Annotated in this window: 47 protein-coding genes and 2 pseudogenes (2 of these 49 running past the window's edge); 40 read left to right on the forward strand and 9 right to left on the reverse strand. The window is 44.2% G+C overall.

Features of this window, described 5'->3' with window-relative positions:
• From lysS to AC04Q6_RS08975, 9 genes and pseudogenes are all read left to right on the forward strand, one after another.
• On the forward strand, positions 1–599 hold the 3' portion of the coding sequence (gene lysS, locus AC04Q6_RS08935; RefSeq protein WP_242997074.1) for a lysine--tRNA ligase. The gene continues 1,198 nt to the left of window position 1, outside the view; the window shows 599 of its 1,797 coding nt (coding positions 1,199–1,797); its start codon lies off the left edge, out of view; it ends in the stop codon at positions 597–599.
• An 88-nt stretch (positions 600–687) separates the two neighbouring features.
• A complete protein-coding gene (locus AC04Q6_RS08940; RefSeq protein ID WP_476389643.1) occupies positions 688–1,803 on the forward strand; it encodes a Fic family protein in 1,116 nt (371 codons plus the stop codon).
• A gap of 237 nt (positions 1,804–2,040) precedes the next feature.
• On the forward strand, positions 2,041–2,451 hold the full coding sequence (gene tnpA, locus AC04Q6_RS08945) for an IS200/IS605 family transposase (RefSeq protein ID WP_476389644.1): 411 nt from the start codon (positions 2,041–2,043) through the stop codon (positions 2,449–2,451).
• 17 nt (positions 2,452–2,468) lie between these two features.
• Entirely contained in the window at positions 2,469–3,725 is a 1,257-nt protein-coding gene (locus AC04Q6_RS08950; RefSeq protein ID WP_476389645.1) for an RNA-guided endonuclease TnpB family protein, read from the forward strand.
• Between the two features lie 96 nt (positions 3,726–3,821).
• A pseudogene (locus AC04Q6_RS08955) lies at positions 3,822–3,983 on the forward strand (IS4 family transposase); the annotation flags it as partial.
• A 94-nt stretch (positions 3,984–4,077) separates the two neighbouring features.
• Positions 4,078–4,362: a transposase gene (locus AC04Q6_RS08960; RefSeq protein ID WP_007889554.1), complete on the forward strand. Its 285-nt coding sequence runs from the start codon at positions 4,078–4,080 to the stop codon at positions 4,360–4,362.
• A 376-nt stretch (positions 4,363–4,738) separates the two neighbouring features.
• On the forward strand, positions 4,739–5,224 hold the full coding sequence (locus AC04Q6_RS08965; RefSeq protein WP_278278421.1) for a DUF3990 domain-containing protein: 486 nt from the start codon (positions 4,739–4,741) through the stop codon (positions 5,222–5,224).
• On the forward strand, positions 5,188–5,526 hold the full coding sequence (locus AC04Q6_RS08970; RefSeq protein WP_278278420.1) for a DUF3990 domain-containing protein: 339 nt from the start codon (positions 5,188–5,190) through the stop codon (positions 5,524–5,526). The genes AC04Q6_RS08965 and AC04Q6_RS08970 overlap by 37 nt, the downstream gene beginning before the upstream one ends.
• Complete coding sequence (locus AC04Q6_RS08975; protein ID WP_021975991.1) at positions 5,523–6,035, forward strand: hypothetical protein; 513 nt, start codon at positions 5,523–5,525, stop codon at positions 6,033–6,035. The genes AC04Q6_RS08970 and AC04Q6_RS08975 overlap by 4 nt, the downstream gene beginning before the upstream one ends.
• Here the strand turns inward: AC04Q6_RS08975 and AC04Q6_RS08980 are convergent.
• On the reverse strand, positions 6,028–6,801 hold the full coding sequence (locus AC04Q6_RS08980) for an alpha/beta hydrolase (protein ID WP_119248177.1): 774 nt from the start codon (positions 6,799–6,801) through the stop codon (positions 6,028–6,030). The genes AC04Q6_RS08975 and AC04Q6_RS08980 overlap by 8 nt on opposite strands.
• 80 nt (positions 6,802–6,881) lie before the next feature.
• Positions 6,882–7,403, reverse strand: coding sequence for a helix-turn-helix domain-containing protein (locus AC04Q6_RS08985; protein WP_119248176.1), 522 nt, complete (start codon positions 7,401–7,403; stop codon positions 6,882–6,884).
• 282 nt (positions 7,404–7,685) lie between these two features.
• On the opposite strand from AC04Q6_RS08985, the gene AC04Q6_RS08990 reads away from it, so the two are divergent.
• The 14 genes from AC04Q6_RS08990 to AC04Q6_RS09055 all read left to right on the forward strand — a co-directional run bounded on the left by AC04Q6_RS08990 (position 7,686) and on the right by AC04Q6_RS09055 (position 21,415).
• Positions 7,686–7,901 carry a hypothetical protein gene (locus AC04Q6_RS08990; RefSeq protein ID WP_021975988.1) on the forward strand — a complete coding sequence of 72 codons (216 nt, stop codon included), beginning with the start codon at positions 7,686–7,688 and terminating at the stop codon, positions 7,899–7,901.
• A gap of 57 nt (positions 7,902–7,958) precedes the next feature.
• Complete coding sequence (locus AC04Q6_RS08995; protein ID WP_181988225.1) at positions 7,959–8,276, forward strand: hypothetical protein; 318 nt, start codon at positions 7,959–7,961, stop codon at positions 8,274–8,276.
• Positions 8,277–8,443: 167 nt separating this feature from the next.
• On the forward strand, positions 8,444–9,145 hold the full coding sequence (locus AC04Q6_RS09000; RefSeq protein WP_119248175.1) for a FadR/GntR family transcriptional regulator: 702 nt from the start codon (positions 8,444–8,446) through the stop codon (positions 9,143–9,145).
• Between the two features lie 242 nt (positions 9,146–9,387).
• The gene (locus tag AC04Q6_RS09005) at positions 9,388–10,245 is read left to right on the forward strand and encodes a polysaccharide deacetylase family protein (protein ID WP_021976016.1); all 858 of its coding nucleotides are present in this window, start codon (positions 9,388–9,390) and stop codon (positions 10,243–10,245) included.
• A 2-nt stretch (positions 10,246–10,247) separates the two neighbouring features.
• A complete protein-coding gene (locus AC04Q6_RS09010) occupies positions 10,248–11,087 on the forward strand; it encodes a polysaccharide deacetylase family protein (protein ID WP_021976015.1) in 840 nt (279 codons plus the stop codon).
• 40 nt (positions 11,088–11,127) lie between these two features.
• Positions 11,128–12,681: an amino acid carrier protein gene (locus AC04Q6_RS09015; RefSeq protein WP_187306454.1), complete on the forward strand. Its 1,554-nt coding sequence runs from the start codon at positions 11,128–11,130 to the stop codon at positions 12,679–12,681.
• Between the two features lie 3 nt (positions 12,682–12,684).
• A complete protein-coding gene (locus tag AC04Q6_RS09020; protein WP_021975859.1) occupies positions 12,685–13,404 on the forward strand; it encodes an aspartate/glutamate racemase family protein in 720 nt (239 codons plus the stop codon).
• A gap of 144 nt (positions 13,405–13,548) precedes the next feature.
• Entirely contained in the window at positions 13,549–15,081 is a 1,533-nt protein-coding gene (locus AC04Q6_RS09025; protein ID WP_476389646.1) for a glycerophosphodiester phosphodiesterase family protein, read from the forward strand.
• Between the two features lie 100 nt (positions 15,082–15,181).
• On the forward strand, positions 15,182–15,907 hold the full coding sequence (locus AC04Q6_RS09030) for a metallophosphoesterase family protein (protein ID WP_118071886.1): 726 nt from the start codon (positions 15,182–15,184) through the stop codon (positions 15,905–15,907).
• A 72-nt stretch (positions 15,908–15,979) separates the two neighbouring features.
• Entirely contained in the window at positions 15,980–16,852 is an 873-nt protein-coding gene (locus AC04Q6_RS09035) for an FKBP-type peptidyl-prolyl cis-trans isomerase (protein ID WP_021975855.1), read from the forward strand.
• A gap of 161 nt (positions 16,853–17,013) precedes the next feature.
• On the forward strand, positions 17,014–18,522 hold the full coding sequence (locus AC04Q6_RS09040) for a hypothetical protein (RefSeq protein ID WP_476389647.1): 1,509 nt from the start codon (positions 17,014–17,016) through the stop codon (positions 18,520–18,522).
• Between the two features lie 16 nt (positions 18,523–18,538).
• Positions 18,539–19,543 (forward strand): U32 family peptidase, encoded by a 1,005-nt coding sequence (locus tag AC04Q6_RS09045; RefSeq protein WP_119248172.1) that lies wholly within the window; start codon positions 18,539–18,541, stop codon positions 19,541–19,543.
• Positions 19,544–19,638: 95 nt separating this feature from the next.
• The gene (locus tag AC04Q6_RS09050; RefSeq protein ID WP_476389648.1) at positions 19,639–20,943 is read left to right on the forward strand and encodes an MATE family efflux transporter; all 1,305 of its coding nucleotides are present in this window, start codon (positions 19,639–19,641) and stop codon (positions 20,941–20,943) included.
• Complete coding sequence (locus tag AC04Q6_RS09055; protein WP_021975851.1) at positions 20,933–21,415, forward strand: GNAT family N-acetyltransferase; 483 nt, start codon at positions 20,933–20,935, stop codon at positions 21,413–21,415. The genes AC04Q6_RS09050 and AC04Q6_RS09055 overlap by 11 nt, the downstream gene beginning before the upstream one ends.
• Before the next feature lie 131 nt (positions 21,416–21,546).
• Here AC04Q6_RS09055 and AC04Q6_RS09060 read toward each other — a convergent pair whose 3' ends face one another.
• Positions 21,547–22,566, reverse strand: coding sequence for a LacI family DNA-binding transcriptional regulator (locus AC04Q6_RS09060; RefSeq protein WP_021975850.1), 1,020 nt, complete (start codon positions 22,564–22,566; stop codon positions 21,547–21,549).
• Positions 22,567–22,960: 394 nt separating this feature from the next.
• On the opposite strand from AC04Q6_RS09060, the gene malQ reads away from it, so the two are divergent.
• Entirely contained in the window at positions 22,961–24,469 is a 1,509-nt protein-coding gene (malQ, locus tag AC04Q6_RS09065) for a 4-alpha-glucanotransferase (RefSeq protein WP_118063393.1), read from the forward strand.
• 222 nt (positions 24,470–24,691) lie between these two features.
• On the forward strand, positions 24,692–25,321 hold the full coding sequence (locus AC04Q6_RS09070; protein WP_174088649.1) for a metal-dependent hydrolase: 630 nt from the start codon (positions 24,692–24,694) through the stop codon (positions 25,319–25,321).
• Between the two features lie 149 nt (positions 25,322–25,470).
• Here the strand turns inward: AC04Q6_RS09070 and sstT are convergent, their stop codons facing one another.
• Entirely contained in the window at positions 25,471–26,673 is a 1,203-nt protein-coding gene (gene sstT / locus AC04Q6_RS09075; RefSeq protein WP_021976052.1) for a serine/threonine transporter SstT, read from the reverse strand.
• 245 nt (positions 26,674–26,918) lie between these two features.
• Entirely contained in the window at positions 26,919–28,274 is a 1,356-nt protein-coding gene (locus AC04Q6_RS09080) for an MATE family efflux transporter (protein WP_476389649.1), read from the reverse strand.
• Between the two features lie 202 nt (positions 28,275–28,476).
• Between AC04Q6_RS09080 and AC04Q6_RS09085 the strand changes: the two genes are divergently transcribed.
• The 3 genes and pseudogenes from AC04Q6_RS09085 to AC04Q6_RS09095 form a co-directional block, all read left to right on the forward strand.
• Positions 28,477–29,565 (forward strand): hypothetical protein, encoded by a 1,089-nt coding sequence (locus AC04Q6_RS09085; RefSeq protein ID WP_021976050.1) that lies wholly within the window; start codon positions 28,477–28,479, stop codon positions 29,563–29,565.
• Positions 29,566–29,932: 367 nt separating this feature from the next.
• Positions 29,933–30,274 (forward strand): cupin domain-containing protein, encoded by a 342-nt coding sequence (locus tag AC04Q6_RS09090; RefSeq protein ID WP_021976049.1) that lies wholly within the window; start codon positions 29,933–29,935, stop codon positions 30,272–30,274.
• Between the two features lie 141 nt (positions 30,275–30,415).
• Positions 30,416–31,570: pseudogene (locus AC04Q6_RS09095) on the forward strand (FprA family A-type flavoprotein); the annotation flags it as partial.
• Positions 31,571–31,866: 296 nt separating this feature from the next.
• On the opposite strand, the gene AC04Q6_RS09100 reads toward AC04Q6_RS09095, so the two are convergent.
• Both AC04Q6_RS09100 and AC04Q6_RS09105 read right to left on the reverse strand, forming a co-directional pair.
• Positions 31,867–33,702, reverse strand: a complete 1,836-nt coding sequence (locus AC04Q6_RS09100; RefSeq protein ID WP_476389650.1) for an alpha-amylase family glycosyl hydrolase — start codon at positions 33,700–33,702, stop codon at positions 31,867–31,869.
• Positions 33,703–33,863: 161 nt separating this feature from the next.
• Positions 33,864–34,892: a LacI family DNA-binding transcriptional regulator gene (locus AC04Q6_RS09105; protein ID WP_015526650.1), complete on the reverse strand. Its 1,029-nt coding sequence runs from the start codon at positions 34,890–34,892 to the stop codon at positions 33,864–33,866.
• A 297-nt stretch (positions 34,893–35,189) separates the two neighbouring features.
• On the opposite strand from AC04Q6_RS09105, the gene AC04Q6_RS09110 reads away from it, so the two are divergent.
• The 9 genes from AC04Q6_RS09110 to queF all read left to right on the forward strand — a co-directional run bounded on the left by AC04Q6_RS09110 (position 35,190) and on the right by queF (position 44,818).
• Positions 35,190–36,128, forward strand: a complete 939-nt coding sequence (locus tag AC04Q6_RS09110; RefSeq protein WP_015526649.1) for an ABC transporter permease — start codon at positions 35,190–35,192, stop codon at positions 36,126–36,128.
• 11 nt (positions 36,129–36,139) lie between these two features.
• A complete protein-coding gene (locus AC04Q6_RS09115) occupies positions 36,140–37,036 on the forward strand; it encodes a carbohydrate ABC transporter permease (RefSeq protein WP_015526648.1) in 897 nt (298 codons plus the stop codon).
• Positions 37,037–37,106: 70 nt separating this feature from the next.
• A complete protein-coding gene (locus tag AC04Q6_RS09120) occupies positions 37,107–38,738 on the forward strand; it encodes a type 2 periplasmic-binding domain-containing protein (RefSeq protein WP_412667932.1) in 1,632 nt (543 codons plus the stop codon).
• A gap of 52 nt (positions 38,739–38,790) precedes the next feature.
• Positions 38,791–40,314, forward strand: coding sequence for a glycoside hydrolase family 32 protein (locus AC04Q6_RS09125; RefSeq protein WP_021976188.1), 1,524 nt, complete (start codon positions 38,791–38,793; stop codon positions 40,312–40,314).
• A gap of 122 nt (positions 40,315–40,436) precedes the next feature.
• Positions 40,437–42,092 (forward strand): YecA family protein, encoded by a 1,656-nt coding sequence (locus tag AC04Q6_RS09130; protein WP_059086408.1) that lies wholly within the window; start codon positions 40,437–40,439, stop codon positions 42,090–42,092.
• A 338-nt stretch (positions 42,093–42,430) separates the two neighbouring features.
• On the forward strand, positions 42,431–42,880 hold the full coding sequence (gene queD / locus AC04Q6_RS09135) for a 6-carboxytetrahydropterin synthase QueD (RefSeq protein ID WP_021976186.1): 450 nt from the start codon (positions 42,431–42,433) through the stop codon (positions 42,878–42,880).
• On the forward strand, positions 42,877–43,545 hold the full coding sequence (gene queE / locus AC04Q6_RS09140; protein ID WP_021976185.1) for a putative 7-carboxy-7-deazaguanine synthase QueE: 669 nt from the start codon (positions 42,877–42,879) through the stop codon (positions 43,543–43,545). Before queD ends, queE begins: the two co-directional genes overlap by 4 nt.
• Positions 43,546–43,564: 19 nt before the next feature.
• Entirely contained in the window at positions 43,565–44,281 is a 717-nt protein-coding gene (queC, locus tag AC04Q6_RS09145) for a 7-cyano-7-deazaguanine synthase QueC (protein ID WP_278278422.1), read from the forward strand.
• A 42-nt stretch (positions 44,282–44,323) separates the two neighbouring features.
• Positions 44,324–44,818, forward strand: a complete 495-nt coding sequence (gene queF / locus AC04Q6_RS09150) for a preQ(1) synthase (protein WP_021652909.1) — start codon at positions 44,324–44,326, stop codon at positions 44,816–44,818.
• 87 nt (positions 44,819–44,905) lie between these two features.
• Here the strand turns inward: queF and AC04Q6_RS09155 are convergent, their stop codons facing one another.
• Entirely contained in the window at positions 44,906–45,985 is a 1,080-nt protein-coding gene (locus AC04Q6_RS09155; RefSeq protein WP_303005906.1) for an NAD(P)H-dependent flavin oxidoreductase, read from the reverse strand.
• 268 nt (positions 45,986–46,253) lie between these two features.
• Positions 46,254–46,673 (reverse strand): PPC domain-containing DNA-binding protein, encoded by a 420-nt coding sequence (locus tag AC04Q6_RS09160; RefSeq protein ID WP_021976181.1) that lies wholly within the window; start codon positions 46,671–46,673, stop codon positions 46,254–46,256.
• A gap of 424 nt (positions 46,674–47,097) precedes the next feature.
• Here AC04Q6_RS09160 and AC04Q6_RS09165 point away from each other — a divergent pair, with 424 nt between their 5' ends.
• The 3 genes from AC04Q6_RS09165 to AC04Q6_RS09175 all read left to right on the forward strand — a co-directional run.
• Positions 47,098–48,468, forward strand: a complete 1,371-nt coding sequence (locus tag AC04Q6_RS09165; protein ID WP_118063424.1) for a putrescine aminotransferase — start codon at positions 47,098–47,100, stop codon at positions 48,466–48,468.
• A 163-nt stretch (positions 48,469–48,631) separates the two neighbouring features.
• Entirely contained in the window at positions 48,632–48,976 is a 345-nt protein-coding gene (locus tag AC04Q6_RS09170; protein WP_021977944.1) for a P-II family nitrogen regulator, read from the forward strand.
• A 166-nt stretch (positions 48,977–49,142) separates the two neighbouring features.
• A protein-coding gene (locus AC04Q6_RS09175) for an APC family permease (RefSeq protein WP_118063426.1) crosses the window boundary here: on the forward strand, positions 49,143–49,829 show its 5' end (the start). It continues 720 nt past the right edge of the window; the window shows 687 of its 1,407 coding nt (coding positions 1–687); the start codon lies at positions 49,143–49,145; its stop codon lies beyond the right edge, outside the window.

A 49,829-nucleotide genomic window follows, 5' to 3' on the forward strand; every position in this document is an offset into this window, starting at 1 on the left:
TGAACGCACTGGAGATCGGTATGCCGCCAACAGGTGGTATCGGATACGGAATCGACCGTCTCGTTATGCTCCTGACAGACAGCCAGGCAATCAGAGACGTACTTCTGTTCCCGACAATGAAGAGCCTTGACTCTGATAAGAGCGCAGCCAAAGCAGGCGATACTGCAGAGGTAGCAGCAAACGACAACAACGGATTCTTCACACCGAATGAGAAGATCAACTTCTCCAATGTAAAGGTTGAGCCTTTATTTGAAGAAGATGTTGACTTCGATACATTCAGCAAATCTGACTTCCGTGCAGTTAAGGTTAAAGAGTGTGTTGCAGTTCCGAAGAGCAAAAAACTCCTTCAGTTCACACTGGACGACGGAACAGGCACAGACCGTACCATCCTTTCCGGAATCCACGCTTACTATGAGCCAGAAGAACTGGTAGGCAAGACCCTGATCGCGATCACAAACCTGCCACCACGTAAGATGATGGGAATCGAGTCCTGCGGTATGCTGCTTTCCGCAGTAAATAACCTGAAGGATTCTGAGGATGAAGAACTTCATCTGATCATGGTTGATAACCATATCCCGGCTGGTGCGAAACTGTATTAATATGAAATTATAAATAAGAAAAATGAAAGCACTTCTTGGAGGTTGATCTGGGAAGTGCTTTTATTGAATCATAAAAGAGGTAGTGTCTATGGAAAAAGACCCGTTTAAAGAGTATTTGCGAGAGTCTGAACCAGATAAAGCGTATAAAGGTTATGCTTGGAGTACAGCAATTGGGCTTCAGGCAGTGGACGGACTTAAACCATCTAAATATTTGGTTGATACTGCCATTCAGAATATTGAAGGCAAAATCACGATGAAAGAAGCACAAAGCCTTATTGATAGCTACTATGAAGAAAGACCAGTACATTTGTCTGATGATGAACGTACCGAGGAAGCAGATAAGGTTTCTTTGCGTATTGCAGAACTTCTGTCCGAAACAGGGTTTTCATTTTCTCCAAATGAATATATCTCTATCCATCGCAAACTTTTCCAGGGAATCTACGAACATGCCGGAAAGTTCAGGGATTATAACATTACAAAGAAAGAATGGGTGCTTGATGGCGCAACTGTTATGTATGGTAGTGCTTCAGAACTGAGAGCAACGCTGGAATATGATTTTTCGCAGGAGAAAGCTTTTAGCTATAAAGGTTTGTCAATGGATGAAATTATCCATCATCTTGCGATATTTATTTCAAGATTATGGCAAATCCATATCTTCGGAGAAGGTAATACAAGAACAACGGCAGTGTTCTTTATTAAATATTTGCGGATGCTTGGATTCTCAGCGACCAATGACATTTTTGCAGAAAATGTGTGGTATTTCAGAAATGCACTTGTCCGTGCAAACTATACGAACTTACAAAAAGGTATTCATGAAACCACAGAATATCTTGAAGTATTTCTCAGAAATCTACTTTTAAATGAAAAAAATGAACTCCATAATCGCAATCTTCATATAAGTGGACTTTGGAATGGAAAAAAAGTGGATATTGGAGAAGAAAAAGTGGACATTCAAGACGTAAAAGTGGACATTGAAAGAGTGCTTTCTGAAAAATGTAACGACTTTTCGGTAAGAACAACTATTCATATCCACAGACTTTTCGAGAAATTTGGTTTTGAAGAAGTATTCGGCAGAAGTGCAGTTATGGAACTTCTTGAATTAAAAAGCTCAGGAGCATCCAAACTTCTTTCAAATCTGGTACAGGCAGATATTATTGAACCAGTATCCGGTCACGGAAAAGGAAAGTACAAATTCAAAAAATAATTAGAAGAAAAAATGTATATATGAGAGGAACTGTCTATGAAACAGGTTTTAGTAAGATAAGCGGGAATCCTCGGTAATTCAATTGCCGAGATGAAAGCGTAAACTGTGCATATCTGCACATTATAAGTAAAATATATTTATTTTTTTACTAAAAAATGCTGTATCCAGCTTTATTAAAAAAGAAAATATGTTCGGCATTTTATTGTGATATTCTTAATACTATGCTATACTATATGTATGAAGGAGAATCTTATACATTACCGCACTTGTGTGTGCAATATTAATTACCATATGGTATGGTCAGTGAAATACCGGCGGAAGATATTGAATGCGGAGATTGAAGCATATCTTCAGGAGCTGGTGCAGGAGATCGCAGCGGATAAAGGTTTTACCGTCCATTTGTTTGAATGCGGGGAAGGAGACCATGTGCACTGTTTTGTGTCTGCTCCTCCCAAATTATCCATAACTGCGATCGTGAAATATCTGAAAGGGATCACCGGCAGGAAATTATTCGAACGTTTTCCGGAAATAAGAGAACAGCTTTGGAAAGGAGAGCTGTGGAACCATTGCTATTATGTGGAAACGGTCGGGTCTGTGTCGGAAGAAAATATCCGCAGATATATTGAGCATCAGAGTAAAGCTTATTGAGATCATAGAGGTGGGAAATGCTGCTGTCAAAGAAAACATCCATAAAGGTCAGTCAGGAATATGCAAACGTCATCGGACATATGTGTTATGCGGCATCCAAGCTCTGGAATGTCTGTAATTACGAACGTCAGCATTACAAAGAAATGGGAATGGAGAAATACCCGGACTGGTATTATCAGAAAAAATCCCATAGAGAGGATCTGTGGTATAAACAGCTTCCATCTCAGACAGCCCAGGAAGTCTGCAAGCTGCTGGATAAAGCATGGAAATCTTTTTACGCCTTGAAAAGATCCGGAGGGATTGAGAATCCCAGACCACCGCGGTTTAAACAGGAAAGTATCCCCATTACCTATATGCAGATGGGAATTGTACATGAATGGGACACAGAAAAAGTCCGTCTGTCCCTTCCAAAAGCATTAAAAAGATATATGGAAGAAACGTATCAGATCCATGAGAACTTTCTTTATCTTGAAAATAAGATTTTCAGGGGCATGGATCAGATCAAACAGTTGCGGATCTACCCACCGGAAAAAGGTGAATGTAAAGTTATTGTTGTTTATGAGATTTCAGAGAGGGAAGAACTTTCGCAGAATGGACACTATCTGTCAGTTGATCTGGGACTTCATAATCTTATGACATGCTATGATTCCGGGAATGGGAATACATTTATCCTGGGCAGAAGATATCTTGCATTGGAAAGATATTTTCATAAAGAGATTGCAAGGGTGCAGGTACAATGGTATGGACAGCAGTCTGTGAAGGGAATAAAACATCCAGTCACATCAAAACATATTCGCAGATTATATCAGAAAAAGCAGAACTCGGTAACGGATTATCTACACAAGATCACAAGATACTTTGCAAAATACTGCCGTGAACAGGGAATTACCTGTGTTGTGGCAGGGGATATCCGGAATATCCGGAAAGGAAAAGACCTGGGACACAGAACAAACCAGAAGTTCCACAATCTGCCGTATAACAGGCTCTATAGCATGATGGAATATAAGCTTAAGATGTACGGGATCCGTTTTGTAAGACAGGAAGAAAGCTATACCAGCCAGTGCAGTCCGCTGTCACCAGAGGTGGAAAAAAGATATGCACAGCCATGCAACCGAAAACAAAGGGGACTGTACAGGGACAGAAACCGGAAGTATAACGCAGATGCTGTAGGTGCATATAACATCCTGAGAAAATATCTCTCCGTATCCGGAGAGAAAAAGGAACTGTCCGTAACCGGACTAAAAACGCCAGAAATAATAAAAGTAGCTGTATAGCTCTAAAGAGCAAACAGTAGTGGTGTCATGGACGCACCCTGAAAAGGCGGTATCCCGCCTTAATTCAGATGCTCTGGTAACTCAGTTGCCGAGTAGTTCACCAGATCACTTGGTATCCTGATGGATGCTTTAATGGCAAGCCTTCAGGAAATTTTAAAACTCAGCGATGAACAACTGACTGCTTTTACCGCTGATTTTGAAGCAAGACTGCCAGAATATCTGCGAAATGCACTCCATCCCAAGGCTGTAGTAGCATAAGTGATGCTAGAATATAAATAGTACAAGCCAAAATGAGAAATTCCAAATACACATAAGCATGATACAATAGAAACATGCTGAAGGAGAATCTCATATGGCAAAACAACATGACAAACAATTTAAACTTGATGCAATCCAGTATTATCAAGATCACAAAGATCTCGGGGTACGTGGATGTGCAGAAAATCTTGGCATCGGATACAGCACATTAACCAAGTGGCTGAAAGACTTCCGGGAATCAGGTGATATTCCTGTTCGTGGTTCTGGTAATTACGCATCTGATGAACAGAAAGAAATTGCCCGTCTCAGACGTGAATTACGTGATGCCCAAGATGCCCTGGATGTATTAAAAAAAGCAATCAACATTCTGGGAAAATGACGGAAAGAGTGTATGAAAAAACGCATACTGAGGCTGAGCTTCTGGTAGGTTAAAATGGAAAGAAATTTCTCATTTTAACTTGTACTAAATCTTGACATAGGACCAAATTCAACCTTAATGTTTTATAAAAAAATAATTTCAAGAAATAGAAATTTACTGTGAGTAGGCACATATAGATTATGAAAAGAAGAAAGTAATTCTTATTGATAGGCGTCTGACAAATATATACAAGAAAAAGTGGCATAGAAGCAATGAAATATTATCCCATTAGCATAAAAAATAATAACAAAAACTTATTTAAGTAATATTATATGAATAAGTTTATATTGAACTTATTCATATAATATTACTTAAATAAGTTTGAGGTGATCGAAATATGAAATATAATTTTCCAGAAGATTTGAGATCAATTCGGGCGATATTAGGCCTTTCTCAGAGAGAATTTGCAGAACAGATTGGAGTAGAGCAGGTGACTGTTTCAAGAAATGAGTTGGGAAAAACAGTTCCGTCTGCAAGAATTTTGGAGAATGTATACAGATTTGCATTTACAAAAAATATAAGAATAAATAAACTGAAAGAAATGCTCTGGAGAGATGCTCTGGAAAAAAATGAGAAATTGCTTTTCCATGGGGCGAAAAGTGAAATTACCGGGGAAATAGATATCTATAGAGGCAGGAGTAACAATGATTTTGGACAGGGATTTTATACAGGGGAAAGTTACGAGCAGGCAATCTCATTTGTATCAGGATTTGAGCATTCATCGGTATATTATATTCGTTTCAATGACACGAGTCTGAAATGTAAGAGATATAAAGTGGACCAGGAATGGATGATGACGATTGCCTACTATCGGGGGCGCTAGATGAATACAAGGAACATCCAACAATAAAAATGCTTGCAGAACAGTCCAGAGATTGTGACTACATAATTGCACCGATAGCAGACAACCGTATGTTTCAGATTATTAATTCATTTATTAATGGAGAAATTACAGATGAACAGTGCAAACACTGTCTTGCGGCAACAAATCTTGGAATGCAGTATATATTTATAAGTGAAAAGGCAGTATCGCAGGCTAAACTTATAGAACGATGTTATATTTCAGACAATGAAAGGGTCTGTATATTGATGAAATCCTGGTGTAAAGAGGTGGCCGATGAATGAGAAAAATAGATAAAGATGGATTGCTTTTGTGTGAACTTCAGGCGACTGCATTTGAAAACTCTGTTGATAAAATGGAGTCGAGCTCAGAGATTTTTATCAGGCGATTTATGAAAAGTAAAATAGCAAAAAGACTTGATAATGGGTCAGTCCTTGAAAGTAATATTCAGGCAAATGATATTTTACAGTTTGTAGATGAAGAGTATGGAGTTTCGGATTATGGAACTGTAAAATATACCCGCAACGAGATGTACTGGATTGGTTATATCTACAGGTATTTTGCGATTATCTGTGAGTTAACATCAGTACAGGTTTATAAAATTATAAAACCGAAGGAACTGAGAGGATTATTTCTTCCATATCATACCATGGATCCATCTCAGGCTGTGGAGAGGATACTGGAGGCAAAAGAAATGCCAATGGATGAGAATATGGAACTGGAACGTCAATATAAAATATTCAAAAAAATAAGAATGCAAAAAACAAAGAACGAGCAGGCTGGCGTTAAATAAAACGCTCAACCCGCTCCATTGTAGTTTTCAGAATCGTAATATCCGTCAGCACATCGCCGGTTTCCAGTGAATGGTTGGCGTTTTTTGTAAGAAAAAGAGGTACCTCTTTTTGCTGTGCCAGCTTCTGGATAATTTCGGTTTCGGCCCAGGGATCTGCGGTGCCGTGGAAGGCGATGCTTCCGGCCAGTGAGAAAGAAAAGGTATCCGCCAGAGGCGTAAACAGGATGCTTTTCACTGTCAGATCATGCCTGGAAGCATAGGCTGAAGATATGATAGTGCCAAGACTTTTGGAAATAAACAGAATACTTCCATATGAATGCCAGTCAACATTCTGGAGAAACTGTTCGGTATGTTTCAACGCAAGCTCGAAGGCCTGTTCCATTTTGGCACGGTCGCCTTTGACATTTTCGGGAAGAGAACCGTAAGATACATTCAGGATCTGATAACCTTGATTTCTGGCAAGGCGAGCTGCATAGTAAAGGAGCGGTTTATCAGGGCCATATCCGATACCCGGGAAAACAACGGCCAGCTTCGGGGCGTTGTTATCAGCTTCCGCTGTATGAGAGGAAGCTTTGTCATAGAGCATCTGCAGCTGGATTTTTTCCTGGAGCTCTTTTAAGGGAATGGAGATCGTACAGGAGTCGGATGGAAGGTAATCATAATCAGTAATAATGCCATCCTTTTCTCCGTGATAAACAATATGTGAGGAACCCATAAGTTCCATATCTTCTTCAATATCTGAAAGTAATTCTTCGTATGATTTCATTTTATTTCAAACCTTCTTATTAAAAAATTAGTATTTGTCAAAGTATGTTATGTGAATGTTTCCTTTATATGGGGAAAAGTTTATTTGTGTTCAAGCTTCGCTTTCTCGGCATTCAAAAGCTCAATATTAATATTCTTCTCACTAGCAGTTTTATCAACCCAGAGGTTCAGAGAATCAATAGCCAGGGAAACCTCATCCAGCTTTTGGCTGATATATGCAAAGTCTTTGATTTCATCGTCGGTGATCTTACCGTCTCTGGCGATCTGGATCAGACGGCTGGTGAGAGGGTTGATCTCATTAAGACTAGCGATGCTTTCCAGGATAATGGTAGAAAGCTCGGAAACCTCGATCTCCGGTACATACCGGTCCCCGATCATACACTTGTGAGAACAGTAATAATTGCATAAGTCAGGATGCTTATAGCAGTCAGCCATCTGGATGATGTCGTAAGGGGTTGGTTCCTGCAGTTCGTATTCGATCTTTTCAATCCTGGAGGCAGAAACACCGGTCATTTCCTGGCTGGCTTTTTCGCGGGTCAGACCCTGTTCTTCTCTGTATTGCTGATAAATAGTTTTGTTTTCTCTGGTAGATTGTTTCCCCATGGTTCAGTCTCCTCTGTTAATTCTCCAAAATAGGGAAATATATGAAGTTATTTCAACATATAGAACGTTTATTTTTACAGATGGTTCTATTATACTGGATTCATCGAGTGACAGCAAGGGCCGACAAAGAGAAAGAGGTGGCTGTGTGGACGTGACAAGAAGATTGCAGATGATACGGATCCTGGAAAAAATGGAAAGAGATCCGAAATTCAGTGAAAAGCTTGGAATCATAAATAAATCAAAATTTATATCAGTAAATATAACTGGAGAAAAGGAGAAATTATGTTGACGTTATTATTTATCATATGTATGTTTGGAGTTTTTGGAAAGCTGTTTTTTTTCGGCCTGAAAGCAGCCTGGGGGATATCTAAATTTATATTAACGCTGGTATTCCTGCCGTTGATCCTGATCGTAATGGTAGCAGGAGGACTGATCTCCCTGGCATTGCCGATACTTCTTGTTATTGGTATTGTCGGACTGATTGCATCAAAAGCATAAGGAAATAAACAGCAAACGCGGATTATGAATAACCGCCTGGAAAAAGGAGGAACAATTATGAGTAAGAAAGAAGGATACAGCAGACCAGGTTTATTTGGAGGCATTAATCACTATGATGCCAATGGTCATAAGATTGGGGAAAGCAGACCCGGATTGTTCGGAGGGTATAATGATTATGATGCCAAAGGCCATAAGATCGGAGAAAGCAGACCTGGTATTTTCGGAGGAATGAATCATTATGATGCCAAAGGCCACAAAGTAGGAGAAAGTCGTCCGGGAGTATTTGGCGGAGCAAACCATTATGATGCAAATGGCCATAAAACAGGCCATAGCAGCAAAGGAATCTTCGGAGACTGGAATCACTACGACGACTGATCGAAAATGAAATACATGTACAGTATTATTGACGGCAGATCCACAACAAAGAATCTGCCGTTTACTTATTTGACAAATCCGGTAAAAATTCTGTTGTACAACTGTAGAAAAACCAATTATAATTAAAAATTAAAGGACACAGAATTATCAACAGATTGGAGAAATATATGAGATTAAGAAGTCAATCCGCACGGACTTTATTATATGAAGAAGTAGTAGAAGAACTTTACAGGCTGATCGATGAGAAGCATATCCAGCCAGGTGGCAAGCTTCCGCCGGAAAGAGAACTGATCGAGCAGCTGAAAGTCAGCCGGAATGTGTTAAGAGAGGCATTTCATGTTCTGGAAACCAGAGGTGTGATCGTTTCTCACCAGGGAAAAGGAAGATTCTTAAGGGAACAGCCAGGCCACGGATCCGAGAAACGTACAGAAAGTCTCAGCAAAAATCTGGAACGCTATTCCATGCTGGAAGCTTATGAAGTCCGTCAGGTTCTGGAAGTAAAGGGTGTGGAGCTGATCATCCGTAACGCATCCGAAGAAGACATTGATGATCTGGAAAAAGCTTACAAAAAAGTGGAACATACCTACGAGACAACCGGAACTACAACCGGTGAATTTGAACTGCACAAGCTCTATGCGGAAAAAACCGGCAGTATGTTCATGACCCAGACACTGGAGCTGGTCCTGAATGCGATCTTGGATATGATGTATGGGCAGTTTTATGATGTGCTGGAAGCCACTTCCGAAAAGCAGGAGCTGGAATCACATCGTCAGATCATTGATGCGATCCGCAGAAGGGATACGGAAGCAGCACAGAAGCTGATGCAGGAACATCTTCAGGTAACGATGGATATGCTGAGGGATAATTGATTAAATATGCATTTAGCTAAAATGCCAGAAGTTCCCGGCCTTTGCTTGGAAAAAATCATGGACCGGGGGCGGAAACAGGCGAAAAAGTACAGGATAATGAAAAAACCATTGACGAAAAGCACCTTCGGGTGCTATTCTTTATAAACAAGTGGGTGACCAAGTGAACAAATATTAATTCAAAAAGAATGAATATGTATTCAGACGATAATTCACAATCCAGAAAGAACAGAAAGGAATACACAATGGGAAATTTAAAATGGCCGGAAGGTAAAAAATGTGCGGTAATGTTTACCTTCGATGTAGACGGAGATACCACCTGGGAAAACGGAAACCGTGGACTTCCAAACGGTGAGAAATACATCAAATCCTTATCCGTAGGCCAGTACGGACCAAAGCGCTGCGTAGACCGTATCCTGGATATGCTGGATCGTTACGGTGTAAAAGCAACATTTTTTGTACCGGGGCTGACAGCTGAACGTTATCCAGATGTGATCATGAGGATCGCAGAGGCAGGACATGAGATCGGACATCATGGATATGCACATGAGAGATTTGCGGGAAAAACAACAGAGGAGCAGATCGAGATCATTGAGAAGACTCAGGCAATCTTTAAAAAGCTTATCGGTCATGAAGTAACAGGCTTCCGTACTCCATCCGGTGACTGGGCAAAGATCACACCGCAGCTTCTGTATGAGAGAGGCTTCCGTTATTCAAGCTCCATGCGTGGTGACGACAGACCATATCGTACGATCATAAACGGTGAGAAAACAGATTTTATCGAGATCCCTACGAAATGGGAAGTAGATGATTACGTAGCTATGGCATATAACATGTATCCGGCAGAACCGGCAGGACAGGACAGGATTTCCAGCTATCGTCTGGTAGAAGACAATTTTATGAGAGAGTTCCGCGGACATTACAGAGAGGGGCTTTGCATTTCTTATATGAGTCATCCCCAGGTAATTGGTTCCCCTGGAAGGATCCAGATCCTGAAACATATGCTGGAGCAGATCACATCCAAAGAGGATGTCTGGGTGGCAACAGGAACGGAAGTATCAGACTGGTATCGAAGCCATTCACAAGAACAGGAGGAGAAATAAGGATGAAACTGGAAAGACCAAAGTGGCCGGAAAACAAAAAATGCAGCGCCATGATCACCATCAACCTGAATGCGGAACTGTTCTGGCTGCAGTTAGATCCCACCTGCAAGGATATGCCGAAAACACTGTCTCTTGGACAGTACGGAATGACAAGAGGCGTGGACCGTATCTTAAAAATACTGGAAGAACGGGGCATCCGCGCAACATTTTTTACTCCTGGATGGGTGGCAGAGCAGTATCCGGATAAGCTGAAAGCTATTGTGGAAAAAGGCCACGAGATCGCAGCACTGGGATATCATCATGAGCATATGGCATTATTATCCGAGGAAGAGCAGGAAAGCGCCATCAAAAAAGGAATCGCTGCGATTGAAAAGGTATGCGGCGTTACACCGAAGGGATTTCGTTCCCCGGAAGGCGAGCTGACCCTGGATACGTTGCGGATCGCAAAGAAAAACGGCCTGGTGTATTCCAGCAATCTCTGCGATGATGACAGACCATACTGGAAAGATCTGGGTGAGGATAAGATCCTGGAGATCCCTATTCACTGGGTAAACTATGATCTTCCGTATTTTGCGTTCAACTATCATCCGGCATTTCCGGCAGGCCAGGGCAGGATCGCAAATTATACAGGAGTTCTTAACAACTGGAAGGATGAATTTTTCGGATGCCATGAATACGGCCTCTGTTATGTCCTTCAGCTGGATCCGGCAGCCATCGGAGCACCGGGCAGGATCGGACTTCTGGAAGAGCTTCTGGATTATATTGAAACTTTTGATGGTGTATGGTGGACAACCGGTGAGGAAATGTATGACTACTGCCTGAAAAATCAGCAGGAGAAGTAAGATGGCATACGTATAACGGGAAAAGAAGGGAGAGCGTTTCATGGCTCATATATTTGAACTTGTAAATCAGCTTTTTGCGCAGGTGGTTCCGGTAGCAGATTTTCTCTGGGACTTTCCGACAAACATTGATGCATATGCAAACATTCCGATCTTAGGACGGCTGTCCATTGCATTTCTGCTTCTTCTTGGAGGAAGTTTGTATTTTACTTTACGTTTTGGTTTTGTGCAGGTAAAAGAATTCAAGACAGGAATCCGTCTTCTGACTTCCAAACAGCAGGCAAAGGTTGGAACTTCCCAGCTGGCAGCTTTTCTGGTCAGTATGGGCGGCCGCGTCGGTGCCGGAAATATTGTAGGTGTAACCGGGGCGGTAACCATTGGAGGACCGGGAGCGATCTTCTGGATGTGGGTTTCCGCATTCCTGGGGATGGCGACATCCTTCTGTGAAGCAACACTGGCACAGATTTTTAAAGAGAGAAAAGGAAATGAATATGTAGGAGGTTTTACCTTCTATATCCAGAAGATCTGGAAAAACAAAGCATGGATCGGTGCGGCAATGTGCATCATGTATCTGATCTACAACATGCTGAGTATTCCGGTACATACCTTCCATGTATTTACAGCAGTAAGCTCTATTGCAGATGAAGTAACAGGAAAAACAACACAGGTAACAGATCCCCTGTACTATGTGATCGCAGTTGCCATTATCGTGGTCATCGCAGTTATCACATTTGGCGGAATCAAAAGCGTAACAAAATTTTCCGATGCGGTTGTACCGGTTATGGCAGGGTTATATGTTCTCATCGTACTGGTACTGATCGTTCTGAATATCGGAAAAGTGCCGGGATTCTTTGCGGCTGTATTTGTAGGAGCATTTAAACCAAGCGCTATCTTTGGCGGAGCATTTGGTGTGGCTATGGCACAGGGACTGAAACGAGGACTTTTATCCAATGAGGCTGGTATGGGTACTGCAACACAGGCCTCCTCTATTGCGGATGCCAATCATCCGTGCGAGCAGGGATTCATTCAGTCCATCGGTGTATTTGTAGATACCATCGTGATCTGCTCTCTGGCTGGTTTTGTGGTAACTGCAGGTGCTATCTGGAATAATCCGTCCATTGACTGGGATGTGATGAAGGCAAACAAGATCGGAACGTTCCTGACTTCCGTCAAGGAGCTGGTACCGGGAGACGGAATCCTGGATGTGATCGTATTTATCATCGTGGTCGTTGCATTTGGACTGTTTGCATTTACAACACTTCTCTGTGACCTGACTTATACAGAGATCGCTGCAAACAAGATTTCCAAGAATAAAAAGTTCATCTATTTTACAAGATGCCTTGGAGCGCTGATCTTCGTTCCACTTGGAACCCTGACTGTATTATCCGGACTTCAGCTGGATAACCTGTGGTATGTATCTGACCTGATCAATGTAATCCTGATCTTTGTCAACATCCCGACACTTCTGGTTGGAAGAAAACTGGTTACCAAAGCATATGAGAATTATAAGAAAAATCCAGGCAGGCGTTTTGTGGCATCTGATATCGGAGTAGAATCTGAGGTATGGACTGCGGAGGCAGCAAAGGAGAACAGATAAAAAATGAAAATAAAAGTAATCATGTCAGACAAAGCCATGAGCAGAGAAACTATGGATGCACGTGAGAAAATGCTGAAAGTGGCACTTTCCTCCGATGCAGAGGTTTCCGTGGACTGTATCAAAAAAGGTCCGGACGAGCTGGACTGTAATACAGATGAGGCCTTTGCTGCGGCGGAAATGGTGAAGGAGAGTATCCGTGCGGAAAAAGAAGGATACGATGCCATTGTGATCTACTGCTTCAGCGATGTGGGAATTGATGCCATCCGTGAAAATGTAAGAATTCCGGTGATCGGTCCCGGAGAAACCAGTCTGGCTGCGGCGAGCATGATCTGCAACCGTTTTACGGTGCTGACTTCCGAGAGTATCAATATTCCAAGAACCTACCGTCGTCTGATGCGAAACGGCATTGCCAGGGAAAAAATGGCAGCAGTCCGGGCGCTGGATATTCCGATCGGAGAACTGCGCACCAATCCGGAGGCTACAGAAAAATATCTGAAAGCTGTCTGCAAAAAAGCAGTGGAGGAAGATCATTCCGACGGGATCATCTTAGGTTGTCTTGGAATGGCAGGATATGGAGAAAAGCTGGAAAAGGAACTTCCGGTGAAGATCATTGATCCGGCATTTCTGGCGGTTGCGTATGCGGAATTATGTGTAAGAGTTGGAATGCGGCACATTCCGGCAGTTTATCCGGTTTTTACAAACAGCAGCAATGTAGAATTATAAACTGAAAAACAACAGAGCAGAAACACTTTCCGGATTGGATCCGGAAGGTGTTTTTTTGCATATAAAACAGAGATATGAAACTTGTAAATGTCCGATATTTACGGCATAATAACTTTACAGAATGTTTTTAGGAGGAATCACAGTATGAGGAAAAAAATCAGAGGTCTGATAGCAATGGTTATCTTATTGATCTGCTTTTCAGTACCGGCAGCAGCGGCAACAGAAAGTTTTCATTTTGAGCAGAAAACAGCTTCTGTGCAGGTAGGAAAAAACAAAGAGCTGTCTGTTTACAACAATGGAAGAAAAGTAGATCCAAAGAAAGTCCAGTGGAAAAGCAGCAATCCCAAACTTGCAGCCATATCCAATGGAAAAGTCACCGCAAAGAGCTGGGGAAATGTTCAGATTTATGCTGTTTATGGAGGAAAAAAAATTTCCTGTAAAGTGTATACATATAATCAGCTCATATACACAGATTTTACCGGATATAAAACAACTCCGATAAAAACAAAAACAGGAAAAACAATACAGCTGAAGCCGGAAAAGCATGGAAGCGTGGCAATTTATAAATCTTCGAATACAAAAATCGCGACAGTTTCATCCAGTGGTATTGTAACACCAAAAACAACAGGCACAGTCAAAATAACCTGTGTGTCTTTGGGAAGAAACCGGTATATTGCATCTGCGGAAGTGGTTGTCGGAGCAGAACTGAAATCAGTTTCGACTTCTTCAGAAATCGTAATGGATAAAGGGAAACAGAAAACGCTGAGGGTAACTGTCCATCCGGGAAATGCATATGTAAGAACAATAACTTATGCCACATCCAACAGTTCCGTTGTTACAGTATCCAGGACGGGAAAAATTACAGCAAAGGCTCCCGGCCTTGTAAAGATCACAGTGACGGCAGATGGTGGAAAGAAAATAAAAAATACCATACAGGTATACGTTCGAGACAAAAAGACAGGTACATCCAATGCACCTCTGAGTGGAAGTTCTGGTACGATCCTGCACAGAGGATTAAGTCTGGAAGCACCGGAAAACACACTTCCTGCTTTCAGTCTTGCAGGACAGAAAGGTGCGAAGTATGTAGAAACTGATGTACGACAGTTAAAAGACGGGACATTTGTGATTTTTCATGATTCTAATCTGCTGCGTATGTGTGGCGTTGATAAGAGAATTGAAAACCTCACATATCAGGAAGTAAAGAAGTATCCGGTTATTACAGGAACAAATGCTTCTGCATATAAGAATAATATTATTCCTACACTGGAACAGTATCTTCAGTGCTGTAATAAATATTCCATGACACCGGTGATCGAGATCAAATCAAACCTGGATCAGAATGGTGTTGCAAAGTTTAACCAGATCATAAAAAAATCCAGAAAAAGTCCGGTTGTGATCTCGTTTAAGGAAGAACCGCTGATCATGCTCAGACAGATAAACAGAACCGTGAGCATACAGTGGATACTCCGGGATCAGATCACCAGTGCAGCGCTGAATGAATGTGCCAGATATAAATTTGACGTAAGTGCTCAGTATGGATGTACCAACAGAGCTACAATAGCCAGAGCGCATTCGAAAAATATTAAGGTCGCACTGTGGCTGTTTACAGATTCCAGGATTGCAGACTGCTATAAAAACTGGGGTACAGATTATCTTACCTGTGAGAGAATGATGTAAGATGCTGGAGGCTGACAGGTATTCTTCTGTTACGGTTATGCAGAGCATCAGATGGAAGGTCAGAGAATGTTACAGATACCAGTAGAGGAGTTGAAACAGTATGGAAACAGAAATATCAGGAAGATTGCTTATTACCGGAGATCTGCACGGTGATACTGCGGCATTAACGATGATTACCAGACAGCTTCGAGAGGGAGATGCATTATTTGTTGCCGGAGATTTTGGGTTTGTATTCTGGGATAACAGAGATGAGCATGTATTTTTGGATGATGTAGACCGGTTTCTTCAGAAAATAAACGGATATATTATTTTTGCGGATGGAAATCATGAAAATCACCGTGCACTGAATAAATTCCCTGTTGAACAATGGAATAATGCCAGAGTCCATATGATCCGAAGCAGGATCATTCATGTGCTTCGAGGAGAAGTTCTTTGTCTGAAAGGGAAACGAATATTCTGTTTTGGAGGAGCTTTTTCCATAGACAGGGCATATCGTACCCTGAACAAAAGTTACTGGGAGGAAGAGATTCCCTCTGAGGAAGATTATGAGAATGGAAATAAAAATCTTAAGGCCTGTGACTATAAGGTAGATTATGTGATTACACATACCTGTCCGTTAAATCTTATACCTTCACTTGGGGGATATCACTCGGCGATGGAAGAACGGCAATTGCAGAATTATCTGCAGTATGTAAGTGAGACGGTATATGATTCACTGACCCGGTGGTATTTTGGGCACTGGCACAGAGATCAGGAATTTGGCGAAAAGTTCCGTGTGGTCTATCTGGATCTTGTAGATATGGAAACGGGAAAAAAGATCTGGTGATTATCCTTGCTTTTATATTGGTAACAGGCTATACTAATGAGACATATATCTGATTGATGGAGGGTTTTATAAATGAAAATTGCAGCAACATACGATAACGGAAACATTTTCCAGCACTTTGGAAAAACTGAGTTTTTCAAGGTGTATGAGGTAGAGGATAATAAGGTTGTTTCCAGTGAGGTGATCGGTTCCAATGGTACCGGACATGGTGCACTTGCAGGACTTCTTGCAGAGCAGGGAATCAGCGTTCTGATCTGTGGAGGAATCGGTGGCGGAGCACAGAGTGCACTTGCTGAGGCTGGTATTGAGTTATGTTCCGGAGCACAGGGTGATGCAGATGCGGCTGTAGAGGCTTATCTGAAAGGTGAGCTGGTATCTACCGGTGTGAACTGTGATCATCATCATGAGGAGGGACATTCCTGCGGAAGCCATGAAGATGGACACTCCTGCGGCGGACATGAGGAAGGACATTCCTGTGGAAACTGTGGTGGCGGATGTGGTTCCCAGCCGGCTATCACAGGTCCTAATGTTGGAAAAACCTGCCGTACCCATTACAGAGGAACATTTAACGATGGAACACAGTTCGATTCTTCCTATGACCGTGGCGAACCGCTGGAATTCATCTGCGGAGCCGGTCAGATGATCAAAGGTTTTGACGCGGCAGTTGCAAACATGGAAGTCGGACAGGTGGTAGATGTGCACCTGATGCCGGAAGAAGCTTACGGAATGCCGAATCCGGATGCCATCTTTACTCTTGAGATCGCACAGCTTCCAGGTTCCGAGGATCTTACCGTGGGACAGCAGGTATATCTCTCCAACCAGTATGGACAGCCATTCCCGGTTAAAGTAAACGCAAAAGATGAGAAGACTATTACTTTTGATGCCAATCATGAGATGGCAGGTAAAGAGCTGAATTTCAGAATTGAATTAGTTGAAGTGAAATAATAAGAAGTGTTGGGAGGTGCTGTATGGAAGCATATGGCATCTCTCTTTTTGCCATAGTGCAGACAACTTCCGCCACTTCATGTGCATAAATCCGGGAGTTGCCGTAATCGACAAGATAGTGGAAGCGGACATCTTACGGATCTGACCGGGAGAAATTTTTGATGAAAATATCTATGATACCATTTGGATTACTGTCCGGTTTTATGGACAGTAAAGAAATACGGCTCACAGAGCTGGAAGAAGAAGGATTTCGGTTTCGGTTGGCAGAAGAATGTCCGGAACCGGAGTGCTTTCTGATCTGTTTTTATGATATGAAAAAAGCCGGGTATCGGAAGGTGGAGATCCGGAAGTTTGAAATAAACACAGTGATGCTGGCAGCAGAAGAGCGGCGTTTACAGGAAAATTCAGACATTTTTTTCAGAGAGTATTCTGTGAAAGTAGAGCAGAAAGACTATGTACAGGAAGTTCAGCGGCTGGCCGGAGAATACAGCAGATATATCCGTCTGAAACTGAATGGTGACGATGGAGAGCTGGCGGAGGCACTGACTGGTTATCCTGCGGAACTTGATGAAGTGCATTGCGGGAGTCTGGAAGAACAGAAAAAACTGTGGTTTGAAGGAGATTCCATAAAACGAAATCCGGATACAGATCAGAATATAGAACGTGGCAGTATGTGTGAGGAGTTGAGAACTGGCAGAAATGAAAAAGTGTCGTATCCGGCAGTTCCGGAAAAAGAACTGGTGCGGAATTGTGGAAAATATGGCAATAATAGAAGTTCTACAGACACAGAAAGGTCATTCCGGAACAAAGGGACAGAGTTTGCTCTGGAATTAAACGGTACTTCCCTTTATGAAGAATATCTGTGTCGGCTTCTGCCGGATTTTCTGGCGTATTACTGGCAGAAAAATCATCTCACTCAAAGCTGGCTTGCAGGTCGCACACCGGAAAGATTTTATATTGGAAATCAGTTTTGCCATAACCTGTTTCCAACAGAAGAACAGCTTTTTTCTATTATGGATAAAATGCGTTCGGAAGACCTGGAGGTTACACTGGCATTTTCCTATATCCGGGAATTTATGCTTTCGTCCGTGGAAAAACTTCTGGAAAAAGTGGATAACTGGTGTTGTGTTCATGGGGTGAATGTGGAAATTGTGGTCAATGACTGGGCCATGGTGGAGATACTACGTGGAAAAACTTCACATTTAAGTCCGGTTTTTGGGACACTGATCAATAAACGTAAGAAAGATCCGCGGATGAAATATAAATCCGGAGATACCGCATTATTTCAGCACAACAGTCTGAATGCGGAATTTTACCGGGATTTTCTGGCGAAAGAATTTCATATCCACAGATATGAATGGGAATCCTGCGGTTATCCACAGGAGTTTCCACCAGGGAAAAACAGCATTCATCTGCCTTTTTATCAGACGAATACATCCCAGTATTGTCCGCTGTACGCCCTGTGCACCACAGGAGATCGTGGTATGCAGCAGCTTGCGGAACACTGTCCGAAATTCTGTGAAAAATATTCGTTGCTTTACCCGGAACATTTACACATGATCGGGAGGTATAACTCTCTGTTCGGTGTGGATAAAACACTTCTGGAGTCACCGGAAATGTGGAAAAAAATAAAGGGCATAAAACCAGACCGCATTGTGGTGAATCTGTGACAGGGAGGAAAGAACTATGAAGATCACAGCCGGATTAGGCTCCATAGATGAATATGAACGTTTCGTGCAGGCGGGAGCCGATGAATTTTTCTGCGGCTATGTCCCGTTTTCCTGGGCGGAAAGATATGGTACAGTAATGCCGTTAAATCGCAGGGAGGTTTTTTGCTATAATGTTCAGCTTGGGGCATACAGTGAGCTGGAGATTCTATCCCGTATGGTGGAAAAATATAAAAAACCGGTGCATCTTACCTTCAATTCGTTGTATTATCTTCCGGAGCAGTATCCGGAGATCACGGAAATTATAAAGCAGTGCATGGAACTGGGATTTCGAAGCTATATCATTGCAGATCCGGCGCTCCTTGTTTATCTGAAAAACAGGGGGATTTCCTGTGAGATCCATCTCAGCGGAGAGACAGGGGAAGTGAACAGTGAGATGGTAAAAATGTTCCGGCGTTTTCCGCTGAAGCGGATAATTTTTCACCGGAAAAATACATTCCAGGATATGCAGTCCGTGATCGCATCTCAGAGAGCCTTTGAAAAACAGACAGGGATCCGGCCGGAAGAGAGGATGGAATTCGAAGCTTTTGTGCTCAACGAAATGTGTCAGTTTACGGGAGCTTTCTGTAATTCTCTGCATTGTGATGAGATGGGATATCTTTGCAGGGTGCCTTACTGGCTTGGAACGGTACAGGATGGTGATGTTGTTCCGGAAAAGTTGCAGATTCTTCAGGAACGGTCCTGGGAGCAGGAGCCAGATCCATCTGCTTATGATGACACAGGCTATCTCTGTGGAGAAACCGGTTGTGGATTATGTGCCCTGTACAGGATGAGGCAGGCGGGGATCACTCATCTCAAGCTGGTTGGCCGTGGAAATTATGTGGATCACATGGAAAAAGATATCCGGAATCTGCGGACTGCACTGGATATTCTGGAAATGGCGGAAAATGAGGAAAAATTCCAGTGTACGATAAAACGTACAGTGTTCCCCTATGGGTGCAGCGGAAGGTGTTATTATCGATAACAGAGTGTGATAGTTTTCGGTTGAAGTTGCAGTTTTGGGCGGGGTATTATAATATTAAATACTAGTACAGGATCAGGAAAGGATATTGCGAATTTATGCTGAAACAGTTTTTTAAGTATATTTTTCAGAGTATTGCAGGTATGATCGGGATATCGGTTTATATTCTGGCGGATACATTTTTTATATCGGTTCATTCCGGAGCGGACGGACTGGCTGTTCTGAATCTGATCCTTCCGGTATATGGTGTGGTATATGCCATCGGAGCCATGATCGGTATTGGTTCGGCCACCCGATTCGGGATCAACAGGGCCAAGGGGGAAAATACGGATCACTATTTTCTCCAGTCTGTTTTCTGGAGCGTTCTGTGCAGTGTGCCTTTTATCATTACAGGGATTTTTGCACCGGAAAAATTTCTGCATCTTCTTGGCGCAGATGCAGGCCTGACTGCCCTTGGAAAAAGCTATCTCCGGATCATGCTGATCACTACGCCATTATTTATGACTAATTATACATTTACTGCATTTGCGCGAAATGATCAGGGAACTTCCACAGCTATGACCGGTGCGATTTCTGCCAGTCTGTTTAATATTGTGTTTGACTATATTTTCATGTTCCCTATGAAGCTGGGGCTTGCGGGAGCGGCACTGGCGACAGCCATTAGCCCTGCGATCACCATGGCCATCTGTACCACCCATTACCTGGGGAAAAAGAATCACGTGGGATTCCGGTGGGTACGGCCTTCCATCCGTCATCTGGTTTCCTGCTGTCAGCTTGGAATTTCGGCTTTTGTGGGAGAGCTTTCCTCAGCGATTATTACGATCATTTTTAACATGCTGCTTCTTGGAATTGCGGGAAATGTAAGCGTGGCAGCTTATGGAGTGGTGGCCAATCTTTCTCTTGTTGCAATGTCCATCTTTAACGGATTGGCACAGGGAGAACAGCCTCTTATCAGCAAAAGCTACGGAGAAGGACAGCGTGACCATGTAAAAAGCCTGCTTCGCTGGAGCCTGATCGCCAGTGCAGTGCTGGAAGCGGTGACGATTCTGGTGGTGTGGGGATTTACGGATAACCTGATTGCTGTTTTTAACAGTGAAAATAATCAGCAGCTTCTGGATTATGCCCACGTGGGACTGCGGATTTATTTCCTGGGATTCCTGTTCGCAGGGATCAACATTATGCTGGTGGCATATTTTTCGGCAGTGGACCGTGCTGTTCCGGCAATTACCGGATCTCTTATGCGTGGAGTGATCGCCATTGCCATCAGTGCGGTGATCCTTTCCAGACTGTTTGGGATCAACGGAGTGTGGAGTTCATTTTTGAGCTCGGAGATCATTACCTTTGTCGTACTTCTTGTGCTGGCGAAGGCAGGGGAGAAAAGAGGATTGAAAAATGAAATTTGATCGTGTAAGAAAAGAAGAGGCAGATACCGTTTTAAAATTATATCGTTCGTTGCTGGGAACGCCCTACTGTGTGTGGACAGAAGACTACCCGACAGAAAAAGAGGTGGAATTTGATTTTTCCAGAGATGCCCTGTTCTGTATGCGGGACGATGACGGGAATATCATAGGTGTGATTTCCATTGATGATGATCCAAACGTGGAATGTCTCACATGTTGGTCGAAAACCATGGTGCCGTCAGCGGAAGTCTCCCGGGTGGGAGTATACCAGGAATTTCAGAACCAGGGAATTGCCCGGAAACTTCTCGTGGGCGTGATGGAAGAACTGAAGAACCGGGGATATCAGGCCGTGCATCTCCTTGTTGCAAAAGATAATGTAAAAGCGCTCCGTTCTTATGATAAGCTGAATTTTGAGAGCGTGGGAGAGTGCGAACTCTGGGGACATATGTACTGGTGTTATGAGAAAGCATTATAGAAAGAATTGAAAAAAATATGCACTTTTCAGACCGGGTATTGATGAACAACCAGTAAGGGAGGTGCATATTTTTGTATAAATCGCAAGTGCTTCGATCATGTTTAAGATAATGTATCCGCCGACAGAGGCATTTAAATCCTCCGGCAGCTGTCCCTCTCAATTAGATGATGGGGCACAATGATCTTCGTAGCTGGAAGGTTCGGGTTTTCAATATGGCTGATCATCTGCGTAGCTGCCTCCATTCCAAGCTGTCCGGAATTGATATCAATGGAAGTCAGCTGGGGTGAGGTCAGTCTGGCAAACAGTGAGTTGTTAAAGGAAAGAATGGACAGATCTTCCGGTATGGAAATCCCCGCTTCCATGCAGATACGCTCCAGGGAAAGTGCCAGGATGTCATCACTGACCAGCATGGCGGTTGGACGGTCGTTACCTGTAAGCAGTTTCCGAAGCTCCTGAAATTCATTCTGGGATACTCCCGGAACTTCGATACAATATTCTGGCTGTACCGTCAGTCCGTGGTTCAGAAGAGCTGCCATATAGCCTGTTTTTCGGTCTGCGGAAAAGACCAGAGAATTATCGACACCCAGATATGCGATCTTCCGGTGGCCCAGTGCATAGAGATATTCGGTGGCTTCCTGTCCGGCCAGAAGGTTATCGTTATCAATATAGATCGTGTGGTTCGTGTACTGTGCCGGTTTTCCGATAAGGATATAGAGAAGTCCCTCACTGAAAAGAAAATCAATGACAGGGTCGTTCACACGGGAATAAAGAACAATAAATCCATCCACTTTACCACTTCTGGACATGGAACGGACTGCAGTCAGAATCTCTTCTTCATTCTGTCCGGTGACAATGGTGCTGATATACTGATGGGCGTTACAGTAGTGGCTGATTCCACGGATCGCCTCCAGGTAAAAAGAATTCTCATAAGTTTCTTTCGGTGACGGAGGCAGGATAATACCGATGGAGCGGGAAATCTGAGCGGCCAGATTGCTGGCCTGGAAATTCGGCTCATAGCCAAGCTCTGCCATGGCTTTTCGTACACGTTCCTTGGTTTCCTCACTGATGGATGGATTATTCTTGCAGGTTCTGGAAACAGTGGAAGGGGACACCCCGGCCAGAGCTGCCACATCTTTGATGGTTACTGCCATAAAATTTGCCTCCTTATGGATATGCCGGATCAAAGCGGAAGTATGCCTCTGATCCGGCTTTTTTATCTCAGTCTGATAGAGATATTGTAGTTCATAACAAAGATACTGTCAAACATATTGCACGTAAAATTGCATGAAATTGCGTAAAACAGATGCACAGAGAATCAGGTAGTGAGATGCAGACAGATTTCTGCTTGGAATGATGAAAAACTGCACAAAATCAGGATGTAAAAATTGTAAGAAAGGTAGAAAAGACAAAAATGCATTGCACTTCATGCAAAATGGACGTATAATTTACGCAAACGGTTGCGTAAATTATATGAATATGCATCCGTGAGAGGATAATAGATAAGATGCTCTGAGATGCAGGGCTCAACATAAGGAGAGAAAAGATATGGATAAAAGAGCAGCCGGCATTCTGATGCCGATCACAAGCCTGCCGTCAGAGTACGGTATTGGATGTTTTTCAAAAAGCGCCTATGATTTTGTGGATTGGCTGAAGGAAGCAGGACAGAGCTACTGGCAGATCCTTCCGCTGGGCCCTACAAGCTACGGAGATTCTCCGTATCAGTCCTTCTCTACCTTTGCGGGAAATCCGTACTTTATCAGCCTGAAGGCTCTGGTGGAAGAGGGAGTTCTTACAAAAGAGGAATGCGAGAAAGTCAACTGGGGAAAAAGGGCGGACAGCGTAGACTACGAGAAGATTTACAAAGGCCGCTATAAACTTCTCCGCAAAGCATACGAAAACAGCAACATCAGCGAGAATCCGGATTATCAGAGATTCGTGGCGGAAAACAACTGGTGGCTTTCCGACTATGCACTTTTTATGGCTGTGAAAGATCAGTTTGGCGGTGTGGAGTGGACCAAATGGGCGGAGGATATCCGTCTCCGCTGGGAAAACGCTATGGACTATTACCGCAGAGAGCTGTATTTTGACATTGAATTCCAGCAGTATATGCAGTTTAAATTCTATGAACAGTGGATGAAACTGAAAAAATATGCCAATGAAAAAGGTATCCAGATCATTGGGGATATTCCGATCTATGTAGCTATGGACAGTGCGGATACCTGGGCTCATCCGGAGCTTTTCCAGCTGGATGAGGAGAATGTGCCAACAGCTGTAGCCGGATGCCCGCCAGATGGATTTTCCGCAACAGGACAGCTCTGGGGAAATCCTCTGTACCGCTGGGATTATCACAGAAATACAGGATATCAGTGGTGGATCTCCAGACTGAGTTACGTGTTCCGCCTTTATGATGTGGTAAGAATTGACCATTTCCGTGGTTTTGATGAGTATTTTTCCATTCCGTACGGTGCGGAAAATGCCATTGGCGGCCACTGGGAAAAAGGCCCGGGAATCGATCTGTTCCGCAAAGTGGAGCAGGCCCTTGGCTGGAAGCAGGTCATTGCGGAGGATCTTGGTTATGTGACAGATTCTGTTCGCCAGCTTGTCCATGACAGTGGTTTCCCGGGAATGAAAGTCCTTGAGTTTGCTTTTGATTCCAGGGATTCCGGATGTGCCAATGATTACCTTCCGCATAACTATCCGGAGAATAGTGTGGCATACACGGGAACCCACGATAATGAGACTATTGCCGGATGGTGGAAGAGCATTACTGTAAAAGAGCGTAAACTTGCCAGAGATTATCTCTGTGATAACTGGACACCGGATAAAGATCTGTACAAATGTTTTATCAGTCTTGTGATGAGAAGCAGCGCAAAGCTTTGTGTGATCCCCATGCAGGATTACATGGGTCTGGATAACAGCTGCAGAATGAACCAGCCGTCCACAGTAGGAAAGAACTGGAAATGGAGGATCCGCAGGAGAGAGCTGACTGCGAAACTTCAGAAGGAGATCCACGGGATCGCACTTCGCTACGGACGGATGAACTGGTCCGATTAAAAGGAATATTTGTGAGGTATATTCCGTTTAAACGGGACGTAGAGGAAAGTGGAAAGATTTTAGATAGAATCGTGTTTTTTTGTGTGATATAATGCTGTTTCGTGAAGGCAGCTGTCAGTAAAGGGGGAGGCTGACAGCTGCTTTTTTCGTTTATAAAGACGCCGGGATGCAGGTGAGATGTCTGCTTTGCATGCGTCAGATTTTTTTACTAAGGGGAGAATTATGACAGGAAAAACACACGCGGCAGTCGGACTCGGAACAGTGCTGGCAGTTACACAGCCTTCCACTGTTTCCGGTCTGGTACTTGCCGCAGGAACGGGAATGCTTGGAGCACTGATCAGTGACATTGATGTGGGAACTTCCAAGTCCCATAAAGATGCGGATCGGATCACATTGATCGCGGTATTGCTCGTGGCAGCAGAGATCGCACTGAATTATTTTTGCAATTTTTCCATCTGGGAGAAGATCCGCAATGACAAATCCGTGGCACCGGTAGCTATGGGAGTTATTATTTTTATTGCAGTCTGTGCTTTTGGGAAAAATCAGCCGCACCGGTCATTTATGCATTCGATCATGGTTATGGCTATTTTGAGCGGAGCGCTTTCTATGGTATCTGTACAGCTGGTACCTTATTTTGTGGTGGGATTTGCGTCCCATCTGGTACTGGACTGTTTTAACCGGAAACGGGTACGGATCCTGTATCCTCTGCCTGGAGGGATTGCATTGGATTTCTGTAAAGCAGGAGGTTTTGTGGACTCTCTGCTTTTCAAACTGGGCTCTGTGGCGGTAATCTTTGAGATCGTGTATCTGGCTGTGCGGATGGGTGAGAGCTGGAAGTTTTTTCAGATGTAGGATGCATAGAATATCCGCTTGACTGTGCAGGACAATAAAAAAAGAGCAGATTTTCCATTGTGGTGAGTCTTCTTCACTGGACAGGACCAGTGAAGAAGATGTCCGCAAATATGGAAGATCTGCTCTTTTTTATAAATATGTAAGTGAAATTATTTTTTCTTTTTGCAGGCACATGCAGTATAAAGTACGTCTGTGGAAGAGTTCAGCGCTGTCTCGCAGGAATCCTGGATAACACCTACGATGAAACCGACACCAACTACCTGCATGGCAACGTCGTTCGGGATTCCGAAAAGGCTGCAGGCCATCGGGATCAGAAGAAGAGAACCACCGGCAACTCCGGAAGCACCTGCCGCACTTGCAGCAGCCAGGATGCAGAGGATCAGAGCGGTCGGGAAATCTACGCTGATACCAAGGGTATGTGCAGCTGCCAGAGCCATGATGGAGATTGTGATCGCAGCACCACCCATGTTGATGGTCGCACCAAGAGGGATGGAGATGGAGTATGTATCCTCATCAAGTCCAAGGTCTTTACAGAGCTCCATGTTTACCGGAATGTTGGCAGCAGAGCTTCTTGTGAAGAATGCGGTGAGACCACTGTCTTTCAGGCAGCGAAGAACCAGCGGATATGGATTCTGGCGTGTGCAGATAAAAGTAACGATCGGATTCAGTACAAGTGCTACAAACAGCATGGTTCCAACCAGTACACAGATCAGACGGCCATAGCTTAAGAGTACGCCAAGTCCCTGCTCGGAGATGGTTGTGAAGATCAGTCCCATGATACCGAATGGAGCGAGGTTGATGATCCATCTTACTGCTGTGGAAGTTGCCTCGGAAATGTTTTCGATGACGGTCTTGGTTGTTTCACTTGCGGCCTTCAGTGCAATACCGAAGATGATAGCCCATGCGAGGATACCGATATAGTTTGCGTTCACAAGTGCGTCAACCGGGTTGGAAACAATGTTCATCAGAAGGTTTTTAAGAACCTCAGCAACACCGCTTGGCGGGGTGATGTCGGAAGTATTTGTATTCTCGGAAAAAGTCAGCATGATCGGGAACAGACGGCTGGAGATAACAGCTGCCAGTGCTGAGAGTACATTTCCCAGAAGATAAAGTACAACGACGAATTTCATGTTTGTTTTCTGGCCCTTTCCCATATGGCACAGAGAGCTCATTACCAGGAAGAACACCAGGAGCGGAGCAATTCCACGGAGAGCACCGACGAACAGGTCACCGAGAATGGAGATCACAGACGCCTGCGGAATTGCAAGTCCGAGGATGATACCAACGATCAGTCCGCAGATGATACGCTTGATCAGATTGATGCTGTTCCATTTTTGAATCAGGTTTTTCATAACTACTTTCCTCTTTCCTATTGTATGAGTGGGCATTTTACTGCTTTGAAATAGAATATTACTACTGCATCACGTAAAAGCACAATATAGCAATTATATACAATTTTGTCCGCCTTGTAAAGACAAATGTACATAATTGGAGAAAAATATGAAAAAACCCGGCGTAAGGCTGTTCTGCTTACGCCGGGTTATCGTCTTTCAGCAATAAGACTCCGACCATTAAGAGTGGAGATGAATTGCGTTCGTTATGTACGTATTTTTTTGAAGCTGATAGCAAAGAAAAGAGTTTCCGCAAATCCGGTGATCCCCCATGAGAAGATATAAAGAAGATACAGCGCGGATATCGTCTGGAAATGTGCGAACACCGTGTAGATCCAGATGATACGGAATACACAGGATCCCAGGATGACGATAACGGTGGGAGGGATACTTTTTCCGATGCCACGGGAAGCAGCGATGCTGCCATCCATAAAACAGCTGAAGGCATAGCTGAAGCCCATGATCCGGATCCTCTGCATACCTGCATCGATAACAGCCGGTTCTGTAGCAAACAGCGACAGGAACTGCCGGCCAAAGATCAGAAGCAGCCCACCCAAGATCGCGCCGGAAATAAATGCATATGTAATACTGATGCCGTAGGATTTCAGCATTCGTTTTTGGTTTCCGGCACCCCAGTTCTGACCGATGAAGCTTGCACATGCAGTATAGAAAGCAAACATGACGTTATAGATCAGGGAGTCTGCATTTGCAGCGGCGGCATTTCCGGAAACCATGACTGCATCAAAAGAGTTGACACCGGCCTGTACGAACAGATTAGCAATGGCAAAGATACCGTTTTGGAGTCCTGTAGGGATACCCAGGAGCAATACGGCTTTGCAGGCCTTGGGATGAAGGCGGATCTTTCTCAGTGATACTTTGCAGTCATCGGTTCGTCTCAGGAGATGGCTCATAACCAGAAATGCAGATACATACAGGGAGATCGCACTGGCAGTTGCCACACCTGCGGCGGCCATATGGCAGACGATAACAAAAAACAGGTTCAGAAGAACATTGATCACTCCGGCAATGGAAAGATAGATCAGTGGTCGTTTCGTATCGCCGCGGGCACTTAAAACACCGTTACCAAAATTGTATACAGCAATGGCAGGCATGCCCAGAGCGTAAATCTTCATATATAAAACAGCCTGGTCGATCAGTTCCGGCTTTGTGTTCATCATGGCCAGCATCTGTCCGGAAAACAGAAGACAGATGATACAGACCAGAAGACCTGCGATGGCACAGAGAAGAAGGGATGTATGGATCGTTTCTTCCGTGCCTTTTCTGTTTCCGGCGCCAAGTTCGTGGGCTACACGGACGTTGACACCGGCACCCATGCCGATCAGGATTCCGGTAAACAAAGTGACCAGAAGCGTTGTGGAACCCACAGCTCCAAGTGCCAGGTAGTCCGCAAACCGTCCTACAACCGCAACATCGCTTAAGTTAAAAAGAACCTCCAACACCTGGGACCCCATCAAGGGAAGGCTGAAGAGGAGGATATTTTTCCAGAGAGAACCGGAAGTCATCTCTATGGAATGAGTTTTCTTTTTTTCATTTTCACACATAAAATTACCTCATAAAAAGTATATAAAATTCCTTCATCCAGGTTATACAATACTCTGTTGAAAAAGGTTTGTAAAGAGGGGAAAACCGCGTAAAATAAATATTTTTCGGGCAGATTCTACTTGACATATCCGGTGGTTCATCATAAGCTGTTGAGAGATATGGAAAAATCGAAAAGTCTTTGAAAAAAGGGGAAAAATACACATGAATAACTGGGACAATGTACGTCTGGTACCGGAGTTTAATGAGCAGGGTGTTGCCTGCTATCGTCTTGATGGCGGAGATTATGTAAACGAGTATTATATCACTTCAGAGGCAGAGACAAGAAAGCTTCTGAACACACCGGAAGTGGTAGGATATGAGGTATATAACTGTCTGATCCCGTCTACCTGCCAGATGCTTTATTATCTGAAGGAGCAGAAGAAGGTTACCACTGCAAATATTCTTTCTATCTTAAGAGGGGCGCTGAATTATCCTCTTGAGGAAGCCTGTTATAAAGAGCATATCCGTGTTCATGATATCAGCTTTCTTTCCAGCGAGCGTGTTTTTGCGGAAGATGAGATGACAGGGCTTGAGATCAAGTACAGCAAACTGACCATGGTTCCGGACAGTACTCTGATGATCGGTGATATCATCGCAAGTGGTGAAACACTGATCCATTGTCTCCGTTATGTGACTGATTTTTACAGAGAACGTGGGACAAAACTTCGTAATATTATCATCTTTACTATTGGAGGAACCAGGGGAATCGATATTCTTGAGAACCTGACAAAAGAGATCCGCGAGTTCTGGCCGGAGTTTGAAGGATTTATCACGGTATTTTATGAAGGAATTTTTTCCACCTATCAGGATAAAGGCGTTTCCGGGATCAATCTTCCGGATGTCGATTTCTACTGGAAGGGTGGAATCGTTGCACCGGAATTTCGAAGAGAGACACTTTCCATGTGCAGCCCTCTTTTTGAAAAATGTATTATCTACGATGGCGGCGCAAGACGTTATGAGATCCATGAGCATGTAGAGGAAGTCCTGGAATTCTGGGAGGGAATCCTGGAGCGCGCGGACAAGATCGACTTCAAGGAGCTTCTGGATGAGAAACTTGGCTATCCGACACCGATTAGCTACGAAGACTGGCTGGCTCACAACCACTACCAGGAGATCCGCCCTGCCGACACCAAATGGCTCTATCGTCAGGAGCAGGGATATATTGAGAGTATGAAGAACATTACACTGAGGGAACTTGCCGAGCAGAGAATCGGGGAGTTTCGAAGTGCATTGAGGAAATACATTCTGTAACAGTTCAGAGAATAAGACGTATGTAAAGACAGACCGTAGCAAGCTTGCTTGTGTAGGGCTGCCTTTATTTACGTCTATGGGCGGGACGCCCATGAAGTCTGGGAGACGGAGCTGCGAAGCAGCGCAGAGAGAGCGAAGTGAACGGTTCCCAGACTTGCTCTGAACGTACGGAGGAGAAGAGTAGTGTGCGGAACAGACCGGAGCAAGCTTTAATGTAACGCATTCTTATAATCAGAAAATTGCACTGGGAATTGTGGCAGAAGCGAAAGCAGATTATTATGATATGTTTACAAAGTTGAAAACGGAAATAGAATCAAATTGGATTTAACGGCAAAAATAAGATAATCAAAGAAAAGGAGACGATAACATGCCATATATCAAAAACATCGAACACGAAAAAGTAGTAGATCTTGCAGGTGAAGTACAGTACATGCCGGGACAGGTGGTGAGCAAAACTCTGGCGCAGAATGAGGCGGTCAGTGTGACACTTTTTGCTTTTGAGAAAGGTGAGGAGATCGGAACTCATGATTCCAAAGGTGATGCCATGGTGACGGTTCTGGATGGTGTTGGAGAATTTACCGTAGGTGGTGTAAAACATGTCTGCAAAGCAGGCGAAGCTCTGGTAATGCCGGCAACCATTCCTCATGCAGTTTATGCGGTAGAGCGTTTTAAGATGCTTCTGACTGTTGTATTTCCAATCGAGAAATAAAACGGAATAATGAACTGGATAATTATGGATTGAACGTTGCTTTCAGTATGAACAATGGTATAATAAATGATAGCAATGAGACAGTATTTTCAGAAATATTGAAAATATAAAATACAGCAGACCAAGGAGGATCCTGTAACAATGAAAATTGGAAATGATATTTATTATGTAGGTGTAAATGACCATCAGGTAGACCTGTTTGAGGGACAGTACGTAGTACCAAACGGAATGTCCTATAACTCCTACGTGATCAAAGATGAGAAGATCGCAGTTATGGACACAGTAGATACCAACTTTACAGAAGAATGGCTGGGAAAAGTAGCAGAAGTTCTGGATGGCGCGAAACCGGATTATCTGGTAGTTCAGCATATGGAGCCGGACCACGCCGCAAATATTGAGAACTTTATGAAAGCATATCCGGATACAACCGTTGTTGCCAATACTAAAACTTTCACCATGATGGAGAACTTCTTCCGTGGAATGGACCTGGAAGGAAAGAAACATATCGTAGCCAACGGTGACAGCCTGACACTTGGAAAACATGTCCTTACTTTTGTATTTGCACCGATGGTTCACTGGCCGGAGGTTATGGTCACATATGACAGCACAGACAAAGTTCTGTTTTCCGCAGATGGATTCGGTAAATTCGGAGCCCTTGATGTGGAAGAAGACTGGGACTGCGAAGCACGCCGCTACTATATCGGAATCGTTGGAAAATACGGCCCGCAGGTACAGAAGCTTCTCAAAGCAGCTGCAACTCTGGATATTCAGACTATCTGCCCGCTTCATGGACCGATCCTTACCGAGAATCTTGGACACTACCTGGAGAAATACGATATCTGGTCTTCCTACAAGGTAGAGAGTGAAGGCGTAATGATTGCTTACACATCCGTATATGGCCATACAAAGAAAGCAGCAGAACTTCTTGCACAGAAACTGGAAGAAAAAGGCTGCCCGAAGGTTGTTGTCTGCGATCTTGCAAGAGAAGATATGGCAGAAGCAGTGGAGGACGCTTTCCGCTACGGCAAACTGGTACTGGCCAGCATTACATATAACGGAGAGGCTTTCCCGTTCATGAGAACATTCATCGAGAACCTGACAGAGCGTAATTACCAGAACCGTACCATCGGCCTCATCGAGAACGGAAGCTGGGCACCTACCGCAGCTAAAGTCATGAAAGGAATGTTCGAGAAGAGCAAAAACATTACATGGCTTGAGAATAATGTGAAGATTATGTCTTCTCTTAGTGATGAGAATGTAGCAGAGATCGATGCGATGGCAGAGGAACTCTGCAAGTAATTTCTGAATGCCAGGCATATGCAGAAGAAACTGAAGATATAACATAATAAAAAGACGTGAACCCGGATTGATAGGTCCTTTCATTTACTGAGTTGTTAATGAGAGAAATATATCAATCCATAAGGTTACGTCTTTTTTATTTACCGAGCAACAGGAAAAAATTATCTGTGCTTGTATAATTTTAGAAGATGCTACAATAGATTAAGCGGCTCGTGAAAAGGATATTTTCGTAGTTGCCGGCAGATCCTGAATTCTGACCTGAGATTAGAGAAAGGGTCATGCCACAGAATAAGTTACATTCTCTTACACCACATAAATCCATAAGCCGGAAGCGCCACATCCTTAAGCTCCAGAGTCTGGCCTGTGATGAGATCACGGAAGGTTTCTTCTTCCTGCATCCATGCAGTTTTTTCACTGTCACTGAAGTTGAAAATTCCGATAAAACGTTCATTTCCCTTCTGGCGGAGGATGCAGAGAATGCTGTCATCATGAACATCGTATGTATACACATCGCAGTCTTTGTCAAAAACAGATTCCTGGCGGCGGATCTGCTCCATGCGACTCAGTGTCTGGAAGATCTGGCCCTCAACAGAAGTTTTTGATTTCCGTTTTTTCGCGAGATCCCACTGGAAAGCACCGCGGTGGATATAGCGGGAATCCGCTGCTTTATCCGGATCATCTTTATAGGAATAATCATTGAGACGGCCAACTTCATCGGAACTGTAAAGCATTGGGATTCCGGACTGAGTAAGCATATATGCGTGAAGCATCAGATCTTCACGGATACCTCTTTCCAGCTTCTCATCATTTTTTTCAAAAAGTGCAGCCTCGATTCCACACATGGAAGCAGTGGTTCCGCAGAAACGGGCATCCTGAGTTACCGGGTCATCGTTATAAAGCTCTCCGCGGCTGTCGCTTCCCGGATGTTTTCCTGTGAAGAAATCGTTGAGGTAACGCTTGTGGGCCGGCTCGTCCATGCCCCAGTCTTTCAGAGTGGCGAAATCCAGTCCCCAGCCAATGTCATCATGGCAGCGGAGATAATTCAGGAAAGTATACTGCTTCGGAAGGCTGTTCACAATATCCATCTGTTTTTTCAGAAGGCGGATATCACGGGTGGCAATGCTGTTCCAGGTTGTAGCCATTGTTGTTACATTGTAAAGCATATGGCATTCCGGTTTCTCCACGGTTCCAAAGTACGGAACAACTTTTTCCGGTTCCATAACAACCTCCCCCAGAAGAACAACACTGGGGCAGACGATCTCAGCGATCATACGCATCATACGGACGATGGTGTGAACCTGTTTCAGGTTACGGCAAGGAGTTCCCAGCTCTTTCCAGATATACGGAACCGCGTCAATACGGATCACATCCATTCCCTGGTTTGCAAGGAAGAGGAAGTTGTACATCATCTCATTGAAAACACGGGGATTTCCGTAGTTCAGATCCCACTGATAAGGATAAAAAGTAGTCATGACATAATGACCGATATCCGGAAGCCAGGTAAAGTTTCCGGGAGCAGTGGTAGGGAATACCTGCGGTACGGTCTTTTCGTATTCGTCCGGAATCTCGCGGTTGTTGTAAAAGAAGTAACGGCTCATATATTCTCCGTCACCCTGGCGTGCTTTTTTTGCCCACTCGTGATCTTCAGAAGTGTGGTTCATAACAAAATCCATACACAGGTTCATTCCGTTTTTGTGGCATTTGTCAGCAAGGGCGGAAAGATCTTCCATGGTACCAAGATCCGGGCGGACTTTGCGGAAATCCGCAACTGCGTAACCACCGTCGGAACGGCCTTTCGGGGTATCCAGGAAAGGCATCAGATGAAGACAGTTCACGTTGCATTCTTTCAGATATGGAAGTTTTGCGGAAACTCCTTTAATGTTGCCGGCAAAGTTGTCAATATAGAGCATCATGCCAAGCATATCTTTCTGGCGGAACCAGTCCGGATTTTTTTCTCTTTCGAGATCACGGTTTTTAAGAGCCCGGCGGCGTGCTGTAAAATACTGGTACATCTGATCGCAGAGTTCTGCAAACATATCGCCATTGTGATAAAGCTCTGTGTACAGCCATCGAAGCTCGTCGTGATGATGGTTTAAACGTTCCTGAAAAATTTCCTGATCTTTTTTCATGATTTCCTCCCTGAATAGATATTTATAGATGTCGGGAAACCTGTAAAATATTTCCCGGCGGTAATGGTTATCTGACATTTTTCCACAGAATTATAGCATGAAGTTTCCAGTACATGAATATACGGGTTGTTATGGAATATGGAAAAATGTTGTAAGTATTTTCAGTCTCCTGTTGTCTGCCGTCGTATCAGAACAGGAGTGATCTTTTTGTGGATCGGTTTTTGAAGCGGTGCCGGTTTTCTTTTCTTCATTTCGTTCATCTGTTCCACAAGCAGTTCCATGGTAGTCTGTGCGATCACATCAATCTGCTGTCCAATAGTAGTGATCGGGATGATGGACTCCGCAGCAATGGGTGAATTATCGAATCCGATGATCTGATATTCATCCGGCAGACAGTTGTATTTCTGGAAGATCAGATTGAGAAATATATTTGCGTAAGTATCATTGGATAAAAATATGCCTTTTTTCTGACCGGAATATTTACTGTCAATATCCTGAAAGATCACACGCATCTGTTCAAAAAGCTCCTGATAGGAATCACCGGAAACATTAAGGTTCAGTTCATAAGGAACATGATATTCCCGGCATGTTTCCTCAAAGGCACGGATACGGTCATAAGCCGGAATATTCTCAGGTACATGGACATTGATGTGGATTAGTACATCACACTGATTACGTATCAGCAGAGAAGTAGCCTGCATGCTGCCCATGTAATTGTCTGTTGTAACGCTGCATATATGTTCTGCTTCACGTTCAATGGCGATCACAGGAATATTATAGGAAGCCAGTTTTTCAGAGGAAAGAGTATGGCTGAGAACAATAAGTCCTTCAATCTTATAAGCCATCAGCTCGTCCAGATACTGCATTTCTTTCTCTGGGCCGCCATCACTGACAAAAACCAGAAATTTGTAATGATAATCGGAGTAACTTCGAAGAAGCTGTGTCAGCATTTCGGAATAATAATGAAGATAAAGGTTTGGGACAATGATCCCTACAAATTCGCTTTTTCCATTGGCAAGAACCCTGGCAAGCTTGTTTTTTCTGTAGCCGAGCTCATCAAGGGCTTTTGCGATCTTTTCCTGATTTTCCAGGGTCAGAGAATCCGGATGATTGAAATATCTGGAGATCGTAGTCTTGGAAAAACCAGTGTATTCTGCAATATCGGCAAATGTTACCTGCTTTTTAGCCATAAAAAAATATTCTCCTTTTAACAGCAGAAAGTTATGATACGGAATGCAGATGTGATCATATAAGAGAAATCTGCAGACCGTACAAGATAATTGGATTGATGTAATTAAGTATAACAATACAGACGTTAAATAGCAATAAAAAAATAACCAGTTAAGTTACCGGTAACTTTTCTTGAATAAATTAACAAAAAAGGTTGACAGAAGCTATGTCATATAGTAGTATCAAATTATAAAGTAACCGGTTACTTTACCGGTTACTAAACAAGAACGAAAGAACAAAAACGGGAGGAAAAGAGAATGAAAAAAGGTTCTGCGAAAGCTGTTCCGGCAGGAAAAAGAACTGCTGCAGAAAAGCTTCAGTATGTGAAAAAGAACTGGCAGCTGTATGTGTTTTTTCTGCTGCCTGCACTTCTTCTGACGATCATCTTCAAATACGTGCCCATGGGTGGCGTACTGATCGCTTTTGAGGATTACAATGTCATTGATGGTGTATTTGGAAGCAAATGGGTAGGACTGGAATACTTCCGGAGATTTCTGGCATCACCGGATTTTATGAATTATCTTGTGAACACTTTGAAGCTGAGTATTTACGGACTGCTGTGGGGATTTCCGATTCCGATCATCCTGGCACTTCTTCTGAATCAGATCCGGAGAGCCGGGATCAGGAAAAAAATTCAGCTTCTGATCTATGCGCCGAATTTTATTTCCGTTATCGTACTCTGTGGTATGGTTCGTATGTTTCTTTCACCGGTAGGTCCGCTGAATAAACTGATCGGTTCCGATGCCAACTGGATGACTATGCCGGCAGCATTTCGTACCATTTACATAGCCAGCGGAATCTGGCAGACAGCCGGATGGGCATCCATTATGTATACTGCAGCACTTGCCAATGCAAGTAAGGATCTGGAAGAGGCAGCAGTGGTGGATGGAGCAAATATCCTGCAGCAGATCTGGTATGTACAGCTTCCGGCTATTAAAAACATCATTGTGATCCAGTTTATCCTTCAGGCCGGAAATATTATGAGCATTGGTTTTGAAAAAGCATATGCACTGCAGACAGATATGAACCTTCCTGCATCTGAGATTCTTTCTACTTATGTATACAGAATCGGTCTTCTGAATGGAGACTATGGATATTCTACAGCAGTGGGGCTGTTTAATTCAGTGATCAATGTAATTCTTTTGATCTTTGTAAACTGGGTAGTCAAGAAACTGAATGACGGAGAGGGATTATAGGAGGTGCTGTTATGGCAAAAGCAAAGAAAAAGAAATATTCGGCATCTGACAAAGCCATTTTAGGAATCGGATACGTACTTCTGGGTGCATTTGTACTTTCCATTCTGGTTCCGCTTTTATATGTTGTGATCGCATCCTTTATGGATCCGAATGTGCTGAACAGCCAGGGGATCAGCTTTGATGTGCGGAAGTGGACGATCGATGCGTACCGCAGAGTTCTTGAAAATAATATGATCTGGAGAGGCTTTGCAAACTCATTTTTTTATTCCCTGGTGTTTACCATTATTTCAGTTCTGGTAACTCTGCTGGCAGCATATCCAATGTCCAAGAAAGAATTTGTGGGAAGAAATTTCTTCAATGTTATTTTTCTCATTACCATGTTTTTCGGTGGAGGAATGATCCCGACTTTTATCCTGATCAATCAGTTGCATCTGGTAAATACAATCTGGGCAATCCTGCTTCCGGGTGCGTTTAATGTCTGGAACATGATCCTTGCCAGAACCTATTATCAGTCTATCCCCAAGGAACTCAGAGAGGCATCTGCCATTGACGGTGCCACGGAAATCGAGCATTTTTTCAAGATTATGATGCCGGTATGCAAACCGATCATCGCAGTGCTTGCACTGTGGTCCTTTGTAGGAATGTGGAACAGTTATTTTGACGCTATGATTTATTTGAATGATGCGAAACTGCAGCCATTGCAGCTGGTACTTCGTTCCATCCTTGTACAGAATACACCGCAGCCCGGAATGATCGCAGATATCCAGAGTACTGCACAGATGGCAAAGGTAGCGGAACTTCTGAAATATGCTACGATCATTGTATCAAGTTTACCGCTTCTGATCATGTATCCATTCTTCCAGAAATATTTTGACCAGGGCATTATGGTTGGTTCTGTAAAAGGCTGATGACAGGAGGTTGATAATGATGAAAAAAAGAATGAAGGCATTATTGGCAATCGGGCTTTCTGCAATTATAATGGTATGCAGTGCCGGATGTGGAAACGGAAAAGAACACATGAAAGCAGAAACAGATCCGGATATCCCGGTGGAAGATGTGTCCTTTCCTCTGAAAGAAAAAGCAGAGCTGTCTTTTATTACCAGTGCACCTGCAACATCTACACAGGAACCTAATGAAAGAACGATTTTTAAAAGACTGGAAAAGCAGACTAATGTCCACATTGACTGGACCTGTTTTGTATCGGATCAGTTTGATGATAAAAAAAATCTGGCGCTGGCACAGTTCGGAAATCTTCCGGATGGACTTTTTAACGCAGGGATGAGTGATTATGATCTTCTTCGTTATGCCAAACAGGGAATCATTATTCCGGTAGAAAATCTCATTGATAAATACATGCCGAATCTTAAGGCTGTATTTGAAAAATACCCGGAATACAGAACAATGTGTACAGCACCGGACGGACATATTTATTCTTTCCCATGGATCGAGCAGCTTGGTGCGGGGAAAGAAGCCATTCAGGCAATTGGAGATATTCCCTACATTAATAAAAAATGGCTGGATTATCTGAAGCTGGACGTTCCGACTACAACTGAGGAACTGGAACAGGTTCTGGTCGCTTTCCGCGACAATGCAGATAAACTGGAAAAGAAATTCAACATTGAGGGTGGTGTGATCCCGATGTCCTTTATCATCAATAATGGTGATCAGGATCCTGCAATTCTCATCAACGGATTCGGAGAAGGATATGGTGACACCGGTGATCATTTTGCAGTAAAAGATGATGGAACCGTTATTTATACAACTGTACAGGAAGGCTATAAAGAAGGTATTCAGTGGCTCCATCAGCTGGTAGAAGAAAAGCTGGTGGATCCGGAGGCTTTTACCCAGGAATGGTCAACTTATGTTGCAAAAGGTAAGAACCACAGATATGGTCTGTGTTTCACCTGGGATATTGCAAATATTGATAACAATGAAGATTATGTAATGCTCCCGGCGCTGGCCGGTCCGGATGGTCTTGTAAATATCACAAGACAGAATAACAGTGAAACCAGTGGCTTTGACAGAGGACGTTGCGTTCTGACTACAAGCTGTCGGAATACGGCACTGGCAGCAGCATGGATCGATCAGATGTATGCACCGATCCAGTCTCCGCAGAATAACTGGGGTACTTACGGGGAAAAAGATTCATTTAATATCTTTGAGATGTCCGAGAATGCAGAAGGTGGTCAGATGCTGAAACATATGGATCTGGGAGATGCATCTCCGGTAGAGGTTCGTGAAGCACAGTCTGTAAACGGACCGTTGGCAATACTTAACGAGTATTACGATGTATATGTAACAGAGCCGGCAGATGCAAAATGGCGTCTCGACAATATGCATGAAACATATCTTAAGGATATGAACAGTAAATATGTGTATCCGAATGTATTTATGAGTATTGATGATACCAATAAGGTATCTCAGTACGACACAGATATCAAGAAGTATGCGGAACAGAAAAAAGCAGACTGGATCCTGAATGGCGGCATCGATAAAGAATGGGATTCCTATCTGAAAAAGATGGAGCAGTATGGACTGTCTGATTATCTGGCAATCAAACAGAAATATTTTGACCAGTATCAGAAGTCTCTTAGTGAGACAGAGAAATAAAAACAGAAAAAGATACCGGTCAGAAACATAAAAAAGAAAGAGAGAGCAGAGTATGAGTGAAAAACTTGAAAAAGCACGTCTTTATGAAATAGAGGAAGCAAAAAATATCCCGCAGGAAGAGAAACCGGCCTTTCATGTATCTGCACCGGTTGGCTGGATCAATGATCCCAATGGATTTTCTGTTTTTAAAGGAAAGGTACATCTTTTTTACCAGTATCATCCTTACAGCCGTGACTGGGGCCCTATGCACTGGGGCCACAGTGTGACGGAGGATATGATCAGATGGGAGCAGCTTCCTGCAGCGCTTGCACCGGATCAGGAATATGATCGAGAGGGATGCTTTTCCGGAAGTGCTATTGAAGCGGATGGAAAACAGGCTTTGATCTACACAGGAGTTACAACAGAAAAGCTGCCTGATGGAAAAGAAGAAGTCCGGCAGAATCAGTGCCTTGCCTGGGGTGACGGAAAAGATTATGTAAAGGCAGAGAAAAATCCGATAGTCACCGGGGATATGCTTCCGGAGAAATGCAGCAGAGTTGATTTCCGCGATCCGAAGATATGGGAAGATAACGGAATATACTATATGCTCGTAGGATGCCGCAGCGAAGAAATTCCTGGACAGGTAGTTCTGTTTTCCAGTAAAGATCTGAAAGAATGGAAATTTGAAACAATTCTTGCGGAGAACTCCACAGGAGAAATCGGTGTTATGTGGGAATGCCCCGATTTCTTTCCGCTCGGGGATAAACATGTGCTGATCTGTTCTCCGCAGCATATGCGGGCAAAAGGGTATGAGTTTCATAATGGACATAATTCCCTATATTTTACGGGAGATTATGACAGCGAAAAACATACATTTGAAAAAGACGCACCGGTAAGTCTGGACTACGGACTTGATTTTTATGCGCCGCAGACAACCCTTCTTCCAGATGGAAGAAGAGTGATGATCGCCTGGATGAAATCCTGGGATAGCTGTGTGATCAAGGAAAAGCAGAGATGGCAGGGAATGATGACTCTTCCGAGAGAGCTGGAATATCGTGACGGAAAGATCTGGCAGAAGCCGGTCCGAGAAATTGAGAATTATCGGAAAAACCGTTGCTGTTATGAGAATGTAAAAGTGGGTGAGAGCTTAAGCCTTGAAGGCGTCCGTGGCCGAATGATCGATCTGACTGTGGAACTGCAGAACGCAGATGGCATCATGGATGGAAGCAGGAACTCCGGAAATCCAAATCAGGAAGCATTGGATGTGTACAATGAGTTCCGGATCGAGCTTGCACGCAATGAAGAATATACAACGGTCTTTACCTATGATCGAAAAAGACAGATACTGGAGATCGACAGAACCTGGAGCGGGGTGCAGCGTGATGTTGTATGTACAAGAAAGCTCCAGATCACAGATGACAGACAAAATCTGAAGCTGCGTTTTATCCTGGATCGAAGCTCCATAGAGCTTTTTATCAATGATGGAAGCAAAACTGCGACTACCGTGATCCCAACACCAGTGGAAGCAGATGAGATCCTGTTTCACAGTGACGGAAATGCTGTGATCCAGGTTGAGAAATATGATATTGTGTTGTAGAAGCCTCTCAAATATTGACAATTTCTCTATTTTTGTATAACATAGGGGAAGTTGCTTACGCCGGATCAGGAGTTATTCGTATCTCCTGATCCGGCATATATTTACAGGAGAGGAACACAGGAATGTTTTATCAGTTAAAAATCACAAGAAAAGGAACGAAACCGCCGGTATGGAGACGTTGTACTGTTGCGGCTGACGTTACATTTGCAAATATGGCAGCCATGCTTGAAAAACTGGTTCAGTATCCGGCAGGCAGCCTATATGAGATTGAATTTTTTCAGAAAAAAGTACAGATCCGTGAGAACGGTGACGGAGAAGCGAAGAATAATTTCACATTATTAAATGCAGGCGAGACAGAGACTGCAGAGCTTATGGATTCCGAGAAATGGTTTACCTTCCGTCAGTATGGCGCGGATAAGGAAGCTCCGGAATACAGAGTTGATATTGAGAAGAAAGACGAGGGAACAGCAGAAGCTCCTTCTATTGTAAAAGAAGTAAAGGGTGAGGATGATCCGTACTGGACAGAGGCACCGGAGCTGGGATGCACTGCAGCAGTTGAGACAGAGGCGGAAACAGCCAAAGCATCGGAAGACATTGCTGCAACAGTAGCAGCAGTAGAGGCAGCAGCCAGAGCTGCAAAAGCAGATGAGGCAGCCACAGGCAGCAGAAGAAATCCTACAGTAAAAGATTTCCTCATGTCCTATCGTAAAGAAGACCTTCTCAGCATTGCAGGTGAGCTTGGACTTCACTGCAGGGGAATGGAGCAGGAAGAGATCGCCGCAAAGGTTGCCGCAGAGGTTCTTAAACCGGAGGTTATGAAAGCAAGCTTCCTCGTAGCAGACGATCAGGAAGTACTGGCTTTTGAGGCGGCTATTCAGAGAAAATGCTTCCATGTTGCAGAGGATGAGTGGAATACATTAGAGTGGCTGAACGATATGGGCTACCTTGTTTCCTACAGTGATGATTACGCAGAAGTTCCGGCAGAGGTTGCAGCTGTTTACGACCAGATCAATACACCGGAATTCCGGACACTTCGCAGCCAGGTAAACTGGCTGAAGGATTGCCTTATTATGGTAAGCTATCTGTATGTATCTGCACCGGCAAAGACCGTATATGAGATGTTTAAGCAGAGAAAAGGCTTTGACATCGGATATGACAGCTTCATCGAGCTGTATCATACCATTCCGGAGAAGGCCTGTATCTGTGAGCTTGCGGGGGATCAGCTGATCCTGAAATCCGCACTGGTCAATAACATCTACAAGGATATCGAGAGACGTCAGGGTGGACGGAAATTCTATATTCCGTCTGTAGATGAGATCCTGGATTATTCCGAAAACGGGTATCCGACAAAATCTGCTTCTTACCAGAGACTGGGCAGATTCCTGCTGGATGAGATGAAGGTTTCCGATGCAGTGAAGGATCAGGTACTGTTCTTTATTTACAAAGAATGCTCCATGGATGGCAGAATGTCAGCGATCATGGAAAACCTGAACCAGAAGGGGATCCAGTTTAACGATGAGCAGCTTGAGAAATTTACAAAGCTGATCATGGAGGCAAACAATAACACAAGAATGCTGGAATTCCGCGGTTACACACCGAATGAGATCTCAGGAGCAGTATGGCCGTTTGCCACAGGCAAGCCGCACACTGCAATGCCGAACAGCTTTGTGCCGACAGCAATGCCGATGCAGCCGGCATCTGCAAGAAAAATCTACCCGAACGATCCGTGTCCGTGCGGAAGCGGTAAGAAATATAAGAAGTGCTGCGGAAGAAGATAATTCTGCAGAAAATTTACCGTAATTCCGGAGCTGAAAGTTCCCATAGATCGTTGCGGAGCGACTGCGCTCATGAGTGAGCAGCGAACGCGGATGATCTGGTCCGATTTATCGTTTGATGCAGTATCTCCGGAAATACCATACAAATTAATATAAGACAGTTCGTTTGTACCATCCTGTCTATAAATAAAACCAGGGCTGAAGAAGATGTGAGAATCAGGGCAGACTCGTGGCGGGTCTGCCCTTTTTTTACTTTAACTGGATCAAGGCCGGGAATCCCGGCTTTTTTTATTTATGGAAATATTCGGGTGGTGTGACAGATCCAGAAGGAGGAAAAATTTATGTATCAGTTAAAAACAGAAGCAGATTTCGATTCGGCACACTTTCTGTCCGGTTACACCGGCAAATGTTCCAACATCCATGGTCATCGCTGGCATGTGGAGATTGAGATCGAAAGCCGGAAGCTGGAGAAAAACGGTCAGGGGCGAGGGATGCTGGTAGACTTCGGAGATCTGAAAAAGGATCTTCGGGAGCTGGCAGATTCCATGGATCACACGCTGATCTATGAAGAAAATACATTACGTCCGAAAACGCTGGAAGCACTGGATGAGGAAGGCTTTCATCTGGTGAAGGTTCCCTTTCGCCCTACAGCAGAGAATTTTTCAGAATATTTTTTCAGAAAAATGGAAGAAAAGGGCTATCCTGTAAAAAGAGCTGTTGTTTACGAAACACCAAATAACTGTGCAGCTTACCGGGAAACGGAAGAAGAAACGGAGGCGGTATGGCTATGAGTACCTATCAGGTTGTAGAGAAATTTGTCAGCATCAACGGAGAGGGCAGACGGGCAGGAGAGCTTGCCGCTTTTATCCGGTTTAAGGGCTGCAATCTTCAGTGCAGCTATTGTGATACCAGCTGGGCAAATGAGCCGGGATGTGAGAGTGAAAGGCTGACAGAAGAAGAGATCCTTTCCTGGATCCGTGAAACAGGCGTAAAAAATGTGACACTTACAGGCGGGGAACCACTTTTACGGAAAGGCATGGAGGAGCTGATCGAGGCAATCCTGGAGGATCCATTCCGGCGGGTGGAGATTGAGACCAATGGAAGCGTAGATCTGAAGCCTTATCATATATTAAAAAAACGTCCGTCCTTTACCATGGATTATAAAGCACCGGACAGCGGCATGGAAAAAGAGATGCTCCTTTCCAATCTGGAGCTTCTGGGCAGTGAGGATACGCTGAAATTCGTGGTCAGCAGCCGCAGAGATATGGAAAAAGCTCTGGAAATCCTGGAAAAGTACAGGCTGGTCGGAAAAACGGCAGTTTATTTCAGCCCTGTTTTCGGCAGGATCCAGCCGGTGGAGATCGTGGATTTCCTTATGGAAAAAAAGCTCAACGATGTAAAGCTTCAGATCCAGCTTCATAAGGTGATCTGGGACCCGCAGAAACGGGGAGTATGACAGGAAAACATATCACAATATAACAAGAAATACCGCAGAAAAGGAGAACGCTATGAAAGCACTTGTACTTGCAAGCGGCGGTGTGGATTCCACCACCTGCCTGGGGCTTGCCGTAAACAAATATGGAAAAGAGAATGTAATTGCATTAACAGTAGCTTACGGACAGAAGCACACAAAAGAAATTGAGGCTGCCAGAAAAACAGCAGAATATTACGGAGTGGAGCATCTTTATCTGGATCTGGAGCCGATCTTCCGGTACAGTGACTGCTCGCTGCTGAAGCATTCAGACAGAGAGATCCCGCACGAAAGCTATGCAGAGCAGCTGAAGGAAACCGATGGCTCACCGGTTTCAACCTATGTGCCGTTCCGAAACGGATTATTTCTTTCCTCGGCAGCAAGTATTGCGCTGTCAAAAAACTGCAGTGTGATCTATTACGGAGCACATGCGGATGATGCAGCCGGAAATGCATATCCGGACTGCAGCAGTGCGTTTCACAATGCGATCAACGAGGCGATCTATCAGGGAAGCGGCGGCCAGCTGAAGGTTGAGGCGCCTTTTGTCAGCTACACAAAGGCAGAGGTCGTAAAAACCGGCCTGGAGCTGAATGTTCCTTATGAACTGACCTGGAGCTGTTACGAAGGCGGCGAAAAGCCCTGCGGTGTGTGCGGAACCTGTATTGACAGAGCAGAGGCATTCCGGCTCAATGGAGTGAAGGACCCGGCACTTGACAGATAGATCGGATCATAAATATCCGCCCGACTATAGAAAGGAAAAAATATGAGCAGAGAAAACCTGGAAAAAGAAGGGATCACCCTTCTCGGAAATCAGAAAGTAAAATATCCGGACAATTATGCTCCGGAGGTACTGGAAACATTTTTGAATAAGCACCCGGACAACGATTATTTTGTAAAATTTAACTGCCCGGAATTTACAAGCCTTTGTCCCATTACCGGACAGCCGGATTTTGCAACGATCACGATATCCTACGTACCCGGTGAAAAAATGGTGGAGAGCAAATCTCTGAAGCTGTACCTTTTCAGCTTCCGCAATCACGGAGATTTTCATGAGGATTGCGTGAACATCATTATGAAGGATCTGATCCGGCTTATGGACCCGAAATACATTGAGGTCTGGGGAAAATTTACGCCGAGAGGCGGCATTTCCATTGATCCATACTGCAATTACGGAAAGACCGGAACCAGATGGGAGGAGATTGCCTGGAAACGTCTGACAGAGCATGACATGTACCCTGAAAAGATCGATAACCGGTAGAAAAACAAAAAGTCCCTGTTTTCACTGCGAAAAGCAATGAAAGCAGGGGCTTTTTGTTTAGGTGTGCCTGACCGCGCAGGTTTATCTTTATGACAGCCGGATGCACTCCGATTCTGTGCCAAACAGATCAGCGATCACATCGTGCACGGTTTCGATCTTATCTGCCATATAAGCCTTTGCTCCGCAGAACAGCAGGCCGTTTTCCACGTCGCCCTTTACGGCGGCGATCAGCTTGTCTGTAATGCAGTAAGGGATCTCGCCGGGAGAACATTTGGCAAGGCAGCGGTGGCAGGGACTGTGCGGGATTTTTTCACCGGCCATGACGTGCTGCATGAAGGAGTTCATAATGGCACGTCCCGGCATACCTACCGGACTTTTTACAATGGCAATGTCGTCCTTTGCGGCGTGGATCAGGGATTCTTTCAGCCGGATGTCTGCGTCACATTCTTCCGTTGGGATAAAACGGGTGGCGACCTGAACGCCGTCCACACCAAGATCAAGGACATGCTTTACATCCTCGTGCGTGGCGATGCCGCCGGCAGCTACTACAGGGATTTCCGTGCCGAATTTTGCGGCATAGCTTTTTACAGTCTGGACGATCTTTCGGATCTCATTGTCGTAGGCTTCCGGTGTATAGGAATCCAGCTCTTCCTTGTGGAAGCCCAGATGACCGCCTGCCTGGGGACCTTCGATCACCACAAGGTCTGCAGTGCGCTTGTACTTTCTTTCCCAGTATTTCAGGATAACCTTTGCAGATTTGTCCGTTGAGACAATGGGGGCGATCTTTGTTTTGCTTCCGCTGACAAGAGCAGGGAGCTCTGTAGGAAGTCCTGCACCGGAGATGATCAGGTCAGCGCCGGCATGGACAGCGGCTTTTACATGAGATGCGTACTCCTTCAGTGCAACCATGATGTTGTAGCCGATGATACCGTCAGGAGAAATCCTGCGTGCTTTTTTCATCTCGGACAGGATAGCCCGCTGGTTGGCTTCTTCGGTATTCCGGTCGAAATCCTTTTCCCGGTAGCCGATCTGAGCGGTGGAAATGATTCCGATCCCGCCTTCCTTTGCAACGGTGCCTGCCAGACGGCCAAGGCTGATGCCAACGCCCATTCCACCCTGGATCAGGGGAAATCTTGTAAGTTTATCACCGATTTTAAAATTCTTCATAATGATCAGATCCTCACATTCATTTGCGTTCTTTAAATGATTTTAATATAAAATAGTTTTATCATCAAAGTATATCATAACAGGGAAATTTGTCAATGTATATGTAGGAAGGTTGAATCAGGGAGATGTGATGATTTGTCGGTATAGCTTTTCGGAATAAGAAAAGGGTGAGCTGACAGCATTATGCTGAGTAGTTTCACCCTTTTTATGTGTGATGAAATTTTAAACTGTAAAGCAGTAGACAGTGGTCGAAATCCCTCTGACAAAATCAGAACTTAAACAGATTCAGTCCGATATCCTCGCTGAACTCACGACCGATCTCTCCGTCGATCACCTGGATCTGGATCTCGGCGGTAGCACTGATGATGGCACGGTTCAGATGACCGCCGTGTACAAGGCCTTCTTCGTCACCGGCTGCGATGTGGAGATGAAGATAAACTTCGCCGTCTTTACGGGTAACGGTACCGGTAAGAGAAACAATCTCATAAGCTCCCTGAAACTGAATAGAGTGGTATTCCTTTGTTACGGTGTTGTATACGCCAGCAGTGAAATCATTGATGGCGCCAAGGCCTGTGACCTGTGCAAGGCGGATGTTCTCTTTCTCTGCAACCTTGCCGATCTCCTCCAGGATCTCTTCCTTCGGATCAAGTCGAAGATAGATCGTGTTTCCAAAATGTCTGTATTCCATGATAAAAAACCTCCCTGTAAATTTTTTGATTTTCCTATTGTCTGAGTATGATTCCAGTATAATACATTCCTGTTTTTATTCAATAGTTACATTGATCAGATTACAGCACTTCCGGAAATTACTGCATCATGCCCTGTCCAATTTTTTCGTAGAGTATATTGCAGATAATTTCGAGAAAAACTGAGAAGAGACATACTTGAAAATAAGTATATCTACCAGAAACTAATCATAAACAGCCAGAAATTAAGAATTGTACACATTGGCTGACCGGGGTACAATATAAGCAATTCAAAAAACAATTAAACGAAATGCAAAGGCGCATTTGTTGTAGAAATACAGCGAATGTGCCTGTTTTTTTACCTGAATGAACGCAGGATGCAGATGCAGATCGCGGGATGATTTTCAGAAAGAGAGGGCATGTATTATGGCAAAGAGTGAACAGGTAATCAAAGATCTTGACAGAGTGATCGGACTGATCAATACAGATATGAAAGATATTCCTGCTGAGGAGAAAAAACAGATGGTGGCAGATACCATCGATCATTTTGACAACTACGTAAGCCCGGGCTGGCTGAAATACCGTAAATCCGTTTCTTCTGACTCTGAGCAGGGTGCGGTTCTTGAGTGGCAGGATGAAGGTGCTTACTGCTACGGATTAAATGGAGAAAAATTCATCGACTGTCTTGGTGGATTTGGTATTTATACCTGTGGCCACAGAAATCCGGAGATCCTGAAAACTGTTAAAGCACAGTTGGATCATCAGGCACTTCATTCACAGGAGCTTCTTGATCCGCTTCGTGGATATCTGGCAAAAGCTCTTGCAGATATCACTCCTGGTGATCTGCAGTACTGTTTTTTCACAAATGGTGGTGCGGAGGCTGTTGAGATGGCTCTGAAGCTTGCACGTATCGCAACTGGCGGAAGATGGTTCATCTCCACAGTCGGCGCTTTCCATGGAAAGAGTATGGGTGCTATCTCCATGGGTGGTAAGAGTACATACCGTACTCCTTATATCCCAATGGTACAGCAGGTACAGCACGTACAGTACGGTGTTGCAGATGATGTAAGAAAAGCGATCAAGAACCTTCAGGCTGTTGGTGAGAAGGTTGCCGGTGTGATCCTTGAGCCGATTCAGGGTGAAGCTGGTGTTATCGTTCCTCCGGCAGGATACCTTCAGGAGGTTCGTGAGATCTGCGATGAGACAGGCGTAGCACTGATCTTTGACGAGATCCAGACTGGTATGGGCCGTACCGGTACAATGTGGAGATGTGAAGCAGAGGGTGTTACACCGGATATCATGACCTATGGTAAAGCTTTCGGCGGTGGTATCATGCCGATCACTGGTATCATCTGCAAACCGAAGATGTGGGTTCAGGATCTGATCGACAACCCATGGCTGCTTGGCTCCCCGACATTCGGAGGAAACCCGGTATGCTGTGCGGCAGCTATCGCAACGATCAAATATATGCTTGAAAATGATATCCCGGGTGTCTGCAAACGGAAAGGTGAGATCCTGAAAGCTGGACTTCAGAGTCTTGCGGAAAAATATCCGGAGATCATTCAGGAGGTTCGTGGTACAGGTCTTATGCTTGCCGTTGAGTTCCATACCTGCGAACTTGGCTATGAGACTGCAAAAGGTCTGTTTGCAAGACGTGTCATGACAGCCGGTACTCTTGTTAATGCAAAAACAATCCGTTTCGAGCCTACAGCTGTTATTTCCGAGCAGGATATCAAGGACGTTATCTCCAGAATGGATGAGGCTCTTGCCGATACAAAGAAAGCACTTAATGTATAAAAGACAGAGGGATTTTTTACTGAATTAAGTAAGTCCCCTGCGGGATTGTGAAGGCAATAAGCAGTGGGCAGAGATTTGCCAGAATGTTTCTGTACGGGAAGGCATCGGTTTAACTGAGATGATGCCTTTTCGGAGATTTTTCCGAAAGGGATGATATTATAAGATGAGTTTATGCAGAATTGAAGTTATCACAAGCCTTGCGAAATTTTCCAGCCTGAAGTCTGCGCTCAGCAAAGCCGGTGTCAGGGGTATGACGGTTATGCAGGTGCTTGGCTGTGGCGTGGAAAAAGGTACCCGTGAGTACGAAGTGGATGAAAACTATGAGATGGAGCTTCTTCCGAAGCAGCAGATCAGTGTTGTGGTAAAAAAGGAGCAGGTGGATAAGATCGTGGATGTGATCAAACACGAGCTTTATACCGGTCATATCGGTGATGGTAAGATTTTTATCTATGATATCGACAATGTGATCCGCGTGCGTACTGGTGATGAAGGGGCAGATGCTTTATAGATGATGGATTGCGGATCATGGAATGATGGTCTGTATTATAGAGCAGGCGAGGGTGTCCGCGGATAAAGCGGAACCTCGCCTGTTTTTGTGTTGGATATTTTTTATGACTTATATTTGGTTTGCATAATGCAAATGTCCATTTCATTATGGGGAGGTGCCTGGGATTATGAGTGAAGATAAGAAATTAGGATTGGGGAGTGTTGTATCTATATCAGTAGGGCTGGTCATTGCTACAAGCTGTCTGGTTTCTCTTGGACAGGGTGCAGGTACAGTTGGCGTTGTGTTCATTTTTTCTATGATTATTGCCTGCCTTTTGAATATGACTACTGTGGCTTCACTTTCGGAGCTGAATGCGATTATGCCGAATACGACGGGTGGTCTGGCACAGTATACTCTGGCGTGCCTTGGGCCTTTTCCTACATTGATCTCCATGGTTGGTGGGTATCTGCTCTGTAATATTCTGTCATCTGGTGTGGAGGCTTCGATTTTTTCCTATGCGATGGCGCAGACGATCAAGCTACCGATTCCCAGCATTGCGTATACGTTGGTAATGACGATCGTGATCATGATCGCGAACCTTCGTGGCGTGGATATGTTTGCCAAGATCCAGGATCTGGTTGCGTTTCTTTTGGTTGGTTCTATGATCATTATGGGACTGATCGGTATGTTTAAGCTGGGTACGGGACAGGTGGTTTCTCAGCCGTATGCTATGGCTACGAAGCCTTCGGAGCTGTTTTCTGCTACGGCTACAGCATTCTGGCTGTTTATCGGGGCGGAGTATGTGATTCCGGTTTCCAAGAGTGTTAAGAATGCGAAGAGGAATGTTCCTCTTGGTATGATCATTGGTCTTGCG

It is taken from the genome of Blautia sp. HA9023 (assembly GCF_056504095.1).

What these genes read in the sequence shown, in the direction of transcription:
- AC04Q6_RS08940 (WP_476389643.1), top strand. Translation starts at nt 688, where the DNA reads ATGGAAAAAGACCCGTTTAAAGAGTATTTGCGAGAGTCTGAACCAGAT.
- tnpA (WP_476389644.1), top strand. Translation starts at nt 2,041, where the DNA reads ATGAAGGAGAATCTTATACATTACCGCACTTGTGTGTGCAATATTAAT.
- AC04Q6_RS08950 (WP_476389645.1), top strand. Translation starts at nt 2,469, where the DNA reads ATGCTGCTGTCAAAGAAAACATCCATAAAGGTCAGTCAGGAATATGCA.
- AC04Q6_RS08960 (WP_007889554.1), top strand. Translation starts at nt 4,078, where the DNA reads ATGGCAAAACAACATGACAAACAATTTAAACTTGATGCAATCCAGTAT.
- AC04Q6_RS08965 (WP_278278421.1), top strand. Translation starts at nt 4,739, where the DNA reads ATGAAATATAATTTTCCAGAAGATTTGAGATCAATTCGGGCGATATTA.
- AC04Q6_RS08970 (WP_278278420.1), top strand. Translation starts at nt 5,188, where the DNA reads ATGGATGATGACGATTGCCTACTATCGGGGGCGCTAGATGAATACAAG.
- AC04Q6_RS08975 (WP_021975991.1), top strand. Translation starts at nt 5,523, where the DNA reads ATGAGAAAAATAGATAAAGATGGATTGCTTTTGTGTGAACTTCAGGCG.
- AC04Q6_RS08980 (WP_119248177.1), bottom strand. Translation starts at nt 6,801, where the DNA reads ATGAAATCATACGAAGAATTACTTTCAGATATTGAAGAAGATATGGAA.
- AC04Q6_RS08985 (WP_119248176.1), bottom strand. Translation starts at nt 7,403, where the DNA reads ATGGGGAAACAATCTACCAGAGAAAACAAAACTATTTATCAGCAATAC.
- AC04Q6_RS08990 (WP_021975988.1), top strand. Translation starts at nt 7,686, where the DNA reads ATGTTGACGTTATTATTTATCATATGTATGTTTGGAGTTTTTGGAAAG.
- AC04Q6_RS08995 (WP_181988225.1), top strand. Translation starts at nt 7,959, where the DNA reads ATGAGTAAGAAAGAAGGATACAGCAGACCAGGTTTATTTGGAGGCATT.
- AC04Q6_RS09000 (WP_119248175.1), top strand. Translation starts at nt 8,444, where the DNA reads ATGAGATTAAGAAGTCAATCCGCACGGACTTTATTATATGAAGAAGTA.
- AC04Q6_RS09005 (WP_021976016.1), top strand. Translation starts at nt 9,388, where the DNA reads ATGGGAAATTTAAAATGGCCGGAAGGTAAAAAATGTGCGGTAATGTTT.
- AC04Q6_RS09010 (WP_021976015.1), top strand. Translation starts at nt 10,248, where the DNA reads ATGAAACTGGAAAGACCAAAGTGGCCGGAAAACAAAAAATGCAGCGCC.
- AC04Q6_RS09015 (WP_187306454.1), top strand. Translation starts at nt 11,128, where the DNA reads ATGGCTCATATATTTGAACTTGTAAATCAGCTTTTTGCGCAGGTGGTT.
- AC04Q6_RS09020 (WP_021975859.1), top strand. Translation starts at nt 12,685, where the DNA reads ATGAAAATAAAAGTAATCATGTCAGACAAAGCCATGAGCAGAGAAACT.
- AC04Q6_RS09025 (WP_476389646.1), top strand. Translation starts at nt 13,549, where the DNA reads ATGAGGAAAAAAATCAGAGGTCTGATAGCAATGGTTATCTTATTGATC.
- AC04Q6_RS09030 (WP_118071886.1), top strand. Translation starts at nt 15,182, where the DNA reads ATGGAAACAGAAATATCAGGAAGATTGCTTATTACCGGAGATCTGCAC.
- AC04Q6_RS09035 (WP_021975855.1), top strand. Translation starts at nt 15,980, where the DNA reads ATGAAAATTGCAGCAACATACGATAACGGAAACATTTTCCAGCACTTT.
- AC04Q6_RS09040 (WP_476389647.1), top strand. Translation starts at nt 17,014, where the DNA reads ATGAAAATATCTATGATACCATTTGGATTACTGTCCGGTTTTATGGAC.
- AC04Q6_RS09045 (WP_119248172.1), top strand. Translation starts at nt 18,539, where the DNA reads ATGAAGATCACAGCCGGATTAGGCTCCATAGATGAATATGAACGTTTC.
- AC04Q6_RS09050 (WP_476389648.1), top strand. Translation starts at nt 19,639, where the DNA reads ATGCTGAAACAGTTTTTTAAGTATATTTTTCAGAGTATTGCAGGTATG.
- AC04Q6_RS09055 (WP_021975851.1), top strand. Translation starts at nt 20,933, where the DNA reads ATGAAATTTGATCGTGTAAGAAAAGAAGAGGCAGATACCGTTTTAAAA.
- AC04Q6_RS09060 (WP_021975850.1), bottom strand. Translation starts at nt 22,566, where the DNA reads ATGGCAGTAACCATCAAAGATGTGGCAGCTCTGGCCGGGGTGTCCCCT.
- malQ (WP_118063393.1), top strand. Translation starts at nt 22,961, where the DNA reads ATGGATAAAAGAGCAGCCGGCATTCTGATGCCGATCACAAGCCTGCCG.
- AC04Q6_RS09070 (WP_174088649.1), top strand. Translation starts at nt 24,692, where the DNA reads ATGACAGGAAAAACACACGCGGCAGTCGGACTCGGAACAGTGCTGGCA.
- sstT (WP_021976052.1), bottom strand. Translation starts at nt 26,673, where the DNA reads ATGAAAAACCTGATTCAAAAATGGAACAGCATCAATCTGATCAAGCGT.
- AC04Q6_RS09080 (WP_476389649.1), bottom strand. Translation starts at nt 28,274, where the DNA reads ATGTGTGAAAATGAAAAAAAGAAAACTCATTCCATAGAGATGACTTCC.
- AC04Q6_RS09085 (WP_021976050.1), top strand. Translation starts at nt 28,477, where the DNA reads ATGAATAACTGGGACAATGTACGTCTGGTACCGGAGTTTAATGAGCAG.
- AC04Q6_RS09090 (WP_021976049.1), top strand. Translation starts at nt 29,933, where the DNA reads ATGCCATATATCAAAAACATCGAACACGAAAAAGTAGTAGATCTTGCA.
- AC04Q6_RS09100 (WP_476389650.1), bottom strand. Translation starts at nt 33,702, where the DNA reads ATGAAAAAAGATCAGGAAATTTTTCAGGAACGTTTAAACCATCATCAC.
- AC04Q6_RS09105 (WP_015526650.1), bottom strand. Translation starts at nt 34,892, where the DNA reads ATGGCTAAAAAGCAGGTAACATTTGCCGATATTGCAGAATACACTGGT.
- AC04Q6_RS09110 (WP_015526649.1), top strand. Translation starts at nt 35,190, where the DNA reads ATGAAAAAAGGTTCTGCGAAAGCTGTTCCGGCAGGAAAAAGAACTGCT.
- AC04Q6_RS09115 (WP_015526648.1), top strand. Translation starts at nt 36,140, where the DNA reads ATGGCAAAAGCAAAGAAAAAGAAATATTCGGCATCTGACAAAGCCATT.
- AC04Q6_RS09120 (WP_412667932.1), top strand. Translation starts at nt 37,107, where the DNA reads ATGGTATGCAGTGCCGGATGTGGAAACGGAAAAGAACACATGAAAGCA.
- AC04Q6_RS09125 (WP_021976188.1), top strand. Translation starts at nt 38,791, where the DNA reads ATGAGTGAAAAACTTGAAAAAGCACGTCTTTATGAAATAGAGGAAGCA.
- AC04Q6_RS09130 (WP_059086408.1), top strand. Translation starts at nt 40,437, where the DNA reads ATGTTTTATCAGTTAAAAATCACAAGAAAAGGAACGAAACCGCCGGTA.
- queD (WP_021976186.1), top strand. Translation starts at nt 42,431, where the DNA reads ATGTATCAGTTAAAAACAGAAGCAGATTTCGATTCGGCACACTTTCTG.
- queE (WP_021976185.1), top strand. Translation starts at nt 42,877, where the DNA reads ATGAGTACCTATCAGGTTGTAGAGAAATTTGTCAGCATCAACGGAGAG.
- queF (WP_021652909.1), top strand. Translation starts at nt 44,324, where the DNA reads ATGAGCAGAGAAAACCTGGAAAAAGAAGGGATCACCCTTCTCGGAAAT.
- AC04Q6_RS09155 (WP_303005906.1), bottom strand. Translation starts at nt 45,985, where the DNA reads ATGAAGAATTTTAAAATCGGTGATAAACTTACAAGATTTCCCCTGATC.
- AC04Q6_RS09160 (WP_021976181.1), bottom strand. Translation starts at nt 46,673, where the DNA reads ATGGAATACAGACATTTTGGAAACACGATCTATCTTCGACTTGATCCG.
- AC04Q6_RS09165 (WP_118063424.1), top strand. Translation starts at nt 47,098, where the DNA reads ATGGCAAAGAGTGAACAGGTAATCAAAGATCTTGACAGAGTGATCGGA.
- AC04Q6_RS09170 (WP_021977944.1), top strand. Translation starts at nt 48,632, where the DNA reads ATGAGTTTATGCAGAATTGAAGTTATCACAAGCCTTGCGAAATTTTCC.